Source organism: Nocardia sputi (genome assembly GCF_023501985.1).
In genome coordinates, this window is record NZ_JAMFLC010000029.1 from 56747 (window position 1) to 104994 (window position 48248).

General features: G+C 65.9%; 42 protein-coding genes and 5 pseudogenes (1 of these 47 cut by a window edge). 23 read left to right on the forward strand and 24 right to left on the reverse strand.

Annotated features, from left to right (window positions below; translation table 11 throughout):
* Positions 1–1632: the 3' portion of a DUF2264 domain-containing protein gene (locus tag M8859_RS31365; protein ID WP_159930243.1), read on the forward strand. 177 nt of this gene lie to the left of the window's left edge; 1632 of the gene's 1809 nt are visible here — the last part of the coding sequence; the start codon falls outside the window, past its left edge; the stop codon is at positions 1630–1632.
* A gap of 13 nt (positions 1633–1645) precedes the next feature.
* On the opposite strand, the gene M8859_RS31370 is transcribed toward M8859_RS31365, so the two are convergent.
* From M8859_RS31370 to M8859_RS31380, 3 genes are read right to left on the reverse strand one after another with little or no spacing between them, the layout of a single operon-like run.
* Positions 1646–3958, reverse strand: a complete 2313-nt coding sequence (locus M8859_RS31370) for a xanthine dehydrogenase family protein molybdopterin-binding subunit (RefSeq protein ID WP_249645354.1) — start codon at positions 3956–3958, stop codon at positions 1646–1648.
* On the reverse strand, positions 3945–4442 hold the full coding sequence (locus tag M8859_RS31375; protein WP_195071806.1) for a (2Fe-2S)-binding protein: 498 nt from the start codon (positions 4440–4442) through the stop codon (positions 3945–3947). Before M8859_RS31375 ends, M8859_RS31370 begins: the two co-directional genes overlap by 14 nt.
* Positions 4435–5307, reverse strand: coding sequence for an FAD binding domain-containing protein (locus M8859_RS31380; RefSeq protein WP_195071807.1), 873 nt, complete (start codon positions 5305–5307; stop codon positions 4435–4437). The genes M8859_RS31375 and M8859_RS31380 overlap by 8 nt, the downstream gene beginning before the upstream one ends.
* 193 nt (positions 5308–5500) lie before the next feature.
* Here M8859_RS31380 and M8859_RS31385 point away from each other — a divergent pair, with 193 nt between their 5' ends.
* Positions 5501–6616: a glycosyltransferase gene (locus tag M8859_RS31385; RefSeq protein WP_159930247.1), complete on the forward strand. Its 1116-nt coding sequence runs from the start codon at positions 5501–5503 to the stop codon at positions 6614–6616.
* Here M8859_RS31385 and asnB read toward each other — a convergent pair.
* The 3 genes from asnB to hsaA all read right to left on the reverse strand — a co-directional run bounded on the left by asnB (position 6606) and on the right by hsaA (position 10855).
* Complete coding sequence (gene asnB, locus M8859_RS31390) at positions 6606–8453, reverse strand: asparagine synthase (glutamine-hydrolyzing) (RefSeq protein ID WP_195071808.1); 1848 nt, start codon at positions 8451–8453, stop codon at positions 6606–6608. The two genes, M8859_RS31385 and asnB, sit on opposite strands and share 11 nt — an antisense overlap.
* Positions 8454–8455: 2 nt before the next feature.
* A complete protein-coding gene (locus M8859_RS31395) occupies positions 8456–9157 on the reverse strand; it encodes an AfsR/SARP family transcriptional regulator (protein WP_249645355.1) in 702 nt (233 codons plus the stop codon).
* A gap of 534 nt (positions 9158–9691) precedes the next feature.
* Positions 9692–10855, reverse strand: a complete 1164-nt coding sequence (hsaA, locus tag M8859_RS31400; RefSeq protein WP_195071810.1) for a 3-hydroxy-9,10-secoandrosta-1,3,5(10)-triene-9,17-dione monooxygenase oxygenase subunit — start codon at positions 10853–10855, stop codon at positions 9692–9694.
* A gap of 142 nt (positions 10856–10997) precedes the next feature.
* On the opposite strand from hsaA, the gene M8859_RS31405 reads away from it, so the two are divergent.
* The 3 genes from M8859_RS31405 (at position 10998) to M8859_RS37815 (ending at position 13558) form a co-directional block, all read left to right on the forward strand.
* A complete protein-coding gene (locus M8859_RS31405) occupies positions 10998–11687 on the forward strand; it encodes a PIG-L deacetylase family protein (RefSeq protein WP_201295396.1) in 690 nt (229 codons plus the stop codon).
* A 2-nt stretch (positions 11688–11689) separates the two neighbouring features.
* Positions 11690–12964 (forward strand): nucleotide sugar dehydrogenase, encoded by a 1275-nt coding sequence (locus tag M8859_RS31410; RefSeq protein WP_159930251.1) that lies wholly within the window; start codon positions 11690–11692, stop codon positions 12962–12964.
* A 306-nt stretch (positions 12965–13270) separates the two neighbouring features.
* Positions 13271–13558, forward strand: coding sequence for an MspA family porin (locus M8859_RS37815; RefSeq protein WP_372492960.1), 288 nt, complete (start codon positions 13271–13273; stop codon positions 13556–13558).
* Here the strand turns inward: M8859_RS37815 and M8859_RS31415 are convergent.
* The 3 genes from M8859_RS31415 to M8859_RS31425 all read right to left on the reverse strand — a co-directional run bounded on the left by M8859_RS31415 (position 13440) and on the right by M8859_RS31425 (position 15601).
* Positions 13440–13715 (reverse strand): hypothetical protein, encoded by a 276-nt coding sequence (locus tag M8859_RS31415; protein WP_195071850.1) that lies wholly within the window; start codon positions 13713–13715, stop codon positions 13440–13442. The two genes, M8859_RS37815 and M8859_RS31415, sit on opposite strands and share 119 nt — an antisense overlap.
* Positions 13716–13749: 34 nt before the next feature.
* Entirely contained in the window at positions 13750–14136 is a 387-nt protein-coding gene (locus M8859_RS31420; protein WP_195071812.1) for a hypothetical protein, read from the reverse strand.
* 1186 nt (positions 14137–15322) lie between these two features.
* On the reverse strand, positions 15323–15601 hold the full coding sequence (locus M8859_RS31425) for a hypothetical protein (RefSeq protein WP_223515933.1): 279 nt from the start codon (positions 15599–15601) through the stop codon (positions 15323–15325).
* Between the two features lie 946 nt (positions 15602–16547).
* Here M8859_RS31425 and M8859_RS31430 point away from each other — a divergent pair.
* Positions 16548–17015, forward strand: coding sequence for a hypothetical protein (locus tag M8859_RS31430; RefSeq protein WP_195071814.1), 468 nt, complete (start codon positions 16548–16550; stop codon positions 17013–17015).
* A gap of 151 nt (positions 17016–17166) precedes the next feature.
* On the opposite strand, the gene M8859_RS31435 is transcribed toward M8859_RS31430, so the two are convergent.
* The gene (locus tag M8859_RS31435) at positions 17167–17448 is read right to left on the reverse strand and encodes a hypothetical protein (protein WP_249645356.1); all 282 of its coding nucleotides are present in this window, start codon (positions 17446–17448) and stop codon (positions 17167–17169) included.
* A gap of 176 nt (positions 17449–17624) precedes the next feature.
* Positions 17625–18515: a hypothetical protein gene (locus M8859_RS31440; protein WP_159930257.1), complete on the reverse strand. Its 891-nt coding sequence runs from the start codon at positions 18513–18515 to the stop codon at positions 17625–17627.
* Between the two features lie 551 nt (positions 18516–19066).
* Between M8859_RS31440 and M8859_RS31445 the strand changes: the two are divergent.
* The 5 genes and pseudogenes from M8859_RS31445 to M8859_RS31465 all read left to right on the forward strand — a co-directional run.
* A pseudogene (locus M8859_RS31445) lies at positions 19067–19459 on the forward strand (transposase); the annotation flags it as partial.
* Between the two features lie 388 nt (positions 19460–19847).
* Positions 19848–20135 (forward strand): site-specific integrase, encoded by a 288-nt coding sequence (locus tag M8859_RS31450; RefSeq protein ID WP_249645357.1) that lies wholly within the window; start codon positions 19848–19850, stop codon positions 20133–20135.
* Positions 20136–20204: 69 nt separating this feature from the next.
* Entirely contained in the window at positions 20205–20918 is a 714-nt protein-coding gene (locus M8859_RS31455; protein WP_195071816.1) for a DUF4158 domain-containing protein, read from the forward strand.
* Between the two features lie 8 nt (positions 20919–20926).
* Positions 20927–21913 carry a tyrosine-type recombinase/integrase gene (locus M8859_RS31460; RefSeq protein WP_249645358.1) on the forward strand — a complete coding sequence of 329 codons (987 nt, stop codon included), beginning with the start codon at positions 20927–20929 and terminating at the stop codon, positions 21911–21913.
* Positions 21914–22545: 632 nt separating this feature from the next.
* Positions 22546–22782, forward strand: a complete 237-nt coding sequence (locus M8859_RS31465; RefSeq protein WP_195071817.1) for a hypothetical protein — start codon at positions 22546–22548, stop codon at positions 22780–22782.
* Between the two features lie 454 nt (positions 22783–23236).
* Here M8859_RS31465 and M8859_RS31470 read toward each other — a convergent pair whose 3' ends face one another.
* Positions 23237–23443 carry a hypothetical protein gene (locus M8859_RS31470; RefSeq protein ID WP_249645359.1) on the reverse strand — a complete coding sequence of 69 codons (207 nt, stop codon included), beginning with the start codon at positions 23441–23443 and terminating at the stop codon, positions 23237–23239.
* Between the two features lie 676 nt (positions 23444–24119).
* On the opposite strand from M8859_RS31470, the gene M8859_RS31475 reads away from it, so the two are divergent.
* Positions 24120–24440, forward strand: a complete 321-nt coding sequence (locus M8859_RS31475; RefSeq protein WP_249645360.1) for a hypothetical protein — start codon at positions 24120–24122, stop codon at positions 24438–24440.
* Between the two features lie 87 nt (positions 24441–24527).
* On the opposite strand, the gene M8859_RS31480 is transcribed toward M8859_RS31475, so the two are convergent.
* Positions 24528–24923: a hypothetical protein gene (locus tag M8859_RS31480; RefSeq protein ID WP_249645361.1), complete on the reverse strand. Its 396-nt coding sequence runs from the start codon at positions 24921–24923 to the stop codon at positions 24528–24530.
* 699 nt (positions 24924–25622) lie between these two features.
* Here M8859_RS31480 and M8859_RS31485 point away from each other — a divergent pair.
* Complete coding sequence (locus M8859_RS31485; protein ID WP_195071820.1) at positions 25623–26321, forward strand: hypothetical protein; 699 nt, start codon at positions 25623–25625, stop codon at positions 26319–26321.
* Between the two features lie 426 nt (positions 26322–26747).
* Here M8859_RS31485 and M8859_RS31490 read toward each other — a convergent pair whose 3' ends face one another.
* Both M8859_RS31490 and M8859_RS31495 read right to left on the reverse strand, forming a co-directional pair.
* Positions 26748–27077 carry a hypothetical protein gene (locus M8859_RS31490; protein WP_249645362.1) on the reverse strand — a complete coding sequence of 110 codons (330 nt, stop codon included), beginning with the start codon at positions 27075–27077 and terminating at the stop codon, positions 26748–26750.
* A gap of 367 nt (positions 27078–27444) precedes the next feature.
* Positions 27445–28260, reverse strand: coding sequence for an alpha/beta fold hydrolase (locus tag M8859_RS31495; RefSeq protein ID WP_195071822.1), 816 nt, complete (start codon positions 28258–28260; stop codon positions 27445–27447).
* Between the two features lie 532 nt (positions 28261–28792).
* Between M8859_RS31495 and M8859_RS31500 the strand changes: the two genes are divergently transcribed.
* Entirely contained in the window at positions 28793–29548 is a 756-nt protein-coding gene (locus M8859_RS31500) for a helix-turn-helix domain-containing protein (protein WP_195071846.1), read from the forward strand.
* A gap of 90 nt (positions 29549–29638) precedes the next feature.
* Here the strand turns inward: M8859_RS31500 and M8859_RS31510 are convergent.
* Positions 29639–30390, reverse strand: a pseudogene (locus M8859_RS31510) (Tn3 family transposase); the annotation flags it as partial.
* A gap of 78 nt (positions 30391–30468) precedes the next feature.
* Between M8859_RS31510 and M8859_RS31515 the strand changes: the two are divergent.
* A complete protein-coding gene (locus tag M8859_RS31515) occupies positions 30469–30867 on the forward strand; it encodes a hypothetical protein (RefSeq protein WP_195071823.1) in 399 nt (132 codons plus the stop codon).
* 65 nt (positions 30868–30932) lie between these two features.
* Here the strand turns inward: M8859_RS31515 and M8859_RS31520 are convergent, their stop codons facing one another.
* Entirely contained in the window at positions 30933–31082 is a 150-nt protein-coding gene (locus M8859_RS31520) for a hypothetical protein (RefSeq protein WP_249645365.1), read from the reverse strand.
* A 932-nt stretch (positions 31083–32014) separates the two neighbouring features.
* On the opposite strand from M8859_RS31520, the gene M8859_RS31525 reads away from it, so the two are divergent.
* Complete coding sequence (locus M8859_RS31525; RefSeq protein WP_249645366.1) at positions 32015–33202, forward strand: serine hydrolase domain-containing protein; 1188 nt, start codon at positions 32015–32017, stop codon at positions 33200–33202.
* Positions 33203–33213: 11 nt separating this feature from the next.
* On the forward strand, positions 33214–34740 hold the full coding sequence (locus tag M8859_RS31530; RefSeq protein WP_249645367.1) for an alpha/beta hydrolase: 1527 nt from the start codon (positions 33214–33216) through the stop codon (positions 34738–34740).
* On the opposite strand, the gene M8859_RS31535 is transcribed toward M8859_RS31530, so the two are convergent.
* Both M8859_RS31535 and M8859_RS31540 read right to left on the reverse strand, forming a co-directional pair.
* Complete coding sequence (locus M8859_RS31535; RefSeq protein ID WP_195071825.1) at positions 34741–35388, reverse strand: response regulator; 648 nt, start codon at positions 35386–35388, stop codon at positions 34741–34743.
* The gene (locus M8859_RS31540) at positions 35376–36707 is read right to left on the reverse strand and encodes a sensor histidine kinase (RefSeq protein WP_249645368.1); all 1332 of its coding nucleotides are present in this window, start codon (positions 36705–36707) and stop codon (positions 35376–35378) included. Before M8859_RS31540 ends, M8859_RS31535 begins: the two co-directional genes overlap by 13 nt.
* A gap of 525 nt (positions 36708–37232) precedes the next feature.
* Between M8859_RS31540 and M8859_RS31545 the strand changes: the two genes are divergently transcribed.
* From M8859_RS31545 to M8859_RS31560, 4 genes and pseudogenes are all read left to right on the forward strand, one after another.
* Positions 37233–37409 (forward strand): hypothetical protein, encoded by a 177-nt coding sequence (locus M8859_RS31545; RefSeq protein WP_195071826.1) that lies wholly within the window; start codon positions 37233–37235, stop codon positions 37407–37409.
* A gap of 373 nt (positions 37410–37782) precedes the next feature.
* Positions 37783–38427 (forward strand): putative DNA-mimic protein, encoded by a 645-nt coding sequence (locus M8859_RS31550; protein ID WP_195071827.1) that lies wholly within the window; start codon positions 37783–37785, stop codon positions 38425–38427.
* A gap of 69 nt (positions 38428–38496) precedes the next feature.
* Positions 38497–39069: pseudogene (locus M8859_RS31555) on the forward strand (adenylate/guanylate cyclase domain-containing protein); the annotation flags it as partial.
* A gap of 172 nt (positions 39070–39241) precedes the next feature.
* Positions 39242–39599: pseudogene (locus M8859_RS31560) on the forward strand (putative PEP-binding protein); the annotation flags it as partial.
* A 55-nt stretch (positions 39600–39654) separates the two neighbouring features.
* Here M8859_RS31560 and M8859_RS31565 read toward each other — a convergent pair.
* The 3 genes from M8859_RS31565 to M8859_RS31575 are packed head-to-tail and all read right to left on the reverse strand — an operon-like array spanning position 39655 to position 43693.
* Positions 39655–41148: an aspartate ammonia-lyase gene (locus M8859_RS31565; protein ID WP_195071829.1), complete on the reverse strand. Its 1494-nt coding sequence runs from the start codon at positions 41146–41148 to the stop codon at positions 39655–39657.
* Complete coding sequence (locus M8859_RS31570; RefSeq protein WP_195071830.1) at positions 41148–42215, reverse strand: asparaginase domain-containing protein; 1068 nt, start codon at positions 42213–42215, stop codon at positions 41148–41150. Before M8859_RS31570 ends, M8859_RS31565 begins: the two co-directional genes overlap by 1 nt.
* Positions 42212–43693 carry an amino acid permease gene (locus tag M8859_RS31575; protein WP_195071831.1) on the reverse strand — a complete coding sequence of 494 codons (1482 nt, stop codon included), beginning with the start codon at positions 43691–43693 and terminating at the stop codon, positions 42212–42214. Before M8859_RS31575 ends, M8859_RS31570 begins: the two co-directional genes overlap by 4 nt.
* A gap of 194 nt (positions 43694–43887) precedes the next feature.
* Here M8859_RS31575 and M8859_RS31580 point away from each other — a divergent pair, with 194 nt between their 5' ends.
* Together M8859_RS31580 and M8859_RS31585 are read left to right on the forward strand one after the other, a co-directional pair.
* The gene (locus M8859_RS31580) at positions 43888–44565 is read left to right on the forward strand and encodes a FadR/GntR family transcriptional regulator (RefSeq protein ID WP_236565824.1); all 678 of its coding nucleotides are present in this window, start codon (positions 43888–43890) and stop codon (positions 44563–44565) included.
* Positions 44566–44896: 331 nt separating this feature from the next.
* Positions 44897–46141, forward strand: a pseudogene (locus M8859_RS31585) (Tn3 family transposase).
* Positions 46142–46832: 691 nt separating this feature from the next.
* Here M8859_RS31585 and M8859_RS31590 read toward each other — a convergent pair.
* Both M8859_RS31590 and M8859_RS31595 read right to left on the reverse strand, forming a co-directional pair.
* Positions 46833–47012, reverse strand: a complete 180-nt coding sequence (locus tag M8859_RS31590) for a hypothetical protein (RefSeq protein ID WP_195071832.1) — start codon at positions 47010–47012, stop codon at positions 46833–46835.
* Positions 47013–47623: 611 nt separating this feature from the next.
* Positions 47624–47932, reverse strand: a complete 309-nt coding sequence (locus M8859_RS31595; RefSeq protein ID WP_249645369.1) for a site-specific integrase — start codon at positions 47930–47932, stop codon at positions 47624–47626.
* Positions 47933–48248: the final 316 nt, after the last annotated feature.

The following is a 48248-nucleotide window of genomic DNA, read 5'->3' on the forward strand; positions in this document are numbered from 1 at the left end:
CCGCTGGCCGCGGGCGGCGGGGACTTCACGCACTGGGAGACCTATCGCCGCGGCCTCGCGTCCGGCACAGACCCGGCCCATCCGGAGTACTGGGGTCGGCCCGGTGACCGCGATCAGCGGATCGTCGAGGCGGCGGCATTGGGTTTCGCGCTGGCCCTTGTGCCGGAACAACTCTGGGATCCGCTGACCGGGCCGCAGCGTGATCGGGCCGCTGCGTGGCTGTCCTCAGTGCTCGACTGCGCGACCGTCGAGAACAATTGGCGATTCTTCCCGGTGCTGGTCGGGCTGGGCCTGGACCGGGTCGGCGTGCGATACGAACGCGCGGCCAACGTGGCGCGCCTGGACTGGCTGGAGAGCTGCGCGCTCGGTGACGGCTGGTACGCCGACGGGCTCACCGAACGACGCCGCGACTACTACGTGTCCTTCGCGATGCACTTCTACGGGTTGGTGTACGCGGCCCTGGCCGGGGAACGCGACTCCGCACGCGCCGAACGGATGCGTGCGCGGGCGAGCGCGTTCGCCGCGGATTTCCGGCACTGGTTCGCCACCGACGGCGCGGCTGTTCCCTTCGGCCGCAGCCTCACCTATCGGTTCGCCCATGTCTCGTTCTGGGGTGCGCTGGCCTTTGCCGATGTAGAAGCGCTGCCCTGGGGTGAGGTCAAGGGATACCTGCTGCGCAACCTGCGGTGGTGGCGCGACCGTACGATCACGACGGCCGACGGGCTCCTGTCGGTGGGATACGGCTACCCGCAGCCCTTGCTGGCCGAGCAGTACAACGCCCCCGGATCGCCGTACTGGGCGATGAAGGCGTTTCTTCCGCTGGCCCTGCCCGCCGACCACGCCCTGTGGACGGCTCCGGAGCAGCCCGCCCCCCAGCTGCCGGAAACCAGTACCCAACCGCACGCGGGTGTCGTGCTGATGCGTTGCGAGCAGGGGCGGCAGGCGATCGCGCTCGGTTCCCTGCAGTACCACCAGTGGGCGCGGCACAGCGAGGCGAAGTACGCGAAGTTCGCGTACTCCTCGTGGTTCGGCTTCAGCGTGATGTCCGGCGCGCACGGCCTCGCGCAGGGGGCGTTCGACAGCACGCTGGCGCTCAGCGATGACGGTGGCGAGCATTACCGGACCCGCGAGGTGCCGCTGGATCCGGTGGTGCACGACGGCTTGGTGTACTGCCGCTGGCGGCCGTGGCCGGACGTCGACGTGGAGACCTGGGTGCAGGCCGATCCGCCGTGGCACGTGCGCGTGCATCATATCCGCGGTCCGCGCGCGCTGGTCACTGCGGAGGGCGCGTTCGCGGTGGACCGCGACACTGTCGCAGGTCCGCCGACCACCTCGGCCGGCCCGGGGCACGCCCGAATCTCCGGTCCCACGGGACTGTGCGTGATCGACGACCTCGACGGCGATCGAACCGGCCAGCTCGTGGCGGCCTTTCCCGGCACGAACGTCATGGCCCGCCGCACTGTGATCCCCACCCTGCTCGGAACCCACCCACCCGGCGAGTTCTGGCTTGCCTGTGCGGTTCTCGGCCTCGCCGATGCCGTCGGCGGTGGCGACGGTGACGGCTGGCCCCAGCCGCCGAGGCGCCCCGAGCGGTCCATGTTGCTGGCCGCGCGGTCGACGCCGGACGCCTGACGATCGGCGTCCTTTACACCGCTGATCCAGTGTTGTTGCTACCCAGGGCTTCCCACAGTTCGCTGCGCGAGATCGGCATGCGGTCGATCCGCAGCCCCACGGCGTCGTCGATCGCCGACGCCACCACGGCAAGCACCGGCAGGGTGCCGGCCTGACCGACCCCGGTGACCCCGATCGGGTTCGCCGGGCAGACGTGGTCCGGTACACGTGCCAGCCGCACCGGGGGGATCTCCGCCACGCTGGGCAGCAGATACTCCGTCAGGGTCGGAGTGACCAGGCGCCCGTCCGCGTCCAGCGGGAGACGCTCGTAGAGCGCCTCGCCGAGACCGTGGGCGATGCCGCCGAGCACCTGTCCGTCCACGATCCCCGGATCGATGACCGTCCCGCAGCCGGTCACGGCGACGTAGTCGACGATCTCGATCCCGGCGGTCGCCACATCGATCTCGACCACGGCGGCGTGCACCCCGTAGCCAACGGCGGAATCCGCTGCCGTGTAGTAGGCGGTGGCGGCCAGGCCGGGGTGCTCGCCGTCCGCCAGCGGCAACGGATCGTCGAGATCGCCGGTGTCATGGGCGAATTGGACGAGCACGGGGTGGCACAGCCGGGCTATCGCGGCCAGGTTCAGCCGGTCGTGTGGGCGGGACCGCGAGACCACCACGCCGTCGCGCAGATCCAGGTCGACGATGTCGCAGGCCAGCTGGTGCGCGGCGGCTCGCAGTGCTTTGTTTCGCACCTTGTGGCACGCAATCGCCACGGCCGAGCCAGCCATGACCGCACTCCGGGAGGCCACCGTGCCAGGGGTGAACGGGAATCGCTCGATGTCGCCGCAGGTCACATGGACCCAATGTGGCGACACACCGAGTTCGTGGGCGGCGATCATGGCAAGGGTCGTGTGCTGGCCCTGGCCCTGGCCGGTCAGCCCGACGAACACGTGGACGGCGCCATCCGGGTCGACCCGGACGTGGGCGCCCTCGTAGGGGCACGGCCCCCGCCCAGTCCGTTCGACGTAGCAGGCCAACCCGACCCCGAGGTGCCGGCCGCGGGCGCGTGCGGCCTCGCGTCGCGCCTCGATCGTTGCCCAGCCCACGAGGTCCGTGGCCTGCCGCAGCGCGGAGGGATAGTCGCCGCCGTGGTGGGGGATCGGGCCGGGATAGGGCAGGTCCACCGGGCGGATGAGGTTGATGCCGCGGACCGCGGCGCGGTCGCGTCCCAGATGCGCGGCGATCGCATCCATGGTCCGTTCGATCACGAACATCGCCTGCGGTTTGCCGGCGCCGCGCACCGGGGTGACCGGCGGCATGGTCGTATACAGGACCTCGCACTCGATCCGGACAGCGTCGATGCGGTACAGGCCGCACAGGTGATTTGCGGTGTTGACCGGCACCCGGATCCCCACGGGTGTGTAGGCCCCGGCGTCGTGCCAGAACCGCACGTCCAGGGCGAGTACCCGCCCGACATCGTCGAATGCCACCCGCACCTTGTGGAGCTGCCCGCGCTCATGTGTCGAGGCGAAATGCTCTTTGCGGTCCTCCACCCACTTCAGCGGTCGGTCCAGTCGTCGCGCGGCCCACGCCACCAGGACCTCCTCGTGCCACGGGTGCACGCTTTTCACGCCGAATCCGCCGCCCACGTCGGGGGCGATCACCTCGAGCCTGGACTCCGGGAGGTCCAGGTGGTCGGCCAGCAGTCGCCGCAGACTCGCCGGGGTCTGGGTGGCGGAGTAGACACGCAGGCCTTCGTCGGTTGGGTGCGCGTAGACGCCCCGCATCTCCATCGGAGTGGACGCGGTGCGCTCCACGTCCAGCTGCACGGTGAGGGTGTGCGGTGCGGTCGCGAGCACCGCCGCAGCGTCGCCGTGGACCTGGATGAAGCGCCCGGCGATGTTTCCGGGAACATCGGCATGCACCAGCCGGTTGGCTGCGCGGGCGGCCTCGATGCCCACTACGGGCGGCGTCGGGTCGTAGGTCACCTGGACCCGGTCGCGGGCGTCCTCGGCGACGTACCGATCCTCAGCCACGATCATGACCACCGGCTGACCGGCATGGTGCACCTCGCCGCCGGCCAGCGGGCGCGATGTCCGCGGCTGTGTCAGCGCCGCGTGGGGTTCGAGCTGCGGCAGTGGTGCGGCTATCGATTCCGGCAGGTCCTCGAACGTGATGATCGCGATAACGCCGTCGACGGCCCGCGCGCCGGTGCTGTCCACGTCTACGATCCGGGCGTGCGGATGGGGAGACCGGACGAACACCACAGCTGGTGCACCATGCCCGAGGTCATCGAGATACCGGCCGCGTCCCGTGAGCAGCCGCTCGTCCTCACTGCGGGTCATCGTGGCGCTCCACGCGCAAGATGGCGGCGGCGCGCAGCGCCGCGGTCACGATCGGCCGGTAGCCCGTACAGCGGCAAAGGTTTCCGGCGAGCACATCCTCGAGGTCCTGCGTGGACGGGCGGGGATTGTCGCGCAGATACGCCACGAGGGTCGTGAGGACGCCCGGGGTGCAAAATCCGCACTGCAACCCGTGCTCGACCTGCATGGCCTGCTGCAGTGCCCGCAGGGCAGGCCCGGCCAGCCCTTCGACCGTGGTGATCGCGTACCGCTGTGCGGCGACGGCCAGTAGCAGGCACGAGCGCGCCGGTGCGCCATCCACCAGCACCGTGCAGGCACCGCACACGCCCTCCTCGCAGCCGACGTGGGTAGCGGTCAGCCCGAGGTCGTGGCGCAGACAGTCCGACAGCAAGCGTCGGTCGCAGACGCGCACCAGGTGCGCCGCGCCGTTGACCCGCAGCGTGATCACGTGGGCGTCATCAGGCATCGTTGGGCTCCGCAAGCGCATGTGCCGTGGCCGCACGCAGTGCGCGGGTGGTCAGCACGTCGACCAGGTGACGGCGGTAGGCGGCGGTCGCGTACCGGTCGCCGACGGGGTGGATCTGCTCCCGTGCTCGCCGGCCTGCTGCGATCCACTCCACCCGGGTCGCGTCGCTGTCGATCGCGGTCTCGGTGAGATCCAGGGTGGGGGGCGTCACCGCGATGCCCATATATGCCACCCGCGCCCGGCCGATGCGCCGCTGTGCGGTGAGCGTGACGGCCGCGGCGACCCCGACGATCGCCCGCCCGACCCGACGCCGCCGGCTCACCTCCACCACCGCCGTTCCCGTCCCGGGTGGCGGGCGCCGAATCAGCGCCGACACCACCAGATCTCGCGCGCCGACGCCGTCGGCGAGGAACACCTCGGCGGGCACGGTCCTGGTCCCCTCGACGCCCGCCACCTGCACGCTGCCCCCGGCCAACGCCAGCGCCGCCCGCAACTCCGCCGAGGGCAGTCCACCGACGAGGCTGCCAACAATGGTCCCGCGACTGCGCACCGCCGGCACCGCTACCAGGCATAGCGCCTGACGCAGCAACGGCAGCACGCCGATCACCTGCCTGTCGTGTTCCACATCGGCTTGGCGAGCCACCGCGCCGAGGCGTACTCCCGCCGGCTCCAGTCGCACATAGTCCAGACTCGCGATCCCGTTGATGTCGACCACGTGTCCCGGAGTCAACTGCCGCGTGATCAGCAGCGGCATCAGCGACTGTCCGCCGGCGAGGATCGCCGCGTCGTCGCCCAGCGCCGCGAGGACGTCCACCGCCTCGGTCACAGTGGTCGGCGCGTGATACCGCAGTGCTGGTGGTGCCATGCGGCAACCGTCGTGCAGTCCGCTGACAGCGGCGTGACGCCGGCCCATCGCGGACCGTCAGGGGAACGTCAGCCGCGACGCCTGTGCCGTCACCAACAATCACACCTGCCACGTTCCGCCGAGACAGGAGCCACACGTGCGAGTGCTGTGCACCGTGACGGGGTCACCGTCACACGGACGGGCCATGCTCCCGATGGCTCGTGCCCTCGTCCGAGCCGGGCACGAGGTGGCCGTGGTCACCTCGGAGTATGTGGCCGAGACGTTCGCCGGCGAGCCGATGCGCGTGCATCCCGTCTTCCCTACCATGGCGCAGGTGCTGCGCGGCATGCGCGCCGGACTGTCCGAAGTACTCACGCAAGACCTCACCCCCTACCTGGAGACGGTCCACTTCGTCGGCGGCCCGCACGTAACGGCCGCGTTCCACGCGATCATGCCGGTGGCGCGGGCCTGTGCCCCGGACCTCGTGCTCCGCGACGGCGCCGACCTGGCCGGGTGCCTGATCGCGGAAGCACTTGGCGTGCCGCACCTTTCGGCACCGTCGGGCGCCACCAACATCCTGGACCCAGAAGGGGTCCTGCCACTGGTGAGCGCCCGCCGTGCCGAGGTGGGGTTGCCTGCGCAGGACGCGATGGCCATCTTCCGGTATGGCCGCCTGGATGCCATGCCGCCCCAATACTCGTGCGCCCGGTACGAAATACCACTGCCGTACGCCTACCGCCAGCCACTGTGGGAGTACGACGGCAGCATGCCGGAGATACCCACTGATAAACCGCTGGTGCTCGCCACCTTGGGTACCGCGCTGCCGATGTTCGCCGAGATCCGTCGGCAGGGACTGCCCGATGACGAGCACACTCCGCGTATGCGAGAACCGTTGCGCGCCATCATCGAGGGACTGTCCCGGGTGGACTGTCATGCTGTGGTGGCCACCGGCGGCACCCCGGTCGATGACGTCCCGGTCGGCGCGAATGTGCACCTGGTCGACTGGATTCCGCAACGGCGTGCCCTGCAGCGGTCACACCTGCTGGTGACCCACTGTGGATACAACTCGGTCCGTGAGGCGTTCAGTGCCGGGGTGCCGATGGTCGCGGTACCGCAGTTCGCCGACCAGGCGCATCATGCGGCCTTGATCGAAGGGTTCGGCCTGGGGCGGCGTGCCGAGCAGACCGCGGACGGTGTCGCCGGGGCGTGTCAGCGGGTGCTGGCGGATGAAACCATCCGCGAGCGGATGCGCAGCGCACATGGTGCGACGCTGGCGCTGCCCGACGAGGACGGCATCGTGGCGCAGCTGGAGAACCTGGTCACACCGTGAGCCGTGGGGAGAACACGTCGATCCAGGTGGCGATGTCCAACGCATGATCGATGCCGTTGCGGGCGGTGGGTGACAGACTCTCCGGCGGGTGCCGCACGACCCCGTGCAGCCAGCCCCGGTCCACGATGTCCCACACCGAATGGTTCGGCTGTGCCAGCACCTCTCGGGCCTGCTGTTGCAGCGCACGGGCATACCCCGTGTCTTGCGTGGACGGATACGGGCTCTTCTTGCGCCGCAGCACCGGCTCCGGCAGTACCTTGCGCGTCGCCGCGCGCAGCAGGCTTTTCTCCCGGCCGTCGAACACCTTCATGTGCCATGGCGTCCCGTACACGTATTGGACCAGGCGGTGGTCACAGTACGGCACCCGCACCTCCAGCCCGACGGCCATGCTCAACCGGTCTTTGCGGTCGAGCAGGTCCCGCAGGAACCTCGTCAGCGTCAAGTAGTAGCGGGCACGCATGCGCCGCTCGGTTGCGGTGTCCTCGGACAGGCTGTCGATCTCCGCCAATGCGGTGGCGTACTGGTCCCGGCTGTACTGGGCGAGATCCAGCTTGCGGGCGAGGTCTGGGTGGAGCATGTCGGTGGGGTCCGGCCAGCGCATGGACGGGCCCATCGCAGGCAGCCACGGGAAGGTGTCGTCGTCGCCGTCGGGTGCGGTATGCAGCCACGGATAGCCGCCGAACACCTCGTCGGCCGCCTCACCGGACAGCGCTACCGTCGAGTGCTCGCGGATCGCCCGGAACAGCGCCAGCGATGACATGTCCAGGTCGGCCAGTGGGACCGGGAGTTCGCGCGCGGTGATCACCTCGGTGCGCACCGCCGGGTCGGTCAGACCCGCGGTGTCCAGCACGACCTCGCGGTGCACCGATCCGACATGGTCCGCCACCAGATGTACGAAGGGGGTGTCGCGGGCCGGGCGCACGACGTCACCGCGGAACGCGTCGGCGTGTCCGGCGAAATCGACGGAAAAGGTCCGCACCCGCTCCCGCTGTGCGGTGAGGTGCCGGGCCGACAGAGCCGTGATCGTGCTGGAATCCAAGCCACCGGACAACAGGACACACCTGGGGACGTCCGCGGTGAGCTGCTGGGTGACGACCTCGTCGAGCAGGCCACGGATGGTGTCCACGGTCGTCGCGCGATCGTCGGTGTGCTCGTCGGTGCGCAGCCGCCAGTATGTGCGCTCACGCAGACCCTCACGGGTGATGGCAATCATGGTGCCGGGCAGCACGTCGCGCAGGCCGGCCCACATGGCGTGCCCGGGTGTGTGGGGTTTGAACGCCAGCATTTCCCGGAGACCGTCGATATCGACCCGCCGCGCGGGCAGCGGATGGGCGAAGATGGCCTTGGGTTCGGAGGCGAACAGCGCGCCGTGCTCGGTCGGCCACACATACAGCGGTTTCACGCCCAGCCGGTCCCGGACCAGCAGCAGCCGCTCCACGCGCGCGTCCCAGATGGCCATGGCGTACATGCCGGTCAGCCGGTCGACGAAATCGTCACCCCACTGGAGGTATGCGTGCAGGACGACTTCGGTGTCGCACAGAGTGTCGAACCGATGCCCGTGGGCCCGCAATTCGGCGCGCAGTTCCCGATAGTTGTAGGTCTCTCCGCTGTAGACCATCACCACGGGGCCGTGCGGCGTGCGGACGCTGACCGGTTGGGCACCGCCGTCGACATCGATCACCGCGAGGCGACGATGACCGAGTGCCACCCGGTGATCCATCCACAGACCGTGCCCGTCCGGACCGCGGGGCGCCAGGGTCTGGGTCATGCCGGCCAGCGTTGGTCCCTCGCCGGTCAGGTCACGGTCGAACGCCAGCCACCCGGTGATTCCGCACATGGCTAGTCCGTCTCGTCGCGTGACAGCGCGGTGTCCTGGCGCAGGATCGCGAGATAGGTTTCCCGCAGGGGTGGGGTTGGTTCGACACCGTACAGGGCTCGGAGGCGATCACGGAGGCACCAGTAGACCTCGAGCGCTTCGGCTTGGCGGCCTGCCGAATACAGCGCCGTCATGTAGAGCTGGTGGAAATACTCGCGATCTCGGTGCCGGTCCACCAGCATCGAGAGCTCCGGGATGAGCTCGCGATGCCGGCCGGCACGCAGCTCGGCCTCCAGGACTCGCTCGGTCAGCAGCGACCGCTGCTGCTCCAGATGAGTGCGCTCGGTCGAGCCGAGAGCCCCGAGCTGCACATTGATGAAAGCGTCCGTATCGGTCCACAACGCCAGCGCGCTGCGGCCGACACCGATTCCGTCCGGTGACCCGGTGCCGAGCAGGTGCAATGCGCGTTGCGTCAGCTGCCGGAACTCCGCCACATCGAAATCGGTATCGCCGAGGTCCAGCCGGTACGCACCGGAGGGCCCATGTTCGATCGTGATCTGCTCGCCCCATCCACGGAGGAACTTCTTGAGCCGCATGACACCGGACTGCAGGGCCCAGTCGGGCCGGTGCGGTGGTTGTCCGTCCCACAGCTCCGTGATCAGCTTGTCCGTCCACACGTACGTGCCCGCATTCACCAGCAGCGCCACCAACAGCTTGGACCGCATCGTGGAGGTCAGGATCTCTACTCGATCGCCCCGACGGATAGTCAACGCTCCCAATGCCTGGATACGCAGGGGTGCCTCGCTGGATATTCGCGTCCCTTCCCGGACCAGGGCCAGCGAGGATCGCATTGCCGAAACGGGTTGGGCCGAGTCGCTCATCCAGGACCCCGGTGCGCCGAAAGCGGGCGAAATATTGTTGTGCACCATCACATCTGATGTCCTGACCAGCTAAACAAGCTCAGACCGAATGGTCTGCGGGATTGATGATAGCTGCGGCGCCGCTGCAATGTTTGCTACTGCTGGGAACTCTGTGGCCGCTCGGAACTCCTCCGGAAGCCGGTGCTTTGCCGGGTCGCGCGGGCTTCATCGCGGTAGCCACGCCATTTGTCGGCCATGAATCCGGTCGGTGACGTCGTCGAGAATGTTGCGGGCCGGTACCGATCAGCTCCAACACCATGTCGCTGGCGATCAACCGGCCGGTTGCTCGGTGCCCGCGGTCACACCGGCGGCCTGCGCCGCGGAAACCGGCAGGGTGCGCTAGATCCACGGATCATCGACCGTGGCACCGAACTCGGCACGCCCCACCTGGCTGAGCACCCGGGGCCAGTCGTTGACCACGTGCACGCTGCCCGCGTGCACGTGTCGCCAGAAGCTCGCCATCGGGCCTGCCGAGGACAACGCGGTGGCCCCGGATCGGGTGAACAACTCCTCGACCGCCCGGACAACCCGGTCGGTGCCCAGCGTCTGATCGCGCCGCGTCCGCAGCCGCAAGTGGTACGGGATCCCGTCGCCTCGCTGCGCATACGCCAGTTGCTCGGCGATGTTGTGCTCCACCTGGAGGGTCGCCGCGTCGATGTCGGACGCGGCGCGCATCGACCGCACGTGCACGAACGGGTCGTCGACAGCGTGCTTTCCGTCCGAGATCCGCACCCGTGACCGGACCCAGTCCGTGTGCTCCTGGTAAAAACCTTCCGCCGCCCCGATGATCGACATGGTGATCGTCGTCGGGAAGACGCTACCCATGGCCAACCGATACAACGGAGCGTGATTGACCTGGTGGCCGGGACCGCGCAGTTGTGTCCAATCCCGCGCACTCAACACTCGGTGATCGGGCACGAACGCGCCCTCCACAACGATGTCGTTGCTCCCGGTGCCACGCAGACCGACCGAGTCCCACACGGCGTGAACCGTGTAGTCACTGCGCGGTATCAACAGGGTCAGGTACTCCGGGTCCGCACCTTCACGAGTGCACATCGCACCGAGCAACGCCCACTGGCAGTGGTCGCAACCGGACGAGAAACTCCACCGTCCCCGCAGCTCGTATCCACCGCGGACAGGGCACACTTGCCCGATGGGAGCGTACGAGGAACTGACCAGCGTGTCCGGGTCGTCCCCCCAGACGTCGTCCTGTGCCTGTGGGGAGAACAACGCGATCTGCCACGGGTGTACCCCGACGATGGCGGCCACCCAGCCGGTATTCGGGCAGGCGGACGAAATCCTCCGGACGATCCGATAGAAGTCCAGCGGATTGGACTCGTAGCCGCCGACGCGCGCGGGTTGCAGCATTCTGAAGAAGCCCGCGGAAATCAGCGCCGACATGGTCGGCTCGGGCACTCGCGCGGCCCGGTCGGTATCGTCCGCACGATCCCGGATGAGCGGCAGCACCTCGCGGACCAGTTCGAACACGGTCTTGCTGTGCATATTCCCCCTCGACGGTGACGGGCGTGATCCTGGCAAGCGTGATCGTCGATGCGGTCGCTGGCGTGCGCGTGACGCGACCGTTGGCGGCCCGCGACTCGGCGCGCATCACCCAATGGTCAGCGCGTCGCACCACTGTGTCGGCATGCCGGTATTCGGGCTGACACAGGGTGAGCGGGTCGTCGTCGTCGCGCCGCATCCCGATGACGAAACCATCGGCCCTGGTGGCACGATCGCGCGGATGACTGCCGAGGGCCTGCAGGTGCACGTCCTCTGCGTCACGGTCCGTGCCAACGGCGGGGTGGCCGACCCGCAGGAGCGGGTCACGGAGTTCGAACAGGCGTGCGCGGCGCTCGGCGTGACGACCGCCGCGGTCGTCTGGATCGATCAGGCCGGCGACATGGACATCACGACTCGGCAGCGCCGGCTGGTCGACGTGATCACAACCCACGAGCAGGCGTCGCTGGCCGCGGTGCGTCCCACCGCCCTCATGATCCCGGCGGAGGCCGGATACCACCAAGATCATTGCGCGGTCTTCCGCGCTGGGTTCGCCGCCGCGCGGCCACGTCCCTCGGTGCCCACCCCGCGGGTGGTCCTGGGGTACCGCGGAGTGGAGGAGCACTGGTCGCCCACCCACAACGCGTGGCCGATCACGGTCGACACCACCGACTTCTGGGCCACCAAAGAGCAAGCCCTGCGCTGTTATCGGTCCCAGATCCGGCCTGATGGCCAGCCCCGATCCCTGGAGCACATCCGGCTCGTCGACGCCGCGGTCGGAGCAGGCTACGGCCTCCGCTACGCCGAGTTGTTCCGCCCGTACCGACTGGCGTGGTGATCATGACGCACGCAGCACACGAGAAGGTGACCGTCGTCGGGATCGGTTACACCGGCCTGCCGCTGGCCGTGGCACTGGCACATGCGGGTGACCACGTGTGGGGTGTGGACGTCGACCGACGCCGGGTGGCCGCGGTCCAGCATGGAGACAGTCCGGTCGACACGGTCACCGCCGCGGAAATCCGGTCCGTGGCCGGCCATCTGCATCCCACCACCGACCCCGGCGTGCTGGCGGACAGCGCGATCGTCGTCGTGTGCGTGCCGACGCCGGTCCACGAGACGGACAACACCCCTGATCTGCGCCCACTGATCTCGGCGGTCACCACGATCCGCGACCACCTGCGTCCGGGACAGCTCGTCGTGGTCGAGTCCACCGTGCCCCCGGGCACCACCGTCGATCTGCTGAGGCCGATCCTCGAAGAGTCGGGTCTGGTCGCCGGAATCGACTTCAACCTGGCGTACTCGCCGGAACGCATGGATCCGGGCAACACCAGGTTCCGGCTGACAACGACTCCCCGCGTAGTCAGTGGGCTGACCCCGGCCTGCCGCGACCGAGCCGCGATGTTCTACCGGCGGGTGGTCGCGAACATACACACCACAGTCGGAATTGCCGAAGCGGAAACAACGAAGATCCTCGAAAACGTCTTTCGCCAGGTGAACATCGCCTTGGTGAACGAATTTGCCCAGGTATGCCATGAGCTGGACATCGATATCTGGGATGTCATCGCCGCGGCAGCCACAAAACCCTACGGTTTCATGCCGTTTCGGCCAGGCGCGGGTGTCGGCGGGCACTGCATTCCCGTCGACACCCTGCTGATGATCCACCACACCACCACCCGGCTGGGCCGGGCGCTGCGGCTGGCGGAGACGGCGCACGCCATCAACGCCGACATGCCCAGATGGGTGGCCGATCGCATCGTCAAGGACCTCGACGACCGAGGCGTGACACTGCCCGACGCCACCGTCCTGTTGCTCGGCGTCACCTACAAGCCCAACGTCGCCGACACTCGCGGAACGCCCGCCATCCCGCTCACCGAGGAGCTGCTGCGCCGCGGCTTGACGGTGACCTATCACGACCCGTACATCCCTGAGCTGCGCTGGGCCGGACAGCGGTTGCGCCGCTGCGACGATCTCGCCGCTGCCGTCGGCTCCGCGGATCTCGTGGTCGTAGTCCAACGTCACAGGGACTACGACGCGCAGACGCTGGCCTCGGCCAGAAGGCTGTTCGACGCCACCGGACCGGCAACCGACCACCACCGCGGCACCGCGCAGGGTTGATCCCCACAATCCGGCATGCTTCCCGGCTGCTGTATGTGCTGCTTACTCTCTGCGTACCAATGCCCGCTGGCCAACTCGCACCGCAGCTTGTCGCCGCCGTCACCCCAGATTCGCGCAACGATTACTACTCGCCTCGATCCCCCTTTGTTGGGAGCGGGCGTGCGCTGAGGATGACGTCAATGCAGTCGATCACCTCGTCCCTTGGCATCGATGGTGGGCTGATGCCGCCAAGCCTTTTGGTAGTGACTCCACAGGTCTTTCGTGTCGCCGGAGGAGCGCCAGTCGATAGTGTTTCCCAAAGTAGAGGTGAAACCGAAAATAACTGCCCGCCTTGCAGCGGGAACGATCTCGGACATCGTTGTCGAGAAGATTTCCCTGAAAGATCACAAACTACGCATCGACATCGTTCGAACCAGTATCAAGGCGGATGGCTGCCTGACCGGACTCACACTCCGTTCCTACGTGATCGTGACGTTCACCGACAACGTTCCCACGTCGGGTTTTTCAGGACGTAGTGGCGGCCGAGCCGGTGTGTCGTGCGGTTCTCGCCGAAGGCTTCGGTATCGTCACCTTCCACGGCGAGGACGCCAGTGACCTCGAAGGCGCCGTGGTGGTCGCTTTCGTCCCACTGTGGCAGCCCGTCGAGGTACACATGCGTGTTTCGACCGCACCGCAGCACGGCCCCGGCCATGGCGTTCTCGGCGATGCCGTAGAGCACGACCTCCTCGTCGAGATAGTCTGCGAAATCCACTCTGTCCTCCTGGCCGCGGCTATGGTCGGTGGTTTCAAGGCATGTCCCGCACGAATGCAATGCAGACCACCGAACTGTCGAAATCGGGATAACCGGTGAAGAATCTCTCCGGTCCGCTCTGGTAGACACGCATCGGATCCTCAGGGTCGGTACGCTCGGCGTGATTGGCATGCCACCAGCTTCCGCTGCCTTCGTCATACCATCCGTAGTCGAACTTTATGAACCCGGGCTTACCCTGGAAGAGGTCCTTGGACATGTCGACCTGCCCGGTGTGGGGGTGGGGGGCGAACCTGTCCGGATTCGGAAGCACCGACGAGGTCCCCAGCGGGTGCCCGAGGATGGTTGTGGCTGGTTTTCCGTCCAAGCCCAGCTTCTCTTCCTGGCCCGACCAGAAGTGTTTGGCGAATATGTGTGCGCGCACGTTCGACAGATCACCGGAGGGTAGCGCGTCGGTGACCCCGCGCAGCGGGGCGAGGTGTTTGTCCGCGCGTACCAGCTCGGCGAATTTCGCGGCGTCTGCAGGCCCGGTGGCGAGGATGTCGTTGAATTTCGCGGCGTACTCGGATACCTGCTGGAAACCTGCTGTCCACCGACGGCCTTGGCGGCATCTCGGGCCTCGAGCAAGGCGGTGACCTGCTCCGCCCCGATGCGGGCCCAGTACTGCCGCGTTGTCGTTTTGGCCTGCTCGTATTCGTCTTCCAACTCTTTGATCTTCGCCTGTAGGCGCGGCACGGTGAATGAGTCCTGACCCGCGCCCGGCTTCTTCAACTCGGTCTCGAGGTCCTGTCGCGCCCGAGTCAGATCGCGCCGTAATCTGTTCACCGCGTCGTTGGCGATCTCCCCGGGGCCGAGCACCTTCTCGGTCTCTGCGACCAAGCGATGGGCTCGCGCGTCGGCGAATGCCAGATTCGTCGGAGGAACCTCGATGCCGGTGCGGCCCAGGCGCACCATGGTCAGTCCGATACAGCCCAAGTCGACCGTCTTGACTTCGGCCTGGGTGAGCTTTCGCCCGATTCGGTCCTCGAAGGACTCGATATAGTCCTGTTTAGTGTGGACACGTCGCTCCGCGGCGGCCACCGGCCGGTCGAACAGGACGGAGGCCGGCGCGGGGACCGGCGACGCACTCTCCGAGACATCGCGGCCAGCCGCCCTCACGGGGTTGGCGCCATCTCTGTCGGTGGTGAGTGCTTCCTCGACACCGCGGTTGAGCGTGCGTGCCGTTGGCCTGAGTATGGTTTCAACGGCACCTTCTACCGCCCGAACGGTCGCACCCGCTAACCGTTCGGTGGCCTCCCGCATCACACGCCCGGCCTCACTCACCCGCTGACGACCTGTCCTCCCACAGCTCCGGCGTCGAGCATACGTGCGGGGGGCAAATCTGAGGCAAACCTCAGAAATCGCGCCGGGTGTAGCACCGCGCTCGGTATCGGGGAATAGCGAGCACGGCCGGAATCTGGGAGGAAGGGAGAAGCCCGAGAATGGCCAACAGAGCCCCTCCCGAAGCCGAGGCTACTTCCGCGCGACACGCCAGTCGCAGCGAAGCGACTCCCAACCATGACCAGCCCGTCATCGCGCCGGGTCCGAACAACCACAGAACATGACGCGCATTAGGTCAGGGGGTAGAGGTCAGTAGTAATCGCACGGAAAAACAACGACGATGGCTTATCAGCAGCGATGTTCGTCACCGTGACCGGCCAAACGCCTGACCACCAACACGGGGTCGCCGTAGTATCGGCCGAAAATCGGGCGGATTTGGCGTAGCCGCTGGTCAGTGGGTGCGGGGAAGCGTCAGGACCGATGAGGCTGGTCAGTTCGCGCATGGCCTGGGGCGAGGGTTTGAAATAGCGGCGCAGGTTCTCGGCCTTGCGGTGACGCGATTTGGCCATCAGTTCGAGCAGGCTCGCGCCGGATTCGCCGAGGTGTGTCAGGCCGGAGTGCCGGAGTTCGTGCAGGTCCCATCCGGTTCCGGGCCCGTCGGTGGCGGTGGCGGCGTCGAGGAGATCGCGGGCCTGGTCGTAGGACAGCGTGCGAGTCCGGTGTCCGGGCAGGTGTCGCGGTCTGCGAGGTATTTCCCTGGTCCGGGTCGGCGGTGGGTCACGAATACCGGTCCACGGCTTCGGCCGCGGAGCAATCGCGGTAGTAGCCGGGCGGTGCCGGCGTCCCAGTAGACCGTTTCGAGGACGTGCTCGTGGTGGGTGGCGCCGCGGCGGCGGGTGCGAGGTTTGGCGCCTTTGGACTTCACCCGGGCGCACCGGCCCGCCAGGTCGAGGTCCTCGATGTTGAGCTGGAGCAGTTCCTCTGTGCGAGCGCAGGTTCATACCGCATCCGCCACAGGGTCTTCTCCCGCAGATGGATCTCGCGACGGGAGATGAGCCGATCGATCGCGGTCCGCGAGCGCACTGGTGTCTCCGAGTCCAGCGGAGTCGATTGCGCGGCCGACGCCGGGACGTCCCAGCCTTGCTCTCGGCACCAGGACAGCCATTTCGCGACCGCGGCGCGGCGCGCGGTCCAGGTGTTGACCGCCGCTTGGCCCCAGAGAGATTCCAGGGCCGCGCCGATCTCGTCGTCGGTGACCGCTCATCGCCTGTGCTGCCCGGACCGCGTCCCATTGCCGCTGCCAATGTAACGGTGCCATCGTGGTGTATCTCGGCCCATGCCTCCCGGAAGGCGTCCGTCCGGCCGTCGCCGCGATTCATCGCCGTAATCCACCGGCGTAGTCCGACCCGGGGGTTGAACGTATTGCCGCCGTCGAGTGGATGCGGGCAATCCGTGCTGGCGTGCTGGACGGCGGACTCGCTCGCCCTCTTCAGTCGGTCTCGGGCGTCCGTAGGGATGGGCGAAGGGATCGAGGTCGATGCGGGTAGTCGGCTTGTCCGCATACATGTACCGGATTGCGTCGTCGAGTGCGGCGCGGATGTGCAACGGATCGTCGACCTCGAGGTAGCCCCACCGACCGAACCGGCCGCCGTTGTTCGCCGCCACACACCACAGGTTGCTGGCGGTGTCTGCCTTGATCTGGCGGGCGCCTTGGTCCTTTCGGCCGCCGGAGACCTCCAGAATCAGGTAGCGCTGTACATCCTCGTCCCGGCGGCGGAGCCGAACGAGGAAGCCCGGCCGGTAACGGCGCACGGCCCCGGTTTAGGGGATGGCGAATTCCAAGCGGTCATTCTTGACATAGGCGGCCACGTCAGCGTGCCGTTCCAGCTCAAGGGCGGCGATCTCCTCCCAGATGTTGCCGGAGCCTCCGCCGCCGGAGTCGAGCACTACATGAGACACTGGCACTTCTCATCCGTCACGTGAGTGGCCTTGGTCGTCTGGAAGCGCACGTCGTCGGCGCTTCCGGGGGGTGGGCAGAATGCACGATCGCGGACCACCGGATCGCGAGAGCGTTCGTTCCAGACGATATGGCCGGTCCGGTGCTGCGCGGCATCCTCGGCGTACACGCCGATCATCAGCCCGGGAAAACGCCGTCGCTGTATCGGACCCTGCTCCCCATCCATTCCCGTGTCGCACGAACCCACTGCGGGACCAGCCACGGCTCGTGCACCTTCTGCGCATCCGAATACAGCGGCAGCAAGGAGTTCACCGCTAGCTTGAACGCCACCTCATTGGATCGTTTGCCGCGCAGATCGTCCAGGGTATGCGCATCTGTGGCACCGATGACACCGGACACCTCTGTGCTGATCTGCTCGTGAAAGATTTTGTGGCATTCCGCCCGACCGTGATCGAACATCTTTTAAGATCTTCGAGAGGTGACGAACCGTTCTCCGAACTGTAGTGTGACTGACCTCCCGATGTGTCCACTCGCGGCCACCATCCGCCGGCGCAGCGCTCGAGGGCCAGTCCGCGAAAGCTCAGATCCGACCCGTGATTCCGGGCCAACTGGAAATCAGGGGCTGATAGCGGGCATCATTTTCGTTCTTCGGTTGCAGTGGTGACGGACGCAATTCTTCCTTCGTGATCGTCTCGACCCCTCGGCAGGTGGCCGCTCTCGGAGTCGCCGTTCGGCGCCTTGCCATCACGCAATGGCGTAGCGGAACCTATCGAGATATTGAAGTCGAATATTAGCCCCCTCTTTAAATCGACTTGACTTGCACGGAATGGGTTCGAGCATTTTTTGTTTCTTGGAAGAATCTGATGCTGCCACTGGTAAACATCCGCATTCGAGTAAGTGCCATGGTAGGCGATCAATTGTGGCCCACGACTTTCCGGTGGCATCCAGGGAAGCCCGGGATCTTGCTCTCGTATCAGGTGAACCATCACGAGTTCTTCGAGCAAGAAGGCCAAAGTTGCACGGTCGTGCTCCTGGACCTCCGCATGGACCAACGCGCTGAATATTGGGTCGGTAGCAATTCTTCTTTCAAGAATTTCAACGCACTTCTGAAAGGTTCTGGCGACTCCCAAGAGAAGATGATTCCACGAGACACACTCCAACACACCAGATTCGACGAGTGCATGTCCCTTTGTTGCTTCGATCCGGCGGAAAGCGTTCTGGTGACCGAGCATCTGCGCAACAGTCCGCCTGTGAACGCTGAACGCGGACTCCTTGCCGTTATTACAGTACAGGCCATCAGTATACAATATGACGATCTTCAACGCGCGCTCGGGATTTGCCGTAAGGAAGGACAGGACCACGTCGTATGTCGCCTGTGGCCCCTGTGAGTTCTGTAGTTTGCTCATGGAAAGCGGCAGGATGAGGGTGGAATTGTTCGGTAGCGGACCGATTTCATCCCCACGCGCTCGAATAATTTTTCCGCTACCATCGGGTGGCGCCACCACATCCTGGTTGATCGGATTCATCTACCCTTACCTTTACCCTTACACTCGCGGCTATATTTTTTGAGGCTCATTAAATGGTATTCGGTCGTACACTGCGAAGAATGCGCCGAGTTCTCGCAGCGGTGGACAATTGGACGTGGCGAAACAATTCATTCGACGCTAGAATTAGCGATAGAAACCGAATCAATGGAAACCTAGGATATGTGTGCGATGATGGTGCTGAATGAAGCTTTTGGCGCACTAGATGTGCTCGACCGACGTGGGCGCCGCCGGATGAACTAACGACAAGTAATTTCACGCAGCGCCAATTTCGTGGTGGACATAGGCTGACAAGTAGCCCGATGATAGCGGAATGTCACAGATGGTGGCAAGCCGCTGTATGCGTCCCGGGGAAGTCGAAGTCTCAATCCGTGAACCCGTTGCTCTGGCGAGGGGGCCCGAAGCTTGTCGGCACTTCCGACGGCAAGCCGCCGACGCGGCGGCCCCGCGATGGAGAGGAATCCGAGTATGGATGATGATCCGGGTAAGTCCCCGGGCGACCGGATCGCCCACCGCCACTCCTGCAGCATGAAATCCCGCTGCACCGCGTCGAGTGCGTGTTGCGCGTCCTGGGCCGCAAGGTGCTGTCGCTGCTGCTGACGGCCGGTCAGGGGGCGGACTGCCCGCAGTTCACCGCGGTGCTCGAGGCGATCTCGGCGCCCCGCCTGGGCGCCGGTCGCCCGCGGACCCGTCCGGACGAGGCACTCGCGGACAAGGCGTACAGCTCGCGCGCCAACCGCTCCTATCCGCGCCGACGAGGAATCACCGCGACGATTCCGGTCCGGGCCGACCAAGCCGCCAATCGGCGCAAGAAGGGTTCTGACGGTGGAAGGCCACCGGTGTTAGACGCCGAACGATATAAACAGCGTCACGCGGTCGAGTGCGGGATCGGACAGCTGAAGGAAAACCGGTTCGTGGCAACACGGATTGGTTCGATCCTGCCTTCTCAGTAACGCCGCCGCATCAGTACCTCGGTGGTGCTACCTAGGCGAAAGATGGCAACCCGCTGCACGCGGCACCTTCTGCGGGGACAGCTGCCGCGCGACCAGTCCGGCTTCCGGGCCACGACACCACCTTCCTCACCGATCCGGCCAACGCCAACCGGCCGGCCAACACCCTGCGCGCGTACCGCGGCGACCTGACCGGCTTCGCCGAGTACGTCGACGGCGGCCTGCCCGGCGTGGACGTCGCCGCGGTGCGCGGATTCCTGTCCGCGATCGCGGATCTCGCGCCGGCCACCGCAAGCGCAAGCGCGCCGCGGTCGCGGCGTTCTGCCGGTGGGCCGTCCGGCACGACCTGCTCGCGGCCAACCCGATGGACAAGGTCGACACGATCACCGTGCCCAAGACGCTGCCGCGCCCGGCGCCAGCCGCCGACATCGCCAAGGTGCTCGCCGCGATCTGCGCGCGCCGCCCACGCAAGGACGTCCCGGTCGACGTCCTGCGGGATCGGGTGCTGTTCGAGACCGCCTACGTCTGCGGCGCCCGGGCCAGTGAGGTGTGCGAGCTGTATGTCGAGGATTTCGACCTGTGCCTGGACGACGAACACGTGCGACTGCACGGCAAGGGCGGCTCGGTGCGCACCGTGCTGGGGTGCCGTTAAGGATCGTGTCAGGAGCGGCAAACGAGCGTTTCGGGTGTGTGCTGGTGGTGTGCGGTGTAGCTTCCGGCGGTGGCTCAGGAGTTGGGTGAGGACGAGCTGATCGATCGTTGGACGCTGGTCGGCAATGAGCTGGAGCTCGTTGCGGGCAAGCGTGGTGCGACGAAGCTCGGGTTCTCGGTAATGCTGCGGTTCTATACCGAACATGGCCGGTTCCCTCGTGGTCGGGGCGAGATCCCAGACAACGCGGTGGAGTACGTGGCGCGGAAGGTCGGGGTTACCCGGACCGAGATCGCTTTCTACGAGTGGTCGGGTCGCACGAATCGGTTCCACCGCAACCAGATTCGCGGTTCGCTGGGATTTCGTGAGTGCAGCGTCGCCGACGCGGACGCTGTCGCGGACTGGCTGGTCGCGCATGTCACCCAGAGCGAACGATCGGCCGAGCAGGTCCGTGTACGCCTTCTGGAGCGTTTTCGTGCCGAGCGGATCGAGCCGCCCACCGGCGGCCGAATCGAGCGCGTGGCTCGGTCGGCATTGAGCCGCGGGGAGGAGCTGCTGTTCGAGCGGGTCGCGTCCCGGCTATCGGACGCGGTGGTTGACCGGATGTTCGCGTTGATCGGTGTTGGTGAGGGTGACGCTGAGATCGAGCACGGTCCGATGGTGTTCGCCGCGATCCGCTCCGATCCGGGCGCGGTCAGTTTGAACACGATGCGGGGGGCAGGGAGCATTCGCCGGAAATCCGGCCCTAAGGATTTATGGCAGATAGCGGCCCACTATCTGCCATAAACTGCGAGTTGTCCTGGCGCGACGGCATCTCCGCGACGGGGCAACTCGGGAAACTATCTGCCGTAGAACGGGGAGGTGGTCGCAGTGGGGACGGTGAGCGCGCTGCCGACACCGGGGTCCGGCTGGCCGACGCGGTGACCATGTTCCTGGACACGAACACCCGCCGCGGCTACGCGGCCGCGTTGGATCGGCTCGTGCGCGACTTCGGCGCGGACACCGATGTGGCCCTGTTGGCCCCTGATCGGGTGTCGGGCTGGTTCGTGTTCGTGTGGGGCGGCAGGTCGCCGAAGACGTTCAACCTCCGGTTGACCGCGTTGGCGTCGGCGCGTGGGTGGTGGCGTGAGCAGGGCTGGCTCGCCGGTGATCCGCTGGTGCGCCTGGCGGCGCGGCCGGCCCCGCCGGACAACAGCCGGGCGATGACCCACGCCGAGGTCGCCGAACCGCTGGACTCGGGCGCGCCGCTGCGGGAGCGCACGTTGTGGACGATGCTGTACGAGACCGCGGCCCGGGCCGAGGAGATCCTGACGCTGGATGTCACCGATCTCGATACCGTGAACCGCTGCGCCATGGTGGTCCGCAAGGGCGGTGCGCGCGACGTCGTCTATTGGCAGACCGGCACCGCCCGGCTGCTGCCCCGGTTGATCGCCGGCCGTAAACGCGGGCCGCTGTTTCTGACCGACCGCAAGGCGAAGCCGTCTGTCGCGTTGTCGGATGTCGACCCGGCCACCCAGCGGGCCCGGCTGTCGTACCGGCGGGCGGCGACGCTGTTCGAGGAACACACAACGGTGATGAAGCGCGGCCCGTTCACGCTGCACCAGCTCAGGCACAGCAAACTCACCCATGCCGCCGAGAACGGTGCGTCCACGCCGATGCTGATGGCGCTGTCCGGGCACGCCTCGGTGCGCAGCCTCGCGAAGTACACGAAGGTGTCGGCCGAGGCGCTGGGGCGTTGGCAGGCGGCCACCGATCCGGCCTCGCGTCGACGCGGCCGGTGACCTCGGTCGAGCCTGCTCCCGAACGATGCGGTGGCGGCCGGGGATTTTCCTGGAGGTTCAGGAACATCTGCGAGAAACCCGGCGCCAACCTGCTGTTGTTGAATCTCGGCCGGCGATCCTCGTCATCCAGATAGCAGTAGCGCTCCAGATCCTGCCGCGACATCGCGGGGAACAGGCCGTAGCCGCCCTCATCCATCACCGCGACATGAAATTACCCATAGCCCAATGCTGCTCGGCAAACGACCGGCTTAGCGCCGGATTTCCGGCGGATGCTCCTCTACCCCCGAGCGCGCCTTGATCCTGGAACGCCAACGCGAGGGCAACGCCGCCGCGAAGGCCCGCGGTGTCTGCCGAAGGCGCATCCTCGTGGCCTCGCGTCCCTGGACGCCGAGGTGAGGCTCACCCCATCGCAAGCTTCTAGGCAACCAATTAGCGACGGTGCTCGCGTTGAAGGCTCGACTCTGGCGAAACGCGCGATGAAATACATTTCCCAAGCTAAAGGCGGATAAGACGCAACTGGACCAGCTCCGCAACCCCAATGAATAGGCTGCCACCACGAGATAACCCGCACTCAACAGCTATTGATCGGCTATGTTCGGTGCGAGGCCGTGTCTACAACGTGGAGGCAGAGCATGGCGGTCGGCACGTTCAGGTATCAGAACTCTTATGGGTACTCCGATCAGATTCAGAACCCCGAGGAGTACCGCACCTACAACATCGAGATCACGCCAGGGTCGGTAGAGAACAACACCAACACCACGGTCCGCATGTACACCGAAGAGGACGGCCGTGGAGACTCCGACTACCTCAACCCCGGAAACAGCAGGTACATCACAACCAACTACCGTAGCTGCGTTTTCACGACCTAGCTGTACTGACCCGGGAGGTTGGGGACGCGAACCGCTGGTGGATGTCCGCCGAGGGCGGTGTGGCGGCGGTGGGCTCTCCTGTGTCCATTGGTTGGGTGACGAAGACGCCGGAGCACTCGCGGCGGCCGCCGTCGTCAACGGCGGTGACCTGCGGTCGGCGCATATCGCTACCTGCACGGCTTTTACAATCGGCTGCCGCACAGCGCGCGGGCCAGCATCCCACGCTCGCCGAGTTGGGGCTGCTGCACACCCGATACCCAGCCATCGTCAAGTAGTAACTTGTGATGACATACACCGCCACCGCTTCCGCCGGGGGCGCTACTGCAGCTGATCGCGGCGGCGGATCAGGCAGGCGGTCTCGGCGGTGCGGGTGCCGTACTGCGTGAGGAGCTGCGACATAGTCGATCGCATAGCGAGCCGAAACTGTTGGAATACCGGGGTCCGGCGGTCACAGTCAGCGTTGCGTCAGCCGGTAGAAAGCGGTGATGAGGACGAACACTGCCCCGGCGAGCATCACGGCGAGCAAGACATCGATGATCACGGGCACGGTGCCGAAAGGCACGACGATCTGTCTGAGGTAGTTGACGCCGAGAATCGGAACGAGATACGCCCACCATGGCGCCCATTTCCGGGTTCCTCGTGCGGGAATGCTGTCTCTCACGGAGCGGAACCTATCTGGTCTTCGGCTGTTCCCGCCACCGGATACCTTCCCCCAGCTGAGACAACACACAGGTCCGACTGTCCAGATCCGCCCTAGCTGAGCTTGGGGGCGGTCGCGTCCTGAACTCGGATGTCTGGTTCGAGCTTCGCAGAGAAGGGCCCGGTGCCCAGTGGCGTAGCGGCAAGATCCCCGCCGTTCGCGACCGGGGACGTGGCACCGCAGGTCCAGGCCACGGCGTCACGGTCGACTCCGATGCGGCCCATGGACGCCGCAAAAACGACCGCTGCAAGAGTGCTGGGATCACACCAATCGCGGTCGATGCAGCTGAACCTGACGGTTGGGGCAGAAGAACCAGTCGGTGTCCGCCGACGCACCTGGCCCGGCCAGGCGACACCGGTTACCCAGGGTGCCGCCGCGCGCAAACCACCCTGACCACACGTCGGCGGCTGGGTTGCCCACAACGGTGGTCGGCTTGCGTGATGGGCGGGCGGGGATCCATTTTTCTTTGCATAAACCGCCGAGCTTTTGGGTAACTGTTGGATAGCGTTGTCCTAACGGACTGGTCGCTGGTAACGGCGGCGCCTTCGCAGATCACTCCTGGGCTCGACTCGGTGGTGCTCATCCGATTCCGACTTGCGACCTGAGCCGATCCCACGGTGTCGGCGCGGAGACGCCCATGGTTACCACCGCATCCTCACCCGATTCGTTCGCAACCGCCGCCCCCGTCACCGGGCTCGTGAGCCGCTCACAGGCTGTGGCTTCTGCTGCGGGGTCATCGACCGACCGCCGCGACCAGATCCTCATGCCCTTGCGGATACCGGCCCTGATCGCCGGTGTCGTACTGATCTGCCTGGGCCTGACCGCCGTGGCCTCGTTGCAGGGGTGGATACGTGACTACGGTGGCGTGCTCGTCGCCGTCGCCTACCTGCAGTACATGTCCCTGGCCGCAGCGCTGACCGCACGGGGCGTGCGTATGAGCCGAAACCGCTCCCGCTGATCGCACCGCTGCTCCAGCCACCCCCCAGCGCTTGCCGCACGGTCCGCGCGGCGCGCGGTGGGAGGGAGTGAACCCCCTCGCGAGGTTTCAGTGCTCGACTTCGTGGACGACGGCTTCGGCGCGTATGTGCAGGACTTCCTGCAGAACCATCCTCGACATCGCCATGTTCGACAGGTGCCCGGGCAAGGTGATCACCGTGTGCGCTGCGGCGCGGCGGCATTCCTGCATCATCTCGGCGAACGCCGGGGGCAGCAGGCCGCCCTGTGGTGGTGGTTCGTGGAACACGGTGGCCAGCTCGTAGCCCAGCGAGCGGGCGGCGGTCCGTAACGTGTCCTCACCCACCTCCCGATCACGGTCGCCGATCAGGTCATCGCGCAGATACCCGTAAGCAAGAGGCAGCAGTGCAGTAGTCATCATGAAAACCAGTTCCGCATCGACGGCCAACTGGAAAGACAATCGTCCCCTGGCCGGCCGGATGGACATGTTCGCCGCAGCCCCGCCCGCAAAGCCGGGGCCCGGCACCGGTGGACACCACGTATCCGATTCCACGACCGCGTCCCCCGTTGGGCGTCGTTGCCCGCTCGGCTCCACCACGCTGTGCACCACAAGGGGTCCGCCATCGTCTTCGACGAGCATCAACCACCCCGATGGAACCCTGCCCACCAGCAGCCCTACCCGCCCACACCACCAACCCTGCCCGCATAGGTAGACAACCCCCATCCGAAACCCGCACACCACTACCTACCGCGCGCATGGCCTGCCCAGCTGGGCAAGAACCTTCCACAGCAGACCGCGTCGTTCGCGGCCCGCTGGACACGGCACCGCAGGCTCAGCCCTGGCGCACGACCGAACCTGCGGTGTTTTCGACCAGTGTCCGAATTCACTGCTTTCAAACCCCGGCCTCGACCGCGACACTGCCACTTCGTCCTGACATGTCAAGCGCCCAGCAGCGGGCGCTGCGACACTTCCGGCGGGATGCTTACCGGCCCGGGGTGTGACCATCACGTCCCGGCCTAAGGAAAATGAAAATCATTTCCTGATAGGGTCTCGCTCCGGTGCTTGGTGATGTCGCCGCACCCGCTGTCTCTGCGCAGTCCGCGCAGGGCAGGAGATCGAGAGTTGAAGGCAGGAATGAACAGGATCGCTCGCGCTACCGTCGTCGCTGTCACGGTGGTGAGTGCCATGGGAATCGGGTCCGGCACGGTTGTGGCCGCTCCCGCGACGCTGAACAGGCACACACTCAGTACCGAAATCATGCCGGGGGTCCACTACACCAGCGACACCCTGGATCAGTCGGTCGTCATCGAGACCGGGATGGCCACCCTCATCAGCCAGGGTGGTCAGTTCCAGGTGAAGGACGCAACCGGCACGACCGTGGCCGGGGTGGTGTCCTTCGCGGTCAAGCCCAAAGCCCTGGAAGTGCTCGAAGCTCCCGACGAGGTCAAGGCGGCTGTCCGGGCAGCGACACCGGATATGCATCTCGAGGACATCGCCGCCGATCCGCGAACCGAGCGATTCGACACCGCGATCCAGGCCGCTATCAACGAGTTCGATCTGGCCGTCGGAATCGGGACGTTGGGCGGCGGTGTGATCGGTGCGGCTGTCGGTTGCGGGGTCGGTGCGGTGGCCGGCGCGGTCTTCGGGGCTCCGATCCTTGATGCCGGTGGCCTCACCCTCATCGCCGGGTGCCTCGCGGGTGCGGGGGTGCTCGGCGGACTCGGTGCCATCGCCGGTGCGGCGATTCTCGGTATCCCGGTGGGGATCGCTGCTGCCGTCAAGTTCCACAACACCATGAACCACCCCTACGACGAGGAAGATTCGCAGGGCACACAGCACACCGACTCCGCCCCGCGTAACTTCCACGACACCGCAAGCCGATAGGTGAACGCACACCACTACGTGAGCCTGGATGCCGTCGAGCCCCCGCTCGGCGGCATCGTTCATCCGGTCCGCGCCGTCCCCGTACAGGCAGCACTGTTGCCGCTCGTCGTCGGTGTTTCGCAAGATCTGCGCCCGCTCACGCTTTCACGACCACTCCTCGCCGGGGGCGGGTCTTCACGCCCACCAACATTCCCGCACCGATCAGGTCCGTGAGCCGAAACGACCCCGGCTTGCCTCACAGTCGGTTGATGAGGGGCCGGGGTCGTTGTCTACCTGCGGGTGCCGCACCCCCGGTGCTGTGGGACCGAGCGCGACGTAATCCATTCGATCACGATTGATGTTGTGCAACAGAGCTTTTGACACGCGTTTCATCGAGTGTGCGTGACAATGCTGGTGGGCAGTCGGTTGCACATGGGATCGCGGCCCTTATCCGGCTACTGGCGGTGGTCGTCCTTCCAGGCGGAGGAATCCGGGGCGGTTGGCAGCGATTTCCAGCCAGCCGGCGGGGTTGGCGATCAGAGCGTTGCCTTCGGCATCCCACAGGAGAACGCGATACAGCTGGTCGTAATCGCCTTCTCGGACGACGGCATGGACGTTGCCGATCGCCGGATACGGTGACTGCTGGTGAGCAGGGGTGGAGTGAAGGACGGGAGCAAGCATCGACGACTCACCGCGGCCGTGACGAGCAACTGCATGCGCGGACAACGCCCCAGGAACGAAAGGGATTTGTTCTGGGTCGTTTTCGATCGTGGTCATGTGATCAGGTGTAACCCCAAAGCCCCGACAACAACTCCTTGATCTGCCCTCCGAGAGCAAAGTGATACACGGGTAAGCGTTCGGGTTGCAGGGTTGAGCGATCCCGCCCTCGGAAGTGATCGGCGTTCGTCGGTGGAGCAGCGGCAGTACCCCACCCGGAACGATTCGCTCATACTCGAATTGTTCCGGATACCGGGGGTTGAGGGGGATGGTTTCCGGAACACCTCTACGGAACACCCGGAGCTGGGCCGACATTCGCGCCCCGGGGTGTTCCGGTGGCCGATCGCCTATCGGAACAGCTTCGGACATGCCGGGCCGTCGACCGACTGTGCCGGTGCCTGGCTGAGCGAGTTCGCCGTTTGAGTCTTCAGCGCTGCCCGCCCTCGAGCCCGGCGACCGCGCGGACAGCTTCGGCGACGGTGCGGTAGTCCTTGCGCAGGATGTTGCCGTGGTTGCTGGGGACCTTCGCGTGGATGGTGATGTTCGGGTTGCGTTCGACCACCTTGTCGAGGCTGGCGCGGATGCGTTCCTGCGAATCACCCTTGCTGCCGAACGAGGATCCCGAAGCGTTCACATACCTGGTCGGGACGGTGATGTTGTCCATCACCGGGCCCAGCACTCGTTCGCGGGCGATCTCGCCTGCCTCGATATTGCTGTCGGCCATCTGTTCGGCGCTCATCCGCGCGCCCAGACCCATCGCGCGCATCAGCGGCATCAACCAGCCCAGCCGCCGCCACAGTTTCCGCATTCCCTCGATATCGACCTCGTCGATCCAGTCGTGAGGTTGGGCGCCCTCGACCAGGACCGCGCCTACGGTCCGGTCGGGGTTGCGGCTGGCCCAGTGCGCCGCGACGAAAGCCCCGTAGGACCAGCCGATTACCAGCGCACGCTCCACACCCCTGGCCGCGAGCACGGCGTCGACATCGGCGACGTTGGTTTCGAACGAGTAGTCCGCCGAGGTCTCCGACTTGCCGCGGGCTCGCATGTCGTAGGTGATGTGGCGCCACCCCGGCCCGAGATCGGCAATCACGTGCCGCCAGTACTTCTGGGTGGCGACGTGACCGTTGACATAGAGCACCGGGATGCCGGGGCCGCCGGTATCGGTGACGGCCAGAGCCGTGTCACCGACCGGCACCATGCCGGTCCACGTCGAATCGGTCGGGTAAGTGCGGTTGTTCGTCATGAGTTGCTCCTGGTCGTGTCTGGGTTCTGATGCTTTTAGAGGCTGCGGGCGATGATGTCGCCGCGGGAGGTGGTGGCCCGGGGTCGAGGCCGTGATCCGCAGGACACCTCGGCGTAGGTGGCGGTGGCGCGCTCGGCGACCTTGGTGGCGCGGCTCTTGGCAGGGTTGGCGGCTGCGACCTCGACGGCGGTGTCAGCGCGGTCTGAGGCGATGAACTGGATGCGTCCGGCGGGGATGTGTCCAGGACGGCGGTGATCGGGGTGGGGGTGCCGAAGGTCTGCATCGTGCTCTCCGGTACTGGCTCGTTGTTTCTGACATCGCAAACGCTACGTTGCATTCCATTTATCGGCAACGTAAACGTTGCGCATAAGATGTGTTAACGCAGCTAAATACACATAAACTGTTGCAAAAATGTAGATCTAACGCAACGAAGCCTTCTGTGTTCGTTGCGTTGAATCGGGAGTGGACGCTACAGTCGGACCTCGGACCTCGGACCTCGGACCGCTACCACGGATTCACCAAGGAGATCGCGATGTCGGGAGGCAGGCTCACCCAGGCCGAACGCCGCCAGATCGCACTGGGACTGGCCGACAATCTCCCTTACGCCCAGATCGCCCGGCGCCTCGATCGGCCGACCTCGACGATCACGCGGGAGGTGATGCGCAACGGCGGCCCCACCGCCTACCGCGCCGACCTGGCCCAGCGCGCTACCGAACGCCGCGCCCGCCAGCGCCGCCAGGCCGCGCCTCGAGGGCAGCGAACACCGAAGCAAGCGCACGGACGCGATGTCGAGGCCATGCGCGCCTACGAGGAGACGTTCACCACCCTGCTCATGGCACAGGGCATGCCCACCATGATGGCCCGGGTGTTGACCTGCCTTTTCACCGCAGACACGGGCAGCTCCACCGTGTCCGAACTCGTCGCGCGCCTCCAGGTCACCCCGGCCTCGATCTCGAAGGCGATCGGGTTCCTCGAAAGCGAGGGCCTCGTCCGCCGCGAGCGCGACGAACGCCGCCGCGAGCGCTACATCGTCGATGACAACGTCTGGTATCGGTCGACGATCGAGAGCGCCCGCGGCCTCGCCAAGGTCGCCGAGATCACCCGCCAAGGCGTCGACGTCTACGGCCGCGGCACCCCGGCCGCCACCCGCCTGGAGAACATGGCCCGCTTCTGCGACTTCTTCAGCGAAAGCATCCTGCGCGCCGCAGCGCAGGGCCGCGAGGTCCTCTACACGAAACCTGAAACGAATTCGACCGGCATTACCGAGTCAATTCCAGATCGTGGATAGCTGTGCGGGTCGGTGAGGTCGGCAAAGCCCTTCATAGCGGCTGGGTGCCTGACCGGTTGGCGCCGCCCGGCCGGACCCCAGCACGGGTCGTCAGAACAGGGTGTCGCGTACGCGCAACGGCCGGTACCCGGTCGGGCCGAGCGCTGCCAGCTCAGCGTCGATATCGACCTCGATCGCGCCGAAGAAATTGATGTTCTCACTGTGCGCGGGCGAGATGTGAGCCAGCACCTCGCCGTCTATCCGGCGGCCCTGACGGCCATCTGCTCCACCGCGAGCCCGTAATACTCTGTGGTCCAAGCGATCACCGCATTCGTGGCCAGGGTCAGGCACCAGGCCTGCTCGGTCTGGGCTTCCAGATGACGGGCACGGAAAGCTCCTTCGTGGGCGTAGATAAGGCCGCGTTTGAGCGCATGAATGGATTCGCCCTTGTTGAGCTGGCGCGAGATCTTGCGCCGGTAGTCCGGATCGGTCAGGTACCGGCAGGCGTAGATGGTGCGACGCATCGCGCCGTACTCCTTGAGCGCTGCGGCGAGGGCGTTCTGCCGGCCCGAGGCCGACAGCTTGCCGACCAGCAGGGACGCGGTGGCGTGCCCGAACTTCAGCGACCCGGCCAGCCGCAATAGGTCGTCGTAGTGCCCAGCGATCAGGTCCAGATTCAGCTTGCGGGTCAGCAGCGGTCCCGCATGCGGGAACCGCGCCTCGGCATCGGCGCGCGGCACCGGCCGGTACAGGGTGATCTTGCCCAGGTCCCGGATGCGTGGGGACAGCTGCATCCCGAGCAGATCAAACCCTACCTGCAACGATGGACTGTCAACGGCCTCCAGAAAGGGTGCGTCGGTAGATCGGGTGTCAGCTTGCCCCGATAGTCGTAGTCTCCCGGCATCAGACCGCAACGCGGTCATGCCGTTGAGGATGCCCGAATGATCACTGAAACGATCCCCGTGTGGACCTCCCAGCAAACGCTGGTACCCCTGCGCGATGTGCTCGGGTTGTTCCAGCCGAACAGCTTGCGGTGGAGAGTCGAGGACTTCGAAGGGATCGGTCGATTCCCCTCCGGTATGAACTATGCCGAGTTCCGGGACGTGGTGGGGGCTGGGGCAGCCACTTTTGATTGGAATGCAATTCAGCAGTTCGCCGACGGTATAGACCAGATGATCGACGGCCTGATCGTTGCGACCGACGAGAACGGCACCACCGTGCTGACGATCGACGTGCTGGACAGCACCGAATACGAGATCGTCATCGATCCCGTCTGGAGCTGCGGAGCTGCGTACGTTTCCGCTGTTCGTTCCAGCCCGGCGTGGCGTGGCGGACCGTAGGACAGGTGTCGACACACCCGCGGTCGACCCGAGTCCGAGTACGGCAGCAACCTATCCATGCCTCTTCAAGCAACCCTGGGTAGGTAATCGGGTCGCCGGATCTTGGAGTTGACGGCGAAGTCGCGCTTGGGTTGTGCGTGCTGGTTGCACCAGCGGATGTAGGCGCCGATCGCGGCGTCCTGTTCGTCATGGCTGCGGTGGTCGGTTCCGTTCAACGCGAAGTAGCGCAGAGCCGCGAATTCAGCGACGATGACCTAGAGCCTTTCGCCAGGCCAGCGCGCTCGCAGTGACTTCAGCAACGACAGGAGCTCCTGCCATCGCTTCCGATCCCGGATCCGATAGTGGAGCTTGCCGGTCGATAGATCCAGAGCGCCGAGCAGGTGCCGCACGCCCTGGGTGCGCCGGTGGCCGGCAACCGTTTCGGACTCCGGCGAGGGAACCAACCACGGCCAGCGCGGGGTTGCAGGGTGAGCGGTCCGAACTCGTCCACACAGACCACCCGCCCGCTGGTGGGCTGGTGGTCGTAGAGATCCAGAACCCGGCTCATCTTCGCGGAGAACTCGGGATCGGTCTCGGCTTTCCAGGTCTTGACCGCCTGCCACGACACCCCCTCGGCCTCGAGGATCTGACGTACAGTTTCGCGGCTGATATCAGCGATTCCGTTGCTGATCAGTACTTCGCGTAGTTTCGACAGGCTCCATGTCGAGAACGGCCGACCCAGGTCCCGCGGGCAGGTTTTCGTTGATGGGATGGCGATCCGATCGCTGATCCAACGGGGAGCCGACGCGGTGGATGTCGGCTGATGCACGTGGAGATCGGAGCGGGATGCGGGTGGACGTGGACAGGCGGCTACGCCCGCGCCCAGCTGATCTGCGGCGCCCTGGCGGTGGGGCCTCTTTCACCCTGCGCGACCACGCCGGACCTCTCGGCAGCATCGCTGGGTCGGCGGGGGAGGAGGAACTCTCGCATCTCGGGCAGGGGTCGAGAGATGACCATGCGACAAGGTGCGTATAGGTGGTGCTGGCGCTACCTCCTCACGGGTAGCGCGCGCGACCGTGGTTCGGGCGTGCGGGGTATGGGCCGGGCGAATCCGAATTTCTACGCTCGATGTGGCCTGAAATTCGATCTGAACAGGAGAAATGTCTTCATGAGCGCAATGCGGCGTTATCGCCGAAGGGTCGCGCTGGCCGGTGTCGGGCTGCTGGGCGCGCTCGCAGTCCAAGCGTGCGGCACCGATACCGGCGATGGTGAACCAACCCGCACGGAGATGTACCGGACCGTCACTCAGGCCCTCGATACGCTGGTCGACAGCGGCTTCCCGGGCGCGCAGGTCACCATCGACGGACCGGATGGTCACCGGGTGCTGACCGCCGGCGCGGGTGACCTGGCCACCGGAGTGCCTATCGCCGACGATGCCCGAGTCCGGATCGGCAGCAATACCAAGACCTTCGTCGCCACGGTCGTGCTGCAATTGGCCGCCGAGGGCAAGGTCGATCTCGAGGCGCCGATCGAACGCTTGTTACCGGGCGTCGTGCAGGGCAATGGCAATGACGGCAATCGCATCACGGTCCGCCAACTGCTCCAGCACACCAGCGGCCTGCCGGACTACCTTGCCGGCGGCGATCCGGATCTGACGGCTGTCGCGAGCACCCCGCAGCTGCGGGCCGATGCCGACGAAATCCGCTGGGCTCATTACGAACCCGCGGACCTGGTGCGAATCGCCCTGTCGATGCCGCCCCGATTCGAACCGGGGGCGCGTTCGGTCTATACGAACACCAATTACATTCTACTCGGCATGCTGATCGAGAAGATCACCGGTCGCTCGGCCGAGGTCGAGATCGCCGGCCGCATCCTGGAACCACTGGGCTTGCGCGACACCTATTTCCCCGACGCGCGCGAGATCGGCATCCGGGGGCCGCATCCGCGCGGATATCAGGAAACCGGCGGTCGTCGCATCGATTTCACCGATCTGGACTCCTCCTGGGCCGGCACCGCGGGCGCGATGGTCTCCACCCCCGACGACCTGAACCGTTTCTTCACCGCCTTGCTCACCGGGAAGTTACTGCGCACGGCGCAGTTGGCCGAGATGAAACAGGCGGTCCCGTGGGACCGCGGAGAACCCGGTTCCGGTTACGGACTCGGCCTGATTCACCACCCGGTCTCCTGTGGCAAGGAGGTGTGGGGCCACGGCGGCAGCATTCCGGGCTTCGCAACCCGCAACGGCGTGGCGTCCGACGGCACCGCCGTCGTGGTGACCGTCAATCAGCTTCCGGTCGATACGGCCGCCTCTGACGCGGTGTCGAAGCTGTTGGATGCCGCTGTCTGCGCACGATGAGGAGATTATTCGTGTTTCGATACAAGCTGCCTCGGGCACTGAGCGTTCCGGTAGCGTTCGCCGTCACCGGGCTCGTCGGCGCGGTGGCGTTCACGACGACCGCCGTCGCCGATCGGGCGGGTGCGGCCGAGCCCTTGGACCGCTACTACCACCAGCCGCTTACCTGGAAGTCCTGCGATGCGCCAGGTCTCGATGGCATGGGCGCGCAGTGCGCGGATGTGACGGTGCCCCTGAGTTACGCTGAGCCGCAGGGCTCTACGATTACCGTCGCCATCTCTCGCATCGCCGCGGCCGACCCGGCCCAGCGGCGTGGGGTCATCCTCTCCAACCCGGGCGGTCCGGGCGGTGCCGGCCTGGACTACTTCGTCGACACGAGCCAGGCCATGACCCCCGAGGTCCGCGCCCGCTATGACCTGATCGGCATGGACCCGCGCGGTGTCGGGCGCTCCTCGCCGGTGAACTGTCACTGGCCGCACGGTTTCGGCCTGCAGTCCGCTGGTGTCGATGCCCAGGGATTCGCCGAGTCCGTCGCCGACCAAGCCGATCTGGCGGCGCGCTGCGCCGACGCCGAGGGGGAGCGGCTGCCGCACTTCACCACTCGCAATACCGCTCGCGACATGGATGTCATCCGTACCGCGCTCGGCGAAAGCAAGATCAGTTATCTGGGCACCTCCTACGGCACCTACCTGGGTGCTGTGTATATGCAGATGTTCCCGGAACGTTCCGACCGCATGGTGCTGGACGGCGCTGTGGACCCGTACCGCTACGGCGCGGTCGGCATGGTGCAGGACATGGGCTCACCCAACGAGGCCGCGCTCGACGACTGGGCGGCCTGGACCGCTCAACGCGACGACGAATACCACCTCGGCACCACCGGTGGGGCCGTTCGTGGTCTGGTCGAGCGGCTCATCGAACGCGCCGCCGCCCAGCCGATCCGGATCGGCGAGTACAACATCGACGAGCATTCCCTTCCCCTGGTGTTGTACATCGCCTTCGATTCGCCCCACGGCTACGGTCTTGCCGCGCAACAGACCCGGCAGCTGGCCGACGCCGCCGAAGGCAAGCCGATACGACCGGACGAGGACCTGGCGGCCAAGCTCGCTATTATCCTGCGCGCCCAGCCTCGCGACATGTCGCCTCAGATGGCTATCCTCTGCGGAGACATCGGCGCACCCCGAGATCTGGACTGGTACCGGCGCAATATCGAGGCATCCCGCGCCACCCAGCCGGTCTTCGGCGCCTTGGCGAACAACATCACGCCGTGCGCGTTCTGGGCACCGCCTGCCGAATCGCCCACCGCGATCGGCAATTCAGTGCCGAACCTGATCGTTCAGGCCACCGGCGACACCCGGACCAATTACGGCGGTGCCATCGCCATGCACCGGGCGCTCACCGGCTCTCGCATGGTCACATTGCAAGACGTCGCCATTCACTCGATCCTCGGCCGCTACCCGAATGCCTGCGTCTACGACGCTGTGAACACCTACCTGGCTGACGGCACTCTGCCCGCCGCCGACCTCACCTGTCGCGACGACTGATCATCCGGCATTCAGATAGGCCAGCACGGCCAGCACCCGCCGGTGCCCCACCTCGTCGGCGAAGAGGCCCAGCTTGGCGAAGATGCTCCGAATATGTTTGAGCACAGCACCTTCGGTTACCACGAGGCGCTCGGCAATGGTCGCATTGTCGAGCCCCTCGGCCATGAGCGCCAGCACCTCGCGTTCGCGTGGGGTCAGCGCGGACAGTGGATCGTCGGTCTTGCGCCACACCAGCAGCTGCGAGATCACTTCCGGATCCATGGCGGTCCCGCCCTCGGCGACCCGCCGCAGCGAATCCAGGAACCGATCCACCTTCCCGACCCGTTCCTTGAGCAGGTATCCGATCCCGCCAGCGCCGTCGCCGAGCAGTTCGGCGGCGTAGCTGTGCTCGACCCAGGCCGAGAGCACCAACACCGGCAGACCGGGGTGAATCTCGCGGGCCCGAACCGCCGCTCGCAATCCGTCATCGGTGAAGGTGGGCGGCAGACGCACATCCACGACCACGGCATCGGGCCGGTCGGCGGTCACCACCGAGAGAAAGTCCTCCGCATTGTCCACCGCAGCAGCCACCTCGATCCCCGCCGTCTGCAACAGCAGCGCGAGCCCTTCCCGCAACAGCGCGTCATCCTCGGCGATCACAACCCGCACGGCAGCTCCACCCGAACTGCGGTAGGCCCATCCGCCGGGCTGCTCAGCATCATCCGCCCGTCCAGCGCCTCGGCCCGCCGCCGAATCCCGGCCAGCCCGCCACCCTCGGTCTCTCGTGCCCCGCCCACCCCGTCATCCCGCACTTCGACGGCCAGCAGCCCGGCATCGTCCCCGAGGGATACCCGAAGATGCTCGGCTCCGGAATGTTTAGTCGCATTGGTGATCGCCTCGGAGATGACGAAATACGCGGCCGCTTCGACGGCGGCCGGCCACCGTGTGCTCGATCTGCCCGAATCCGCTGCATCGGTGCTGCCGTGGCGCAAAGCGACGGCACCGTGGAGATCGAGTTCGACCGGAATCGGGGAGCGCGCGGCCAACGCTGAAATCGCACTGGTCAGCCCGCGATCCGCGAGCACCGGCGGATACACCGTCCGCACTACATCGCGGAGCTCGGCCAACGCGGCCTCGGCGGTGTCCTGCGCTTTGCGGACCAGGTCGAACGATGCGGCCGGGTCCCGTTCACGCAATTGATCGGCCAGCCCGAGCTGCATGATGACCGCCGCGATCCGCGCCTGCGCGCCATCGTGCAGATCCCGTTCGATGCGTCGCAGTTCCGCCCCATGCGCGTCCAGTGCGGCGGCCCGGGTGGCGGTCAGCTCCGCCACCCGAACCGCGAGCGCAGCGCCCGACGCCGGACCGAGGAGCGTCCGCGCCAGCAGCGCCTGCCAGCGGGCCACCGTGGGTAGCCGGAGAACCAGGACGGCCAAGGGAATCGCGATGAGCACGCTGAGCCCGGCCAGCGGCCAGGAATCGACCACGAAGCCGAAGCTGTCGACGGTGCCCGGCGGTACGATCTGCCAATAGACCGGAATCGCCAGCTGGTTCAGCACACCCAATGGCAGTCCGATCGAAAACAACGCCACCACCATGCCGGGCACCCCGTGCACGCACAGCCACGCGATATCCCGGCCGTTTGCCGGATCTCCGAAGGCGCTGACCAGTCGTTGCCGCAGGCCGCCGGTCATCGGCCGATACGCCACCACAATCGGCGCGCCCAGCCGCTTGCCGGCCCGCCGCCGTTCGAACGCGGTCAGCGGCCGGATCAGCCGCAGGTATTCGGGAATCGCCGGAATGCCCACCCCGCCGAGGCTGGTGGCCGCGACCACGAACAAACCGACCGTGGCGACTATAGCCGCCACGCCGGTAGCACCGCCGACCAGCAAATAGCCGATGCTTCCCGGCAGCGCCCGTAGCCGACCCGCGACCGACCACCGCACGGCCACGGGTCCGCGCTCCTGCATCGAGGCGTCGGCACTCATCCCACCAATCTACTGACCGCGGGAGCGGCCCCGCCGTGCAGATCCGCCCGGCGGTCAGCGCTGCTTGCCGCCGCAGCGCGGGTCGTTCGACGAAGCCGACCGCACCCCTCGATCTGAAGTAGCCCGCGCCGGCTCCGCCGACAGCTGCCGATCTCTGCGACGCCGCAGTGGTCTCGCTGCCGCTACGCAGGCCTCGGTCAGGCCGATCTCCGGAGCCACCTGGCCGTGACGCTTTTCTTGTCCGCAGGCGATCATGACCGCAGTGGCGGCTGTCCGGGTGAGGTGTGGACACTGCGACACGGAGGTGTCCGCACAGTCCGGGCCCGCTGTGGCGGCTGGTCGACGCCGCCGGGATCGACCACAACCCCGCCGGGCACCAGCAACCTACCCACCGCCGATGGCCGATCCCATGGATCACCCCGGTCCACCGAAGGCCCTCACGCGCGGCTGCGACCGCACTGGCGAATGATCCACCGCGGCCGTCTCGCCACCGCCCAACTGCAATGGGTGGGGCCAGCACCTAGAGTGGTCGCTGACCCCGCCACCGTGATCGAGCGCAAGATCGGTGCGCCGGGCATGTCGCGGAGTTCCCGCAGGACGCCCCACGCGTGGACTCGAGAAGACCACCCGCAGCCAGTGACAGTGACGGCCACCGAACTCGATGACGGGCACACCGCGCGCGACCTGCCCTCCGACTGCTGAAGCCCACGCCACCGCCTGCGTACTCCAGCTGTAGTTCGTGATCATGCTGCTTGTTGGTTGGTTTGACGCTGGTAGTGGCTGTTCGGGCGCGGTGTTGGTGGCGTCGCCGCCGTAGCGACCAGCGCGTGTGGTGGATGTGGTTGCCGGTCGGGGTGTGACCGTAGGGGTTGGGCGGGCCGCCGGACCGCCCGGTGTCTGCGCGCCTGCACCAAACTCCGGCCACCCCTTGTCGACGAGATTCTTCACCAATGGTGGAGAAACCGAAAGTCTGATGGTGGCATATGGATTCACACCGGAAATGAAACAGAGCTGTCGGTTGTACAGTCCCTGCTCCTGAGGTACCTGGCTGCAGTCTTCTGTTAGCGTCGAGCGAATGGGGCTCACGGTCGCAACACACTCACTCGCCGATGCGCTGGCATCCGGTGTCAGTTCCCGGTATCTCGACGAACTGTGGGACCACCTTCGGGAGATCAACGAGCGACTGGCCGACGAGGGGCTGCCCCTCCATCACGAGCCGACAATCGCGGGTACGGCGGCCATGCGCGATCCGATGGGCAGCGTGCCCTCCACCTTTATCCATTGTCTGTACCACGCGTACGCGCATGCGTACGAGGATCCCGACGCGGCGCTGATCTCGCCGGGCGACGATGTCTGTTCGGCCGACGACACCGCGGTCATGGACGCTGCCATCGACTTGAACTGTCACCTCGTCCTGTTCTGGACGGCCAGCGGCTTCTACGTTCCGATTGATTTCGACGAGGTTCTTTCCCTCGACGACGAATCGGCCCTCCCTGGCGGTTTTCTCGGATCGAGCGTCGCGCTACTGCGCGAGTTGACCGAATTGGCCGAGCGTCTCGATATTGCCTTGGTCGACAACGAGCTGCGGCAAGACGAAATCGAGAGGATCCTCGACGACGAGAACCCACACCCGCTGCACCGCGAGCGGCAGGCATGGCTGCTCCTCTTCGAGGCGGCCCACGTCTCCGTGGCGAACGGCACCGTCATCGCTTACGGCTAATACTCCGGCTGTAGTTCGTGATCCTGCTGCTTGTTGGTTGATTTGGCGCTGGTGGTGGCTGGTTCTGGCGCCTGGCAACGACATCTCGCCGCGGCACTGAGCCGCTCACTGGTATCCGACGGCGCGACACAGCATTTGCTCGTGGGGTTCGCCGATATGGTCGGCTACACCCGTCTGTCCCGGCACCTCGATCTCGACCAGCTGACGGATCTGTTGGAGACCTTCGAGACCATGACCACCGAAGCGGTCACCGCCCATGGTGGGTGGGTGATCAAGAATGTCGGTGATGAGGTGATGTTCGCCGCCGACAAAGCACGCGACGGTGCACGAATCGCTTTTGCCATGAACGCGGCGATTGCTCGAGCGGCGCAGACGATTCCGGAAATGCCCCAGATTCGGATCGGCTTGGCATTCGGTCCGGTGCTCACCCGTTTCGGTGACCTCTACGGCACGGTGGTCAATGTCGCGGCCCGGTTGACCGGCGTGGCCCGGCCGGGAACAGTGCTGCTGGACGACGGCGCGGCCGCGGTTCTGGAGGACGACGACGAATTCCTCCTGCGCCATCTGCGCAGTGTGCGGGTCAAAGGCTTCTCCCGGTTGCGTTCCCACGTGCTGCGAGAGCGGAAGCGTAAACAAGGCTGACCGGCTACCGTTCAGTGCCTGCGTATGTGGCCCGCAAGCGTGGCAGAGAGGGGAGCGTCGGATTCGGTGACGCTGCCGACAGCGCGAACAGCGGCTTGGTTCCGCCCGGGCTCCGCGACTCGGCCAGCATGGAAATGCTTCCGTGGTGGGCGGCACCTCTTGGACATGTCGCGCAGTACACGATGTGGCGGCCGACCGGATGTCTTCCGCACTGGCCGGCCTCACCGACCCGTGGCAGCCGGCGGTGCTGGCTCTCGTCGCGCGCACCGCGGCCGCTGGCCAGCGCCTGGGCAAGCCCGTAGGGGTGTGCGGCGAAGCCGCGGCCGATCCGGCCCTGGCTTGCGTGCTGATCGGCCTCGGCGTCGGCGCACTGTCCATGGCAGCAGGCGCCGTCCCGCGGTAGGCGCCCGCCTCGCCGAGACGACTCGCGAGCAGTGCCGCCGCGCCGCGGACGCGGCGTTGACGGCCGCCGACTCGCCGCTGCTCGGATGGCCGTGCACCCGGTCCTCGGCTCGACTCCCGGCGCCTGACCGGTGGTCACCTATCTTGCATGTGCTCGCCGTTCCGGGGGGTGCACGCCTGGTTTCAGCGTGCGGTTCCGAAGCGGTGCCGATCTGTCGGCGCTTGTCCCGCGGCGCGTGTGTGGACTAACCGGCCAAGTGGTTTGGTGTCGGCCGCCAAGCCGGTGAGGCCCGCGAGTCGACGGGCCGCGAGGATCTCCTCGATCGCTTCGGGTGTGAGCAAGCCGCGTTCGATCGCGATTTCCGCGACGGATTGCCCGGTTTGCAGCGCCTGCTTGGCGATGTCGGCGCTGGTGGCGTAGCCGATGTAGGGGGTCAGCGCTGTCACGATGCCGACGGAACGTCGAACGCCTTGCTCGAGGTGGTCGCGGTTGGGGGTGATGCCCGCGACGCATTTGGTTGCCAGGGTGTCGGCCGCGGCGGTCAGGTGTGTGGTTGTGCGCAGCATGCCGTAGGCGATGATCGGTTCGAAGGCGTTGAGTTGCAGCTGCCCGGCCTCGGCGGCCATGGTGACGGTCAGGTCGTTGCCGATGGTCTCGAAGGCGACCTGGTTGACGATCTCCGGAATGACCGGGTTGACCTTTCCCGGCATGATCGATGATCCGGCTTGAACCGGCGGTAGGTTGATCTCGCCGAAACCGGTTGTTGGACCTGAGGACATCAACCGCAGGTCGTTGCACATCTTCGACAGTTTCACCGCGACCCGCTTGAGGATGCCGGAGACCTGAACGAAGGCGCCGCAGTCCTGGGTGGCTTCGATCAGGTTGGCCGCGGGGGTGACGAGTTCGCCTGTGAGTTCGGCGAGGTGGACGCAGGCCAGCGCCGGGTAGCTCGGGTGGCCGTTGATGGCGGTGCCGATCGCGGTGCCGCCGAGGTTGCTCTCGCACAGCAGGGTGATCCCTTCCTCGAGCCGGTCGCAGTCCTCGCCCACCATGATCGCGAAGGTGCCGAATTCCTGTCCGAGGGTCATCGGCACAGCGTCTTGCAGTTGGGTGCGGCCCATCTTGATGACGTCGGCGAATTCGTCCGCCTTGGCGCCGAAGCCGTCCGCGAGGCGGCGTAGAGCGGCGACGAGGTCGCGGATGTGCCGGACGACGGCGAGCCGGATGGCGGTGGGGTACACGTCGTTGGTGGATTGGCCGAGGTTGACGTGGTCGAGTGGGTGCACTTCGGTGTAGGTCCCGCGGTCGTAGCCGAGCAACTCCAGCGCCCGGTTGGCGATGACCTCGTTGGCGTTCATGTTCGTCGAGGTTCCCGCGCCGCCTTGGATCGGGTCGATCGGGAACTGGTCGTGCAGCGCGCCGCCCCTGATCTCGGCGCAGGCCGATTCGATCGCCTCGGCGCGGCGAGTGTCGAGGATGCCGAGTTCGCGGTTGGCGCGGCAGGCGGCCTGTTTGACCGCGGCGAGCGTGGCGACGAGCGCCGGGTACCGGCCGATGTTGTCGCCGGTGATGGCGAAATTGTCCAGTGCGCGGGCGGTGTGGATGCCCCAGTAGGCGTCGGCAGGCACAGCGCGGCTGCCGAGGGAGTCCTGTTCGGTTCGGGTGCTGTCGGTCATCATCGGCTCCGTGCGGTGAGGGCGTCTTCGTGGGGGGATACCGGGGGCGCGCCGGCCGGGTTCGACAGCTCGCCGAGCATGTTGGTCGTCATCCAGTCCCGCAGCCGACCACTGGAGAAGCCGAGGTCGACGAGGTAGGCCAGTTTGGCCAGTGCCGCCTCTCTGGTCATGTCCCCTCCGCTGATCGCGCCCGCGTCCAGCAGCGTTCGTCCTGGCAGGTACCGCTCGAGATCGACCGAACCGCTGTCACACTGGGTGATCACGACGATCGGGGTTCCGCGCCGCGTCGCCGTCCGGATCGTCTCGATGACCTCGGCTGTGTGCGGCATCGTGCCCGAGCCGTAGCATTCCAGTACGACTCCACCGGGATACTGCCGGATCGCCGCGCTGAGTAGATCGGTGTGCAGTCCCGGAAAGACGGTGAGCAGTCCCACCGGACGAGGGGTCGCGGCGCTGCGCCGATGCGGTAGCGATGCCACAGGGGAAGGTGGCGGGGTGAATTGCCGGACCGTGGTGAAGCCGTCGTAGTCGTCACACGCGCGTTTGCTGGCCCGCACGGCGGGATGTAGCCCCGAGCCGAACGCGATGTAGGTTCCCGGAACTGGTCGGGCGGCGATCGAATCCAGTACCAGATGCACGTTGTGTTGCGCGTCGCTGCCGGGTTGACCGAGCGGGATCTGGGCACCGGTCAGCACCACTGGGGCGGCGAGATCGCGCAGTTCGAAGGCGACGCGGGCACCGACATAAGCCATGGTGTCGGTTCCGTGAATGACGACTACGCCGTGCGGGCGCTCCGATTCGACGCGGTAGCGCACCCACTGCGCGATCCGGAAGGCGGTGTTCGAGTCGGCGGCACCGCTGTCGATGACGCGGTCGAATTCGGCGTAACCGAATTCGACCGATCGGCCCGTCGCTTCCTCGTATCCTGCGATGATCTGAGCGACTTCGGCAGCGATTCCCGACCGCGGTTCCATCCCCGCGCCCTGGTCGGCCATTCCGAACGTGCCGCCGGTGTAAAGAATCTGAATCCGCAACGCCGTGGGATGTGTTGTCCGGCGAGTGATCATGCGCCCCGCGCTTCCTCAGCGGCGTCCGGTCGGTCCAGCGGGGCGAGTACATCCGGATCGAGGCGGTCCCTGATCCGGAACCATCCTGCGACCATGGCCGCGACGACGGCCGTGAATACCGCCAGCGTGATACGCCCGATCTCGTCGTCGAAGAACATCAGCGCGACGACACCGGCGAGGAACACCAGGGTGAGGATGTTGAGCACCGGAGCGAACGGAAGCCGGAACGCCGGTCGGCGGTACTCGCCGCGCTGGGATTTCCGCACGAATATCCAGTGGCAGATCATGATCGAAGCCCAGGTCCCGACGATGCCGAGACCGGCCAGGTTCAGCACGATCTCGAACGCTTTCTGGGGGACCAGGAGGTTCAGCACGACACCGGCGATGCCCACCGAACTGGTGATCAGGATTCCGCCGTAGGGAACGCCGTGGCGATTCATCCGGGCGGCGAAGCGTGGCGCCGCCCCCGCCACGGCCATCGACCGCAGGGTGCGACCGGTCGCGTACAGACCCGCGTTCAGGCTCGACATCGCGGCGGTGAGTACGACCAGGTTCATGACATCACCCGCATGCGGGATCCCGATGGAGCTCATGACGGTCACGAAGGGGCTCTCGCTGGGGGAGTAGGCGGTCCACGGCAGCAATAGCGTGAACAGCACCACCGAGCCCGCGTAGAACAGGATGATTCGCCACATGATCGAGTTGACGGCCCTCGGGATCACGGCGGCGGGGTCGTCGGATTCACCGGCGGCCACACCGATCATCTCCGTCCCGCCGAACGCGAAGACCACCCCGAGCGCAATGGTCAGCATCGGAGCGAGACCATGCGGGAAGAAGCCGCCGTTGTCGGTGATCGTCGACAAGCCGGGAACATTGCCGTCGACCGGTGTGCCGGTGACGAGGAACACCACCGCCAGCAGCATGAACGCGACGATGGTGCCTACCTTGATCAGCGCGAACCAGAATTCGAACTCGCCGAACAGCCGCACCGACACCGCGTTGAGACCGACCACCACCGCCAGCGCTATCAGCGCGAGGACCCACTGGGGGATCGGCACGAACGGCGACCAGAAATGCACGTACAGTGCCACGGCGGTGATGTCGGCGACCAAGGTGGTCGACCAATTCAGGAAGTACAACCAGCCAACCGAATAGGCCCCGCGCTCGCCGAGGAATTCGCGGGCGTAGGAGACGAACGCACCGGACGACGGCCGGTACATCACCAGCTCGCCGAGCGCACGCACGACCATGAAGGTGAAGACGCCGCACACGATGTAGACGATGGCCAGCGACGGCCCAGCCAGCGCCATCCGCCCGCTGGCCCCCAGGAAGAGCCCGGTGCCGATGGAGCCGCCGATCGCGATCATCTGCATATGGCGCTTGCGTAGCTGTTTCTGATAGCCGACGTCGCCGATGTCGAGCTTCGCTGCTGGTTGCGGGGTGGCTGGCCGGGCCGACAGTTCGTCGTTCTGCGTCATGGAAACCTTCCTTGGGCCGTATCCAGCCTGCACGGCGTAAGCGACTGTAGAGGTAGTATGGCTGCCATGCGGTCAGGCTGTAAGACAGGTTGTACTGTAATTCGGGTCACACACCCTGTCAATATCAATCCTCGGCGCGAAACATGCTGGCTAGCGTTTTGACGCTCTATCGGCGGATCTCCATACTTGGTCACGTGACAGTCGAAGAAGGCCGGGTGCACCGCATCGGCGCCACGGAAGCGGTCTTTCGTCGGCTTAAGGAGCTGATCCAGAGCGGCGAGTACGCGGTAGGCGACCGCCTGCCCGCCGAACTCGCCTTGGCTCAGCAGTTCGGTGTCAGCCGTCCGGTGGTGCGGGAGGCGCTGCACGCCTGCGCGACCCTCGGCCTCACCGAAACGCACACGGGCCGAGGAACTTTCGTCGTCTCCAAGAAGGAGAGCCCGCAGCTGACGTTCGCCGGTGTCGACGCCGCAGATCTGATCGAGGCCCGCCAACTCATCGAGATCCCCACCGCTGGGTTCGCCGCGCAACGCCGCACGCCGGACCAGCTGCGGCAGCTTTTCGAGCTGCTCGACAAGCTGGCGGGGGCCACAGACGCCCGCGAATGGGTCCGTTACGACGGCGAGTTGCACACCGCCATCGCGGCCGCCAGCGGAAACAGAATGCTGACCGCGGTGGTCGCCGACACCCGCCGCGCGCTGGACCCGCAGTCAGAATTCCTCAATCTGACCCAAGACCGCCGCGCCGACTCCGATCGCGAACACGAGGCCATCGTCCGGGCCATCGAGGCGGGCTCACCCGAGGCCGCGCGCCAAGCGATGGCCGACCACCTGCAACGAGTAGCGGACACGATCGCCCGCATCGGCGAGTAGTAGCAAGCGGATCGTGGAGCGCCCATCGACTGGTTGCTCTGTCGGCACGCAGCGATCGAACCCGACTCCTGCTGGGCGAATCCGATCGGCGTCCACTCGTCGCGGCCGACATCGGCTACGGCACGTGGGGTCCAGTCGAACGGAAACTGGCGTTAGCGAGTGCTGGTGATCGAAGCACGTTGCTGTGAAGGTTGATTCGCCGGATTAGTGGGTGCTGGCGGGTGTGTGGTGGTTGCATTTCGGGTTGTGCGTGATGAGGGCGGGGCCGGGTACGGCCGGTTCGGTGTGCTGTCGAGAGGCGAGCTGGAACGCTTCTTCTACCTCGATGACGATGGTCCTGGAAGTGATGAGCTGGCATCCGGAGTTCGGGGAGTCGTTCACCCACGTCGCCGGCACCAAGGCCCGCGTCGCGGACTTGGGTGTGTCCATGGCCGCGGACCTGTGCGCCCAGGCCATGAACGTCGGGCTCGTTCCGGTGACCTCGCCCGGTGTCGACGCGTTGACCCGTGATCGGCTGCGCCACGTCGACCAGCACTATCTACGGGCGGAGACGATGGCCGCAGCGAACACGGTGCTGGTCAACGCCCAATCCGAGGTGCGGTTGGCTCAGCTGTGGGGCGGTGGCTGCGTCGCCAGCGTGGACGGGATGCGGTTCGTGGTACCTGTCCGGTCCATCCACGCCCGACCCAACCGAAAATACTTCGGACCGAAACGGGGCAGTACCTGGCTGAACATGCTCAACGACCAGGCCGCCGGGCTCAACGCGATGGTCGTGTCGGGCACCCCGCGCGACTCGCTCAACGCCATCGACGTGATCCTGCGCCAACCCGAGAGCAGCAAGGTTCCCGACGACATCATTTCAGACGCCGGATCGTATTCGGACATAGTCTTCGGCCTGCTGCATTTGCTGGGCCGCAAGTACCGGCCGCAGCTGAAACACCTGCCCGATCAGCGGTTGTGGCGCATCGACCCGGCTGCCGACTACGGCCCGCTGGACAAGGCTGCCCGAGGGCGGATCGACATAGAGAAAGTGTGCTCCCACTGGGAGGACATGTGCCGGGTGGCGGTGTCGATGAACCGTGGTGAGGTCTCCGCGCACGAGGTCACGCGCATGATTTCCCGCGACGGCAACCCCACCGCGCTGGGCCAGGCCATCGCCGGCTACGGCCGGATTTTCAAGACCCTGTACATCCTGCGCCTGGCCGACGACGAACCCTACCGGCGCGAAGCCAAGGCCCAGGCCAACCTTCAAGAAGGACGCCACGACCTGGGCCGCAGCATCTTCCACGGCCGCAAGGGTGAACTCGTGCGCGCCTACCTCGACGGCATGGAGGACCAACTGTCCGCGCTCGGGCTCGTTTGAATATCACCGTGCTGTGGAATTCGGTGTACCTCGACCGTGCTCTGGCAGCTGCGCGCACAGGGCTACCCGGTCCGTGACGAGGACGCTGCCCGGCTGTCGCCATTCATCCGCCGCCACATCCGCCTCGACGGTCACTACAGCTTCCACCTGCCCGACCTGGGCGGGGCTCACCGGCCGCTGCGTGATCCGGACGCACCCGACGAGGACGATTGAGAACCGGATCCCGCGAAACCGTTCCTCGACCTCCATGGAAGACCAGCTCTCGGCACTCGGGCTGATCCTCAACTGCGTCGCCCTGTGCGTCATAACACCCTGTGGAACACCCTCTACACCCCACCGGGCCTTGGAACAGCATCGCGCACAGGGCTATTCGAGCGAAGCATGGCGTCACCTGGGGCATATAGCGAGAGAAAACCCCGGTGAAACGGCTATTATGTGATCTTGAATCGAGTTGTCGCTATCGACGTATTCGGTCCCCGGATGGCGTGACGATGCTGCGTACAGCGCCCACCTGCGGAAACGCGCCACAGCCCAGAGTGTTTTGGCGGACATTCGTTGCCGTCACGCCCCGATTACCTCGTGTGGCACGATTCTTATCGGCACCCCATCTTCCGCCGCTGGCCGACGGTAGCTACGAGGGGCGCTTGATCGGGTGTACACACCCGATCAAGCAGCCCGCATACGGCCGGGCCCTCGACCTGGACAACCGCAACCTTGCAACGCGCTGCTGCGCGGGCTGCGCTGCCTCGGCGAACGCGGCTGCGCCATCCTCGTCGACCGCTGGCCAGCCCTGCGGCATTTCACGTGCGGCATGAGAAGATCGGCACGATCGTCAAGGCCGCACTCGTCCTCACCCACTTCGAATCGAATACCGCCGCACCGAATAAAAGTCGGTGAGATCACCTCAGTGTGCACCGTAAAGGCTCAGCGCCGACGTAAGTCTTGCCAAATCAGGATCGCGGCTTTCATCACGCTGGAGCCACTTTCTTAACTGATCGGTGAAGTTCTCCAGGTTTCCTGGGCTGCCACTTTGTGCGTGATGTGCGGCGGCGAGGAGAATGGATACTCTGCTTGCTTCTTCCACGCCAGGCTCCCAGTATCTTTCCACACCGGGCTCCCGGTATGTTCCATCTATGGGTCCTGGAAATTTTATACGACTCGGCAGGAGGTCAGGTAGTATTTGGACCGGCCGTGTCGCTCGATTGCCACCGCTGATTGCGCAGGGCCTGGTACAAGCGATTCGACAACCCAGAGAGACCTCGTGTGTAAGAAAGTAAGTCTCGGACCTTCGGGCAGAGTACGGGCGTTTCCTCCTTGCCATTCGCTTGCCGGCAGGTGGAATACGTGCCCCTTCTTGGTGCCCGGGTTCAGATCGTTTGGGGATATTGACAGAAAGGCGTGGTGGCCGTTGATCTCCTTTCCCAGGACGTGTGTCATTATCTCTTGCGCACTGCCGCGTAGGCCGTTGTCGACAACCGTAAATGGGCCGTCGCCCAATCCTTCCGGTTAATATAGGAAACGAATTTGTCAAACGGCCAAGGAGTGCGCTCACGCCATAGATCCGGATTCGAACGCGCTTCCAGATTTACCCTGAAATCCGACGCTAGCGGTAGTCTAACTCCCATAACCCTCTCGTAGTCTCGAGCCACCAGCTCCATGACAGGTCGCGATACTACTATTTCCACACACCTTTCTTTAAAAAATTCTGGATCTCTGCCTCGCACTCCTGCGGCAATGATGTGGCCGTCTCGGCCGGGGCCGGGCCCGCAACCGCACCAGCGGATCACCCGCCAGCCACTGCTGTTCGCGCCAATACCCGCACGCCGCCGCGAGAGCGGTCAACCGGATGTTGAACGTCTTGGGAGCCTTGCCGCCCCACACGAACGTGAACCAGCCTGCGACCCGATCCGGTTCCCGATCCAGCAGCGCCACATTCGTGTCCGCACCGAAATCGGCCACCAACCTGTCCAGTGCCGCCGCGTAGGTCGCACGCGTGTTGGGCACCGTGATCGTGGCCAGGTAGATCCCTAACCGCGTCGGCCAATCGCACACCACTCACCGGCGTCGGCAGCACCCGGACTCGCCCCATCGACCGACCTCCCACTACTACCGCAGATAGTTTCCAAAGTCGTCCCGCGCGAAAGCGGTATTGCGCCAGGACGACTGGGTCTGTCCAGTCATCGGCTCTGTCCTACTTTCGGTGGTAGCGAATCAGGTCTCACCCGAGGAGGATTCGGTGTCGAAGTAGCGGAAAGCCTGCGCGACCATACATTTGGCGCTTAATCAGCTTCGTCTTCGTGTTGATGCCCTCGGTCGGACC

Bases quoted from the DNA above. Each gene is read 5' to 3' on its own strand.
- asnB (WP_195071808.1), bottom strand. From the start codon at position 8,453: ATGTGCGGAATCACCGGGTGGCTGGCGTTCGACCGTGACCTGACCGGC.
- hsaA (WP_195071810.1), bottom strand. From the start codon at position 10,855: ATGCACAGCAAGACCGTGTTCGAACTGGTCCGCGAGGTGCTGCCGCTC.
- M8859_RS31375 (WP_195071806.1), bottom strand. From the start codon at position 4,442: ATGCCTGATGACGCCCACGTGATCACGCTGCGGGTCAACGGCGCGGCG.
- M8859_RS31565 (WP_195071829.1), bottom strand. From the start codon at position 41,148: ATGACCGACAGCACCCGAACCGAACAGGACTCCCTCGGCAGCCGCGCT.
- M8859_RS31525 (WP_249645366.1), top strand. From the start codon at position 32,015: ATGAGCGCAATGCGGCGTTATCGCCGAAGGGTCGCGCTGGCCGGTGTC.
- M8859_RS31500 (WP_195071846.1), top strand. From the start codon at position 28,793: ATGTCGGGAGGCAGGCTCACCCAGGCCGAACGCCGCCAGATCGCACTG.
- M8859_RS31380 (WP_195071807.1), bottom strand. From the start codon at position 5,307: ATGGCACCACCAGCACTGCGGTATCACGCGCCGACCACTGTGACCGAG.
- M8859_RS31450 (WP_249645357.1), top strand. From the start codon at position 19,848: ATGGACAAGGTCGACACGATCACCGTGCCCAAGACGCTGCCGCGCCCG.
- M8859_RS31430 (WP_195071814.1), top strand. From the start codon at position 16,548: ATGGGCGAAGGGATCGAGGTCGATGCGGGTAGTCGGCTTGTCCGCATA.
- M8859_RS31385 (WP_159930247.1), top strand. From the start codon at position 5,501: ATGGCTCGTGCCCTCGTCCGAGCCGGGCACGAGGTGGCCGTGGTCACC.
- M8859_RS31425 (WP_223515933.1), bottom strand. From the start codon at position 15,601: ATGGCCAAATCGCGTCACCGCAAGGCCGAGAACCTGCGCCGCTATTTC.
- M8859_RS31480 (WP_249645361.1), bottom strand. From the start codon at position 24,923: ATGTCCATCCGGCCGGCCAGGGGACGATTGTCTTTCCAGTTGGCCGTC.
- M8859_RS31440 (WP_159930257.1), bottom strand. From the start codon at position 18,515: ATGAATCCGATCAACCAGGATGTGGTGGCGCCACCCGATGGTAGCGGA.
- M8859_RS31490 (WP_249645362.1), bottom strand. From the start codon at position 27,077: ATGACCACGATCGAAAACGACCCAGAACAAATCCCTTTCGTTCCTGGG.
- M8859_RS31370 (WP_249645354.1), bottom strand. From the start codon at position 3,958: ATGACCCGCAGTGAGGACGAGCGGCTGCTCACGGGACGCGGCCGGTAT.
- M8859_RS31435 (WP_249645356.1), bottom strand. From the start codon at position 17,448: ATGTTCGATCACGGTCGGGCGGAATGCCACAAAATCTTTCACGAGCAG.
- M8859_RS31465 (WP_195071817.1), top strand. From the start codon at position 22,546: ATGGCGGTCGGCACGTTCAGGTATCAGAACTCTTATGGGTACTCCGAT.
- M8859_RS31570 (WP_195071830.1), bottom strand. From the start codon at position 42,215: ATGATCACTCGCCGGACAACACATCCCACGGCGTTGCGGATTCAGATT.
- M8859_RS31410 (WP_159930251.1), top strand. From the start codon at position 11,690: ATGACGCACGCAGCACACGAGAAGGTGACCGTCGTCGGGATCGGTTAC.
- M8859_RS31405 (WP_201295396.1), top strand. From the start codon at position 10,998: ATGCCGGTATTCGGGCTGACACAGGGTGAGCGGGTCGTCGTCGTCGCG.
- M8859_RS31475 (WP_249645360.1), top strand. From the start codon at position 24,120: ATGGTTACCACCGCATCCTCACCCGATTCGTTCGCAACCGCCGCCCCC.
- M8859_RS31495 (WP_195071822.1), bottom strand. From the start codon at position 28,260: ATGACGAACAACCGCACTTACCCGACCGATTCGACGTGGACCGGCATG.
- M8859_RS31515 (WP_195071823.1), top strand. From the start codon at position 30,469: ATGATCACTGAAACGATCCCCGTGTGGACCTCCCAGCAAACGCTGGTA.
- M8859_RS31550 (WP_195071827.1), top strand. From the start codon at position 37,783: ATGGGGCTCACGGTCGCAACACACTCACTCGCCGATGCGCTGGCATCC.
- M8859_RS31540 (WP_249645368.1), bottom strand. From the start codon at position 36,707: ATGAGTGCCGACGCCTCGATGCAGGAGCGCGGACCCGTGGCCGTGCGG.
- M8859_RS31575 (WP_195071831.1), bottom strand. From the start codon at position 43,693: ATGACGCAGAACGACGAACTGTCGGCCCGGCCAGCCACCCCGCAACCA.
- M8859_RS31485 (WP_195071820.1), top strand. From the start codon at position 25,623: ATGGGAATCGGGTCCGGCACGGTTGTGGCCGCTCCCGCGACGCTGAAC.
- M8859_RS31395 (WP_249645355.1), bottom strand. From the start codon at position 9,157: ATGCGGTCCAAGCTGTTGGTGGCGCTGCTGGTGAATGCGGGCACGTAC.